Origin of the sequence: Vicingus serpentipes, from assembly GCF_007993035.1 — a bacterium.
Taxonomy (GTDB): Bacteria; Bacteroidota; Bacteroidia; order Flavobacteriales_E; family Vicingaceae; genus Vicingus; species Vicingus serpentipes.
This window is the reverse complement of the sequence record NZ_VOOS01000001.1, coordinates 1-57,671: the sequence shown is the minus strand read 5'-3', so window position 1 is coordinate 57,671 and position 57,671 is coordinate 1. Positions and strand designations below refer to the sequence as shown.

The 57,671-nt window shown below is 30.7% G+C and carries 45 protein-coding genes and 1 tRNA gene (1 of these 46 running past the window's edge); 15 read left to right on the top strand and 31 right to left on the bottom strand.

Features of this window, described 5'->3' with window-relative positions:
• The 8 genes from hxpB to FRY74_RS00190 all read right to left on the bottom strand — a co-directional run.
• Positions 1–216: the 5' end (the start) of a hexitol phosphatase HxpB gene (gene hxpB / locus FRY74_RS00225; protein WP_147097469.1), read on the bottom strand. Its footprint begins 435 nt before the window's first position; the window shows 216 of its 651 coding nt (coding positions 1–216); it begins with the start codon at positions 214–216; its stop codon lies beyond the left edge, outside the window.
• The gene (locus tag FRY74_RS00220; RefSeq protein WP_147097467.1) at positions 213–1,460 is read right to left on the bottom strand and encodes a GDSL-type esterase/lipase family protein; all 1,248 of its coding nucleotides are present in this window, start codon (positions 1,458–1,460) and stop codon (positions 213–215) included. Before FRY74_RS00220 ends, hxpB begins: the two co-directional genes overlap by 4 nt.
• A complete protein-coding gene (locus tag FRY74_RS00215; protein WP_147097465.1) occupies positions 1,450–2,910 on the bottom strand; it encodes an SGNH/GDSL hydrolase family protein in 1,461 nt (486 codons plus the stop codon). Before FRY74_RS00215 ends, FRY74_RS00220 begins: the two co-directional genes overlap by 11 nt.
• A 56-nt stretch (positions 2,911–2,966) precedes the next feature.
• Positions 2,967–4,415: a lytic transglycosylase domain-containing protein gene (locus tag FRY74_RS00210; RefSeq protein ID WP_147097462.1), complete on the bottom strand. Its 1,449-nt coding sequence runs from the start codon at positions 4,413–4,415 to the stop codon at positions 2,967–2,969.
• A gap of 96 nt (positions 4,416–4,511) precedes the next feature.
• Entirely contained in the window at positions 4,512–7,532 is a 3,021-nt protein-coding gene (locus FRY74_RS00205; protein ID WP_147097461.1) for a ligand-binding sensor domain-containing protein, read from the bottom strand.
• 31 nt (positions 7,533–7,563) lie between these two features.
• Positions 7,564–7,902 (bottom strand): translation initiation factor, encoded by a 339-nt coding sequence (locus FRY74_RS00200; RefSeq protein WP_147097459.1) that lies wholly within the window; start codon positions 7,900–7,902, stop codon positions 7,564–7,566.
• Complete coding sequence (locus FRY74_RS00195; RefSeq protein WP_147097456.1) at positions 7,895–8,773, bottom strand: diacylglycerol/lipid kinase family protein; 879 nt, start codon at positions 8,771–8,773, stop codon at positions 7,895–7,897. The genes FRY74_RS00200 and FRY74_RS00195 overlap by 8 nt, the downstream gene beginning before the upstream one ends.
• Positions 8,770–10,668, bottom strand: a complete 1,899-nt coding sequence (locus tag FRY74_RS00190) for an LTA synthase family protein (RefSeq protein WP_147097454.1) — start codon at positions 10,666–10,668, stop codon at positions 8,770–8,772. Before FRY74_RS00190 ends, FRY74_RS00195 begins: the two co-directional genes overlap by 4 nt.
• A gap of 231 nt (positions 10,669–10,899) precedes the next feature.
• Here FRY74_RS00190 and FRY74_RS00185 point away from each other — a divergent pair, with 231 nt between their 5' ends.
• On the top strand, positions 10,900–12,885 hold the full coding sequence (locus FRY74_RS00185; protein WP_147097452.1) for an alpha-ketoacid dehydrogenase subunit alpha/beta: 1,986 nt from the start codon (positions 10,900–10,902) through the stop codon (positions 12,883–12,885).
• 13 nt (positions 12,886–12,898) lie between these two features.
• On the opposite strand, the gene FRY74_RS00180 is transcribed toward FRY74_RS00185, so the two are convergent.
• The 5 genes from FRY74_RS00180 to FRY74_RS00160 all read right to left on the bottom strand — a co-directional run bounded on the left by FRY74_RS00180 (position 12,899) and on the right by FRY74_RS00160 (position 21,589).
• Positions 12,899–15,124 (bottom strand): patatin-like phospholipase family protein, encoded by a 2,226-nt coding sequence (locus FRY74_RS00180; RefSeq protein WP_147097450.1) that lies wholly within the window; start codon positions 15,122–15,124, stop codon positions 12,899–12,901.
• 73 nt (positions 15,125–15,197) lie between these two features.
• Positions 15,198–18,257, bottom strand: a complete 3,060-nt coding sequence (locus FRY74_RS00175) for an ATP-binding cassette domain-containing protein (RefSeq protein ID WP_147097448.1) — start codon at positions 18,255–18,257, stop codon at positions 15,198–15,200.
• Positions 18,258–18,341: 84 nt separating this feature from the next.
• A complete protein-coding gene (locus FRY74_RS00170) occupies positions 18,342–18,767 on the bottom strand; it encodes a hypothetical protein (RefSeq protein WP_147097446.1) in 426 nt (141 codons plus the stop codon).
• A 25-nt stretch (positions 18,768–18,792) separates the two neighbouring features.
• Positions 18,793–19,701: a hypothetical protein gene (locus tag FRY74_RS00165; protein WP_147097445.1), complete on the bottom strand. Its 909-nt coding sequence runs from the start codon at positions 19,699–19,701 to the stop codon at positions 18,793–18,795.
• Positions 19,702–19,798: 97 nt separating this feature from the next.
• Positions 19,799–21,589 (bottom strand): sodium:solute symporter family protein, encoded by a 1,791-nt coding sequence (locus FRY74_RS00160; RefSeq protein WP_147097443.1) that lies wholly within the window; start codon positions 21,587–21,589, stop codon positions 19,799–19,801.
• 129 nt (positions 21,590–21,718) lie between these two features.
• Here FRY74_RS00160 and FRY74_RS00155 point away from each other — a divergent pair, with 129 nt between their 5' ends.
• From FRY74_RS00155 to FRY74_RS13070, 3 genes are all read left to right on the top strand, one after another.
• The gene (locus FRY74_RS00155) at positions 21,719–22,630 is read left to right on the top strand and encodes a DUF58 domain-containing protein (protein WP_147097441.1); all 912 of its coding nucleotides are present in this window, start codon (positions 21,719–21,721) and stop codon (positions 22,628–22,630) included.
• 80 nt (positions 22,631–22,710) lie between these two features.
• A tRNA-Asp gene (locus FRY74_RS00150) sits at positions 22,711–22,787 on the top strand.
• A 147-nt stretch (positions 22,788–22,934) separates the two neighbouring features.
• Positions 22,935–23,087 carry a hypothetical protein gene (locus tag FRY74_RS13070; protein ID WP_223265787.1) on the top strand — a complete coding sequence of 51 codons (153 nt, stop codon included), beginning with the start codon at positions 22,935–22,937 and terminating at the stop codon, positions 23,085–23,087.
• On the opposite strand, the gene FRY74_RS00145 is transcribed toward FRY74_RS13070, so the two are convergent.
• Complete coding sequence (locus tag FRY74_RS00145) at positions 23,018–23,350, bottom strand: hypothetical protein (RefSeq protein ID WP_170227906.1); 333 nt, start codon at positions 23,348–23,350, stop codon at positions 23,018–23,020. The genes FRY74_RS13070 and FRY74_RS00145 overlap by 70 nt on opposite strands.
• A gap of 166 nt (positions 23,351–23,516) precedes the next feature.
• Between FRY74_RS00145 and FRY74_RS00140 the strand changes: the two genes are divergently transcribed.
• A complete protein-coding gene (locus FRY74_RS00140; protein WP_147097438.1) occupies positions 23,517–25,187 on the top strand; it encodes a fibrobacter succinogenes major paralogous domain-containing protein in 1,671 nt (556 codons plus the stop codon).
• Between the two features lie 287 nt (positions 25,188–25,474).
• On the opposite strand, the gene FRY74_RS00135 is transcribed toward FRY74_RS00140, so the two are convergent.
• The gene (locus FRY74_RS00135; protein ID WP_147097437.1) at positions 25,475–28,459 is read right to left on the bottom strand and encodes a T9SS type A sorting domain-containing protein; all 2,985 of its coding nucleotides are present in this window, start codon (positions 28,457–28,459) and stop codon (positions 25,475–25,477) included.
• Between the two features lie 208 nt (positions 28,460–28,667).
• Positions 28,668–29,171 (bottom strand): FKBP-type peptidyl-prolyl cis-trans isomerase, encoded by a 504-nt coding sequence (locus FRY74_RS00130; RefSeq protein ID WP_147097435.1) that lies wholly within the window; start codon positions 29,169–29,171, stop codon positions 28,668–28,670.
• 87 nt (positions 29,172–29,258) lie between these two features.
• Between FRY74_RS00130 and FRY74_RS00125 the strand changes: the two genes are divergently transcribed.
• Positions 29,259–30,095 carry a hypothetical protein gene (locus FRY74_RS00125; protein WP_147097433.1) on the top strand — a complete coding sequence of 279 codons (837 nt, stop codon included), beginning with the start codon at positions 29,259–29,261 and terminating at the stop codon, positions 30,093–30,095.
• Here FRY74_RS00125 and FRY74_RS00120 read toward each other — a convergent pair.
• On the bottom strand, positions 30,069–30,692 hold the full coding sequence (locus tag FRY74_RS00120; protein ID WP_147097431.1) for a WbqC family protein: 624 nt from the start codon (positions 30,690–30,692) through the stop codon (positions 30,069–30,071). The two genes, FRY74_RS00125 and FRY74_RS00120, sit on opposite strands and share 27 nt — an antisense overlap.
• Before the next feature lie 77 nt (positions 30,693–30,769).
• Here FRY74_RS00120 and FRY74_RS00115 point away from each other — a divergent pair, with 77 nt between their 5' ends.
• Together FRY74_RS00115 and FRY74_RS00110 are read left to right on the top strand one after the other, a co-directional pair.
• The gene (locus FRY74_RS00115; protein ID WP_147097430.1) at positions 30,770–33,379 is read left to right on the top strand and encodes a hypothetical protein; all 2,610 of its coding nucleotides are present in this window, start codon (positions 30,770–30,772) and stop codon (positions 33,377–33,379) included.
• Positions 33,380–33,390: 11 nt separating this feature from the next.
• On the top strand, positions 33,391–35,166 hold the full coding sequence (locus tag FRY74_RS00110) for a tetratricopeptide repeat protein (RefSeq protein WP_147097428.1): 1,776 nt from the start codon (positions 33,391–33,393) through the stop codon (positions 35,164–35,166).
• Here the strand turns inward: FRY74_RS00110 and FRY74_RS00105 are convergent.
• From FRY74_RS00105 to FRY74_RS00070, 8 genes are all read right to left on the bottom strand, one after another.
• Complete coding sequence (locus tag FRY74_RS00105; RefSeq protein ID WP_147097425.1) at positions 35,163–35,519, bottom strand: DUF4870 domain-containing protein; 357 nt, start codon at positions 35,517–35,519, stop codon at positions 35,163–35,165. The two genes, FRY74_RS00110 and FRY74_RS00105, sit on opposite strands and share 4 nt — an antisense overlap.
• 21 nt (positions 35,520–35,540) lie before the next feature.
• A complete protein-coding gene (miaA, locus tag FRY74_RS00100; RefSeq protein WP_147097423.1) occupies positions 35,541–36,449 on the bottom strand; it encodes a tRNA (adenosine(37)-N6)-dimethylallyltransferase MiaA in 909 nt (302 codons plus the stop codon).
• Between the two features lie 3 nt (positions 36,450–36,452).
• Positions 36,453–37,013 carry an IS1096 element passenger TnpR family protein gene (locus FRY74_RS00095; RefSeq protein ID WP_147097421.1) on the bottom strand — a complete coding sequence of 187 codons (561 nt, stop codon included), beginning with the start codon at positions 37,011–37,013 and terminating at the stop codon, positions 36,453–36,455.
• Between the two features lie 61 nt (positions 37,014–37,074).
• Entirely contained in the window at positions 37,075–38,502 is a 1,428-nt protein-coding gene (locus tag FRY74_RS00090; RefSeq protein WP_223265786.1) for a CCA tRNA nucleotidyltransferase, read from the bottom strand.
• Positions 38,503–38,565: 63 nt separating this feature from the next.
• On the bottom strand, positions 38,566–39,654 hold the full coding sequence (locus FRY74_RS00085) for a T9SS type A sorting domain-containing protein (RefSeq protein WP_147097416.1): 1,089 nt from the start codon (positions 39,652–39,654) through the stop codon (positions 38,566–38,568).
• Positions 39,655–39,732: 78 nt separating this feature from the next.
• Positions 39,733–40,293, bottom strand: coding sequence for an L-threonylcarbamoyladenylate synthase (locus FRY74_RS00080; RefSeq protein ID WP_147097414.1), 561 nt, complete (start codon positions 40,291–40,293; stop codon positions 39,733–39,735).
• A 3-nt stretch (positions 40,294–40,296) separates the two neighbouring features.
• Positions 40,297–41,733 (bottom strand): 23S rRNA (uracil(1939)-C(5))-methyltransferase RlmD, encoded by a 1,437-nt coding sequence (gene rlmD / locus FRY74_RS00075; RefSeq protein ID WP_147097412.1) that lies wholly within the window; start codon positions 41,731–41,733, stop codon positions 40,297–40,299.
• A gap of 48 nt (positions 41,734–41,781) precedes the next feature.
• Positions 41,782–42,783, bottom strand: a complete 1,002-nt coding sequence (locus FRY74_RS00070; RefSeq protein ID WP_147097410.1) for a sensor histidine kinase — start codon at positions 42,781–42,783, stop codon at positions 41,782–41,784.
• A 171-nt stretch (positions 42,784–42,954) separates the two neighbouring features.
• Between FRY74_RS00070 and rocD the strand changes: the two genes are divergently transcribed.
• Complete coding sequence (gene rocD, locus FRY74_RS00065) at positions 42,955–44,238, top strand: ornithine--oxo-acid transaminase (protein ID WP_317132180.1); 1,284 nt, start codon at positions 42,955–42,957, stop codon at positions 44,236–44,238.
• A 63-nt stretch (positions 44,239–44,301) separates the two neighbouring features.
• Here rocD and FRY74_RS00060 read toward each other — a convergent pair whose 3' ends face one another.
• From FRY74_RS00060 to FRY74_RS00045, 4 genes are read right to left on the bottom strand one after another with little or no spacing between them, the layout of a single operon-like run.
• Positions 44,302–45,072, bottom strand: a complete 771-nt coding sequence (locus tag FRY74_RS00060; protein WP_147097409.1) for an NAD(P)-binding domain-containing protein — start codon at positions 45,070–45,072, stop codon at positions 44,302–44,304.
• A gap of 47 nt (positions 45,073–45,119) precedes the next feature.
• Positions 45,120–45,923: a hypothetical protein gene (locus FRY74_RS00055; RefSeq protein WP_147097407.1), complete on the bottom strand. Its 804-nt coding sequence runs from the start codon at positions 45,921–45,923 to the stop codon at positions 45,120–45,122.
• Positions 45,924–45,959: 36 nt separating this feature from the next.
• A complete protein-coding gene (gene holA / locus FRY74_RS00050) occupies positions 45,960–46,961 on the bottom strand; it encodes a DNA polymerase III subunit delta (protein WP_147097404.1) in 1,002 nt (333 codons plus the stop codon).
• Positions 46,961–47,746, bottom strand: a complete 786-nt coding sequence (locus FRY74_RS00045) for an AMP nucleosidase (protein ID WP_147097402.1) — start codon at positions 47,744–47,746, stop codon at positions 46,961–46,963. Before FRY74_RS00045 ends, holA begins: the two co-directional genes overlap by 1 nt.
• Before the next feature lie 141 nt (positions 47,747–47,887).
• Here FRY74_RS00045 and dapA point away from each other — a divergent pair, with 141 nt between their 5' ends.
• The 3 genes from dapA to FRY74_RS00030 all read left to right on the top strand — a co-directional run bounded on the left by dapA (position 47,888) and on the right by FRY74_RS00030 (position 49,861).
• The gene (dapA, locus tag FRY74_RS00040) at positions 47,888–48,766 is read left to right on the top strand and encodes a 4-hydroxy-tetrahydrodipicolinate synthase (RefSeq protein ID WP_147097400.1); all 879 of its coding nucleotides are present in this window, start codon (positions 47,888–47,890) and stop codon (positions 48,764–48,766) included.
• Between the two features lie 26 nt (positions 48,767–48,792).
• Complete coding sequence (gene msrA / locus FRY74_RS00035; RefSeq protein ID WP_170227905.1) at positions 48,793–49,422, top strand: peptide-methionine (S)-S-oxide reductase MsrA; 630 nt, start codon at positions 48,793–48,795, stop codon at positions 49,420–49,422.
• Positions 49,423–49,483: 61 nt separating this feature from the next.
• Entirely contained in the window at positions 49,484–49,861 is a 378-nt protein-coding gene (locus FRY74_RS00030) for a DUF1987 domain-containing protein (RefSeq protein ID WP_147097398.1), read from the top strand.
• A gap of 65 nt (positions 49,862–49,926) precedes the next feature.
• Here the strand turns inward: FRY74_RS00030 and FRY74_RS00025 are convergent, their stop codons facing one another.
• Positions 49,927–50,661 (bottom strand): shikimate dehydrogenase family protein, encoded by a 735-nt coding sequence (locus tag FRY74_RS00025; RefSeq protein ID WP_147097397.1) that lies wholly within the window; start codon positions 50,659–50,661, stop codon positions 49,927–49,929.
• A gap of 100 nt (positions 50,662–50,761) precedes the next feature.
• Here FRY74_RS00025 and FRY74_RS00020 point away from each other — a divergent pair, with 100 nt between their 5' ends.
• Complete coding sequence (locus FRY74_RS00020) at positions 50,762–51,640, top strand: hypothetical protein (RefSeq protein WP_147097395.1); 879 nt, start codon at positions 50,762–50,764, stop codon at positions 51,638–51,640.
• On the opposite strand, the gene FRY74_RS00015 is transcribed toward FRY74_RS00020, so the two are convergent.
• Positions 51,630–53,042, bottom strand: coding sequence for a hypothetical protein (locus FRY74_RS00015; protein ID WP_147097393.1), 1,413 nt, complete (start codon positions 53,040–53,042; stop codon positions 51,630–51,632). The genes FRY74_RS00020 and FRY74_RS00015 overlap by 11 nt on opposite strands.
• Before the next feature lie 144 nt (positions 53,043–53,186).
• Here FRY74_RS00015 and FRY74_RS00010 point away from each other — a divergent pair, with 144 nt between their 5' ends.
• On the top strand, positions 53,187–56,006 hold the full coding sequence (locus FRY74_RS00010; RefSeq protein ID WP_170227904.1) for a T9SS type A sorting domain-containing protein: 2,820 nt from the start codon (positions 53,187–53,189) through the stop codon (positions 56,004–56,006).
• 91 nt (positions 56,007–56,097) lie between these two features.
• Positions 56,098–57,671 (top strand): hypothetical protein (locus FRY74_RS00005; RefSeq protein ID WP_147097389.1); only part of this gene is annotated, 1,574 nt, incomplete at its 3' end.

Genomic DNA, 57,671 nt, shown 5'->3' with positions numbered 1-57,671 from the left:
TTCTTCAACTTGTGCAATTGTTTTTCCTTCCCAACCCAACTTTTCGTGCCAATATTCAATTACTTCAATTAATCGCATTCCCATAGTTTCACGGCACATGTCTTCTGTAAAATTTAATCCCACAGTTTTAAATGTAAGTATTATTGCTTCTCTCCAAAATGGTTCTGAATCGATAATTACTCCATCCATGTCATATATAACAGCTTCTATTTTCAATCTTTTGTATTTTGAATTGCTTTCAAATGTTTGTCGTATTCTTTCATAATTGCAGAAAACATTAAGTCTCCCATCAATTTATAACCATCACTAGTTAAGTGTATTTTATCTCTTTTTGCAAATTTGTTTTGCTCCCATGTTTTTATAGAACCTAAGCCACCCATAACTTCAAACATATCCCATAAGCCAGCATTGTGCTTTTTAGCTAGTTTAATCATCGTTTCTTTTGCTTCATATACTCTTTTGTTTGGGTATCTTCTTTTGTAGTAGCTATCATTGTTGGTTACAAATAAAAATTCACAGTTAGGGTTTACTGATTTTATCCAGCTAACTAGTGTATCGTAGTTTTCTTCATAGCAATAGGTACAAAAGTCAGGATCGTAAGCATCATTAATACCTATACAAAAAATCACTAAATCGGGCTGAATAGCTTGTAAATGCTGAGTAAATAATTCACATTTTAAATAGCTTGAGGTACTTGCTCCGTTTACTCCAATTGAATTGTAAACAATACCTGCATCATCATTATCAAGACTTAAACCGTATAGGTTAAAATGTGTTTGATTGCTGTCGGTTCTGTATATGTTAAATTCCAATGAGTCTTGATGTGTGTTGAATTTAAATTCTGTGTAACCAATTTCATGGTTTATTTCAATAGACGCGCAAGTATCAGAAATCAATTCTAAACAAAAGCTAGTAGAGTCTAAATCGTGAAATACCTTAATGCTGTTAAAGTCATAATAAGGTGTGTCGTCACCTCTAAAAGTAATTTTTAAGGTTGAAGAACTGTCTAAAGTCGTTGCTGTGACTCCCGAGACTCCCCAAGTAGAATGATGTTTACTAACTGAATTTCGATAACCATTCCATTCGCCAGTATAATCTATTTTAGCGTAATATGGTCCGTTAGTTTTCGCTAATCGGTAAGGGAAAATAAAACCTCTACCACCATTAAGGTTAGGAGAAAGTTGTTGGAAGTTAGTTCTCAATTGGTTCGACCAAATATCTGCCTGAATGTGTGACCCGCCGATTTGCATTAAGTTTACTTTGCCTTTACCGTTAAAAATCAACGTGTCTAGCTTACTGAATAGTGTGTTAAAGTTTGAACTATCGTTATAAAAGTAAACTACATTAGAATCGTAATTAACAAAGCTATACTCTTCTGTTAACTGGGGGTTAGACTGACTTTTAACAACTGTAAAAGCGAATAGAAATAGTGATAATATGTATATTTTTTTATTTTGCATTTACAGTTGTAGTGTCTTTTTCCTCTTTTATTTCTTCTAATGGTACGCTTGGATTTTTATAATTCTCGTACATCTTAATAAGTTTATTTGTAAACTCAACAGCAATTTTTTTAGCTCCTTTTGGACTAAAGTGTATATAATCAGATGCTGCTAAAGATGGGTCTGCATTAACCCATGTAGGCATAGAGTTTTTTCCTCCCATTACTTCATACATATCCCAAAACATACAACCAGAAGAAATAGAAGCTTCTTTTAAAGCATCTCTAACACCTTCTAAGTATGGGTAAGTAACAAATTCAGTTCCTTCTTTAATCGACATGTCTCCTGGCCCGATTACAATAAAAGCAGCATTTGGGTTTAATTTTTTCATAAAGTATATCTGAGATTTAAACCAATTACCAAATTCTTTGCATCCTTTTTCGTCTTTTATATATGGAACAACATTTCCTCCAAACTCCATAATAATTAAGTTAGGAGAGAGGTTAGCAAAACTATTGCTCAATAACGTTTGATTTTGTTTGGTAAAAATTGTTCCAGACGAACCTCTTAAAGGAATATTATCTACAACAACACCATTGTTTCCTTCGAGTGAAATCCCATAAATATCAGGGCTATCCGCACCGCTAAACATAATAGATATTTCTTCAGGAGTATTGCTAAATGTAGTTGAAAGTACTTGAAATGGAGTGTTTGCTGATATTGTACCACTTTTTAAAATGGCTCCATCTGCAATAATATCATAATGAACCGGCTTATAGCTATTGCTTAATATTACTTTTAAAAGATGGTGAGTTTTTGTTTTACTATAAGATGCTCTTGGTTTTTTTAATGTTATCCACGCGTTGTGTTGCACAGAATCAGGAATAATAGTTGTTGAAGGAATGTCTGTATATCTGCTAAAAGCCATTAACGGTCCATATTTGTTATGCGTAACAGAAGAATCTTTTCGTCCAAAGCCTGGGAATCGTTTCCAGTTTTCAGAAAATTCAATATTTACGCTCATTTTAGGAGCTACTTGTATTACATCAAATAATCCAACTCCATAGCCACCAAATTTAACTTGTAGTTCATTTCTTAAAACTGAAGTAATACGGTCAGCTTCAATTTGAGAATCACCATAATGCATAATTCTTACTTTTTTGTTTTGCGCATTATCCAAGGCATCAAAGAAACGGTGTAGGGCAGGTTTTGCATTGTCTGCCAGCTGTATACTTTTTCTGTAATTTGATAAAGAATCTAGGCGATATTTGATAAGAGTTGAATCTATTTCACTAACAATAACTGTAGAATCAAATAATTCAATTAAGTCTTTTTGTACATCGGCTAAACTATCAGCAGTTGTATTTTGATGAGCGAAAAATTGATTAAACGTTGGAAATTCAATTTTGGTGGATCCAATCTGAATCCCATCTTTTGGGAAAATAGCCATTATCCCAGCAAGAAGAATCATCACAATAACTGTAAAGAGCAGGCTGAAGATGGGTTTTATTTGCTTATTGTTATCCACTATTTTTTCTTAATCTTTAAAACTTGTCCAACATCTAAATTGCCATCAATACCATTTAAATCCATAATGTTTTGAGCAGAAATTCCTGAATACTTTTTTGCAATTACCCATAGGTTATCGCCTGATTTAACAGTGTAAGTAATATAGTCTTCATTTGAAGGTTCAATGTCTTCAACTTTATCGTTTTTCTCGTTATAAACTGGCTCTGGCGCTTTTGTTTCTTTTACTCTACTTGGAGCATTTGCTTTAGAGTAGATAAGTAGTTTTTGACCAATATCAATTCGAGTTCCTGAAATATTATTCCAATCTTGTAATTGGCTGACTCTAACATCATATTTTTCAGCAATAACACCTAAAACATCACCAGACTTGACAGTATATGTAATAGGTTCGCTTCCTGTAGGAATAACAAATTGTTCAGTTTGTGGTTTTTCAATTGGTTTTAATAAAACGGAGTCTTGATAGTAATAAATACTATCACATAATTGGTAAAATTTATCCATTTTACTTTTTGGGAAAACAGCTTCAAAACTAGCAGGGAAAACAGCTTTGTTTAGGGTTGGATTATAAAAAAATAATTCTTTAGTGTTAATTTTTGCAACATCTTCAATTGCTTTAAATTGCAGTTGATGTTCAATGTAAAAGGTGTCAACGTCTAATTTAGGTTCTATTTTATTTCCATTACTATTGTTTTGAGCATAGCAATAAATCATTGCTTGTAAAGCAGGAACGATATCTCTAGTATTGGTATTTAAATAAGGATAAATTTCTTGATATGTAGAAGCGTTATGTCTATTTAATAAATTATTTATATTACCTGATCCAGAACTATAAGCTGCTAGAGTAAGCTCCCAATTGTTATACAGTGAATTTAAATGGGTTAAGTATTTTAGAGCTGCCTCGCTAGATTTGTTAATGTCTTTTCTTTCGTCTACATATTCATTTACAGCTAATCCATATTTTAGTGCTTGAGGGTAGTTTAAGTGCCAAAAACCAGTTCCACCAAAATTATTCATCGAATTAGGATTAAAACCAGAGCATATAGCTGGGATTAACAGAAATTCAGTTGGTAGATTGTTTTTGTTTAATAATGTTATGAGGTTAGGGGAGTAGTAGTTGATTAAATAATTTAGAAAGTGAATGTTTTTACCGTTTGAATAAAGATTAATATATTCTTGAACCTTAGAGTTATAAGTTAGTGAAAAATTATTTTCTAATGTTTTTAAAATGGAATCACCATTTAATGAATCTATTTGTAGCTTGTTAGATTGCTCTTTAGTTGGGTTAGGAGTATTTAAATCAGATATTTTTAATAGCGATTTAAAGTAAATTGATGTTGTGAGGTTGTTAAATTCAGTAGTGTAACTACTTTCTTCTTGGGCTATAAGAAAAGAGCTTGCTAGCAATAAACTAAATAAAAAAAGGTATGTCTTTTTAATTTTAAGCATTCAAACATTAGTATTTATACTAAGTTGTAAATATGCTTTAATAACCTTGATTTTTAATGATAAGCTTTTGGAGTTTATAAACAACAATGTGTTAAACTAGCTTTTTTTTCTTGACTTAAAGTCAATTTGGTAAACAGTACCTTTTTGTTCTAACCTTTCTATGGTTCCATCTAGTTGTTCAACAAATATTTTAATCAATTCCATCCCTAAGGATACATCTTCTTGTTCTAGAATATGTGATTCCATACCAACTCCATCATCTCCAGCAACAAGGGAGAATGTATTATCGTCAATTTGGGTTAAATGAATAATTATTTTTCCTTTTGCTCTATCAATAAAAGCATATTTAAGCGTGTTAGAAATAATTTCATTCAATAATAAACCAATTGGTATTATTGTATCGATATCAAATTTAACTTCATCAATTTTTATGTCTAGAAAAATATCAGTATTTATCGAGTAGGTTCGAATTAAGTCGTCAGTCAATGCTAAAATATAATCTTGAAAATCAATATGGGCTAAATCGCCAGTTTGATACATTTTTTCATGAATCAATGCCATAGAGCGTATACGATTTTTTGCTTCGTCAAATAAAGCTAACGATTTGGAGTCATTAGTATAACTAGACTGAATACTAAGTAAGCTATTAATTACTTGAAGATTGTTTTTTACACGGTGATGAATTTCTTTCAATAAAATTTCTTTTTCATCGCGTTGCTTCTCTATTAAAATGGTTCTTTCTCTAACTTTTTTCTCTAATTCTTTACTAATTTCAATTTGACGTTTTTCTTTAAAGGTTGTTACTTTAAATAAGATATAACCTATTATGGTAAATATGATCAAATAAAACCACCATGTTTGCCATAAAGGGGAAGTAATTGTAAATTCAAATGAAGCAGCTTCTTGAGTCCAGATTCCTTCATTATTTCTTGCTTTTACAAGAAACTTGTACTCGCCAGGAGGAAGATTAGAGTAGGTCGCAGAAGTTTTTTTTGTACTTGGAAACCAATCTTTATCTAATGGCTCAAGTTTAAAACTGTATTGAACATATTCAGGATGAGTTAAGTTTATTCCAGAAAATTCAAAAGTTAAGTGATTTTCATTATTATCTAAAACCAAATCATTAGGGAGGTTATTCCATGATTTATAGTCTTTTGTGTATTTTAACCAATTTACATCTTCAAAAAATAGTTTTACTTTATTTAAGTGGATAATTGGTTCAAAAACATTTGATTTATCTTCAGCAGGGTTGAAGCTAATTAAGCCAGCTATAGTTCCAATCCATAGTATACCCTTTTTATCTTCATATATTGCTCTGCTATTGCATTCAATTCCTTTAAAACCTTCGAGAGCACCGTAATTTTTAATTCTATCAATTTGTCCATAACTATTTAACGTGATTTTATCTAGACCTTTGTTTGTTCCAACCCAAATATTACCTTTTAAGTCTGTATGTAAGAAGTATATGACGTTAGAAGATAGTCCATTATCTATAGTTACAGGTTTAAAGTCAATTCCATCATATCTAACTATGCATCTATCAGTACCAAACCATAATTTCCCATATTTATCTTCAGTTATACTACCAATATAATAGTTACAGAATCCTTTAGAGTTTGAATAAGTAGTAAACTTATTATTTGAGAACTTATTTACACCAAGTCCTGTTCCAATCCAGATGTTTTTTTGTGAATCTTCATAAATTGTATGAATGTAGTCATGAGATAATTCACAATTCTTTGTGTTGTATGTTTTAAAAATATTATTCTCAAATAAAACTATTCCTGATCCATTTGTTCCTATCCATAACCTATTTTTAGAATCAAAAAAAACTGACCTTATTTCATTTGAAGGTAATCCTTGTTCTTTAGTGTATTTTTTAAATATACCATCTTTATATTTTATTAATCCACCGTTTGTTGCAAACCATAAATTACCTTTGTTGTCTTTAGTAGATGACCTTACTTTATTACTGGGAAGAGAATTGTTTTTATTGTAATGAATTGTTTTTAAACCATTGTGTTCAAATATACCATCGTCACCAGTTGTTACCCATAAATGATTGTTATCATCTCTAATAATGCTAAAAATTGCAGGAGAGTCAAAACCATTTATATTGTCATAATATGTGAATGCTTTTGTACCTAACTTAATTAATCCAGACCCACTAGTTCCTAACCAAACATTTCCAGACCTATCCTTCAACAAATTAGAAATGTGGTTGTTTTTTAAGCCATTCTTTTTAGTGATATTTGTAACTTGAAAATTAGAGTGAAGTAAATAGACACCATTTTCATTAGATGAAAACCATATTTCATTATCATTATCGATTAAAATAGATGTAATACTAATGTCGTTAGGGATTGGAAGTGAAGTAAATTCAAAGTTTTGTTTTTCATCAACACTACCAGATAAAAGTTTAATTGCACCTTTATTTTTTGTTCCGATTAGATAGTTGCCATCTTTATCTTCAATTACATATTTAATTTCATCAGAGGGAAGTCCATTTGAAGTATTAATAAGTAGGGTGTCTTTTTTACTAAGAATAACCAGACCTTTATTGGTTGCTAATAAAGTGTTGTTTTTAGAGTCAGTTGTGATTTGGTATATTTCAGCACTTAATAAGGCATTATTTTCAAAGTTTTTAAAATATCCATCCTCATAAATTGATAGTCCGAAATTACTACCAATCCAAATTCTATTTTTATCGTCGGTAAAAAGAGTGTTAAATCCTGATGAATATAATAGATTATCACTTTCATTGTAGATAGTAAATTTTCTTCCATTATACTTAGTGATACCACCAAGAGTTGAAGCAAACCAGAGGTTGCCATCATGGTCTTCTGTGATAGCTCTTATCATATCGCCAGATAAGCCATCTTTCTCTGAATATTGGGTAAAAGTAATGCCGTCAAATTGACAAACACCACCACCTGAAGTACCTATCCATAAATAACCCCTTGAATCTTGAAAAATAACATTTACTTCAGATTGAGATAAACCATCCTCAACGTTATAATTCTTAAAGTCGAAACTTTGACTAAATAGAGAATTTGATACTAAAATGAATAGTATCAATAAGATTTTAGTTGTTATATTTTTTTTGAGTTTTTTCAATTAAGCAAATGTAAGTCAATAACTTTTGATATCAACCACCAATTTTTTTAGTTTTAGTAAAACCTAAATTTACTAACAAATCATAAACTTTTTCTTTTAATTCACCTTGAATTAGAATTTCACCATCTTTACAACTTCCACCTACACCACATTTTGATTTTAAAGTTTTACTAAGGTCATTTAGATCATCTGTAGACCCTATGAAGTTACTAATTATTGTAACAGCCTTTCCTTTACGTTGTTTTCTATCTACAAACACTTTTAATTCTTGTTTATTATTTTCAAGAGTTTCAACTTCTTCAATTTCTTCTTCATAATCAAAGTTTTGATTGGTAGAATAGACAATGTTTACTCTATTTTTTTTACTCATTGCTTATTACGTTTAATGATTTTGGATTAACTTCAATTTGTATTATTTCGTGATGTTTAACTGGCTCTCCATCCATGTGCATTTCAGGGCTTGGAGATTGAATTTCTACTTGGTTTGTTTTGTATTCAGTTACATACTTACTTGATAGTATTTTTTTATTAAATAGTTTATAGGCTAGGATTGGTGCAATATAAAGAGGAAATGGTTTAAGTCCTATCAATCTAACAAATCCATCATCCAATTCAGAGTTTGGTGAGATAAAAGCATTATTACCATATTGATTTGAATTTGATATTGTAATTAGTAAATCTTTCGTTGTAACTGTTTTATCTTTAAATATCAGTTTATATTCTTGTGGTTTATATCTAAAGTATTCTTTTACAGATATTTTTAAATAGGTTAATAAGCCTCTGGTGGGAGCTTCATCAAATTTCCATGCTACATGAGCATCAAACCCCAATCCAGCAGCTCCAAGGAAAGGTTGTTTGTTTAAAAGTATAGTATCTATTTTTTTTGTTTTATGATTGTTGAGTTGCTTTATAGCTTCAGCAATTTTCATGGAAATTTTTAAATGTCTTGCCAATCCATTACCAGAACCTGTAGGGATTATACCTAGTATACAGTTTGTATTTATAAGAGAGGTGCCTACTTCATGTACTGTTCCATCTCCTCCAACCGCAACAATAATATCAAAGTTAGGATGCTCATTTTTAACTATTTCTTTAGCGTGTCCAGCATGAGCTGTAAATTGAATCGTTGAATTAAATTTATTTTTATCTAAGTATGAATCAATTAACGAAACTATATTTTTTTGCTTTCCAGTCCCAGAAATGGGATTTACAATAAATAGTATTTTTTTTTGCTCACTCATTTAATGTTACTAATAGAAAGTTTGTTATCAATTAAGCGGTTGTTATGTTGTTGAATTATTGCTTTCAGCTCTTTTTCAAGTTTAACTTTAATGTTGTTGTATTTATCATCATTTAATAAATTCCTAGCTAACAATTTATCTGAAGCATAATTGTATAATCCAGTTGTGTTTTCACTGTCGAATAACAAAAGATAATCATTTTTCAGTAAATAAAACGTGTTTCTAGAAAAGCCAACAACAAATCTATCACTTTTGTTCAAAGGCAATCCGAAAGATATAATTTTAGAATTTATCCCTAACAAACTTAAAACAGTAGGAGTTATATCACAATGTTGGAAATAATTTGTATCAACTCCCTTTAAAGTGGAAGATGGATCATAAATAAATAGAGGTATTGCAAATCTTCCAATTAATGTTCCGTATTCAGGATTTAAAGAGCTAACTGAATGGTCGGCGGTAAAAACAAATAGCGTATTTTTAAACCATTCACTTTTTTTAGAGTTATTAAAAAATTCTCTTAAAGAATAATCAGTATAACCGATTGTTTCATGAGCATCTAATATACCAACAGGAAATTTATTTTCATATTTTTTAGGTATAGAATATGGGTGATGAGATGATAACGTAAAAACAGCACTAAAAAAAGGTTCTTTCGTTTTGTTTAATTGATTGCTAAAGTATTGAAGATAGGGCTCATCAAAAATACCCCAATGACCATCATAGTCTTTTTCTTTATTTGGATATTCATCCATTCCAAAGTAATTATCTACACCAGCAATTTTAGTGAAACCATTAAACCCCATAGTACCATTAGAACCTCCATGGTAAAAAGAAGTATTGTAGCCGTTATTCTTTAAAATGCTTGGAAGAGCATCAATTTTATTGTTAGAGTAATTCGAAATTACATAAGGCGTATTCATTAATGGTGGTATTCCTGCCAAAATTGAGGGTAAAGCTTCTATAGATTTACTTCCATTTGAATAAGCATTTGTAAATGCATAACTTTCATTAATTAAAGAATCTAAAAAAGGGGTAAAACCAGATCCATTATTAAAATAACCTACATATTCTTTAGCAAAACTTTCTAAAATAATGAGAACAACATTTTTATTTTTAAATAGCCCATCATCATTAAGTTTTATAGCTGGACTATAAATTTTAGGTAATTCAGCTGGGGTAAAAAAATCAGTTACGGGTAATTGATCGTTTAATACTGTTTTAATAATACAAAAAGGAGTGTTTAAAACTAAAGGAACGTTCTGAGGTGAGGTGTTGTTTGCTGCATTTATAATGTCTAGAGGTTTTAGTTGCAGACCTCCTCTAAACCCAATTGCAGTTAACCCACAAATACCTATAAAAAATAATAATTGAGCGATAGCGTTTTTTGTTGATTTTTCAACTAAAATTGAAGGTGATTCACTTTTACGGTATAAAAACTCAGTAAAAGAAATAAGAATAATAAGTAATACAAAGGCATACCAAAAATCAGCTAAATATTGAGGTAGTAATTTTAGAGTATCATCATTAGTTGACACAAATCTAAAAAAATCAGCAGTTGTTCGTTTTAAAGCAAATTGATAATAACCTAAATCAATTAAATTAAAAATCACACCTATAGTATTTGCTATGTGAAACAATAGTTTAATTACTATTTTATAACTTTTATTATATCTAATACCAAAAGGAAGAATTGATAACAGAATAAAAGGTGAAAAAAGGTAAGATATAGCAACCCAATCAAACCTTAGTCCATAATAAAAAGCATCTATAGGAAAACCATCATTAAAAAATGAGGAATTGAAAAAGTAAAAAGAGAAGCGACAAAAGGTAAAAACTAAAAAACTAATGCCAAGTTTTTTAGCTAATGAAATTAAATGTGAGAAATCTATATTCATATAAGAAGCCAATAATTAAAGCTTAGAACTAGGCTTATCCTTCAGTCCACACTTATCACAATTATGATTATTTGCTTTTTTAAATGATCGATAAGCAATATAACTCACTGATAAGGCAATTAATAATATGACATATATTTCTTGTGTTTCCAATTTAAAGTATTATAAATAAAAATTCTCTAGTCAAAGTTAACTAAAATCAATTAAATTTGAGGCCTTAAATAATGTGTTATGACTATAAAGTATAATCGAAGAAAATACACTGACAATGAATTGTTGGATATCTATAAAGCTTTAATTAAACCTCGTTTAATTGAAGAGAAAATGTTAATACTTCTTCGACAAGGTAGAATTAGTAAATGGTTTTCTGGTATTGGCCAAGAAGCAGTTTCGGTAGGTGCAACTTTAGCTTTAAATAAAGATGAATATATTTTGCCTATGCACCGTAATTTAGGTGTGTTTACCGCTAGAGAAATTCCATTATTTAGATTATTCACTCAGTTTCAAGGAAAGATGAGTGGTTTTACTAAAGGTAGAGATCGTTCTTTTCATTTTGGAACAAATGAATATAATATTGTAGGAATGATTTCACATTTAGGTCCACAACTTGGTGTCGCTGATGGAATAGCACTAAGTAACTTGTTAAAGAAAAACAACAAAGCTACTTTAGTTTTTTCAGGAGACGGAGGAGCAAGTGAAGGTGATTTTCATGAGGCATTAAACACTGCTGCAGTATGGCAATTACCTGTAATTTTTGTGATCGAAAATAATGGGTATGGATTATCTACTCCTTCTAATGAGCAATTTAGATGTAAAAACTTTATCGATAAAGGAATCGGTTATGGGATGGAGACAGAATTGATTGAAGGTAACGACATCCTTGATGTTTACTATAAAATAAGTCAAATTGCGGAATCTATTCGTAAAAAGCCAAGACCTGTTTTGGTAGAATGTATGACTTTTAGAATGAGAGGTCATGAAGAAGCTTCAGGAACTAAATATGTTCCTCAAGAATTAATGGATGAATGGCAAAAGAAAGATCCAACAACTAATTATGAAGAGTTTTTGATTGCTGAAAAAGTATTAACTGAGGCACAAGCTGAAGAAATTAAAGCGTCAATTAAACAAGAAATTAATGATGAGCTTGAAAGAGCTTATGCTGAAGAGCCTATTATCGCATCTACAGAAACTGAGCTAGCAGATGTTTATGCTCCATATACTTATAATGAAACAAAACCAGCAACAACTAATAAAACAGAAAAAAGATTAATTGATGCTATTTCTGATGGATTGCGTCAGAGTATGGAAAAGTATGATAATCTTGTTTTGATGGGGCAAGACATTGCTGACTATGGAGGAGTTTTTAAAATTACTGATGGTTTTGTAGAGAAGTTTGGAAAAGATAGAGTAAGAAATACACCGTTATGTGAATCAGCTATTTTGGGAGCAGGTTTAGGATTGGCAATTAATGGCGATAAAGCAATGGTTGAAATGCAATTTGCTGACTTTGTGAGTGAAGGAATTACACAAGTATGTAATAATTTGGCTAAAATTCATTACCGTTGGGGACAAAATGCAGATGTTGTAGTTCGTATGCCAACAGGTGGTGGCGTTGCTGCAGGTCCGTTTCACTCGCAATGTAATGAAGCTTGGTTTACACAAACTCCAGGTTTAAAAGTAGTTTACCCAGCTTTTCCTTATGATGCAAAAGGATTATTAATAGCTTCTTTTGAAGACCCAAATCCAGTGATGTATTTTGAGCACAAAGCTTTATATAGAAGTATTACAGAGGAAGTTCCAGATGATTATTATACATTAGAAATCGGAAAAGCAAAAGTATTGAAAGAGGGAGAAGATGTTACTATCGTAACTTATGGAATGGGGGTGCATTGGGCTTTGGAAATTTTGAAAAACCATCCAGAAATTAATGCTGATTTAATTGATTTAAGAACCTTGGTGCCTTTAGATACAGAAACAATATATAACTCAGTAAAGAAAACGAATAGAGCAATTATATTACATGAAGCAACAATGTTTAATGGAATAGGAGGGGAAATAAGTGCGTTAATTACCGATAATTGCTTTGAGTATTTAGATGCTCCAGTAAAAAGAGTAGCAAGTTTGGATACACCAAACCCTTTTATTAATCAATTAGAAGAAAACTTTTTACCAAAGCAAAGGTTTGAAGAGGCGTTAATTGACTTGGTTAATTATTAAGAAGTTTTAATTTTTATTCTTCTAATAATTTTGCTAGTCTAACAATCGATTTTTGGTTGTTTTTTGAGTGAATTGAATTTAAGACATTGGTCTTTTCTTTTTTTGTTAAATGCCAACTCAATGATATCTGGTTGTTGTTACTTTCTAATTCAAAATCAATCACATCAATAGGGTGAGATAAATCAGCACTCAAGTATTGGAGCATATCATCCAAATTATAATCTTGGATTTGGAATAGATTCCCATACAAACTTCCTATAGGGCTATTTGCTGATTCAATGATAGATTTTAAAGGATTGTTTTCAATTAATTTGTCTTTTGATTTATCTCTTATGGTAATAACAATAACACCACTAGTATTGTCATTAATCCAGTTTTTAAAGGTATGAATGTGTTTAAAAGTTGATAAAGCACCATAATTGTCTCTCATACCTGCATCTAGCACATCTATTTGTGGTTCGGATGGTAAAGATACATTTGGCATTATGTAAGGAAAAGTTGCACTCATTCTTAATGCACTTGTAAATTTTAAATTAGCAGCATCTTGGTTTTTAAACAATCTTGAAAACTCAATGTTTTCAGCAATAGGTTGACTAAAAGTGTTATTGTTTGGGTTGTTGTTATTTAAATAAGAAATGTGCTGAGCAGAAATTAACAATCTTCTCCCATCATTAATAATTGTAGGGCTAAAAATCATGATTGGAATTTGAGCATTGACTTCTGGAGATTTATAATCTAATAATTTTTTATCTAGTATATTCTCAGTATTAATCAATAATTGTTTTTCAAATGCATAGCCTCTATCTTTTGTGTAATTATTTCCGTTATAATTATATTTTTTAGTACGAATAAAAAAGTCGTTTGTAGCCATATAAAAGGCAATGGGATTTAATAAATCCTTTGCCATATTGTTGATATAAATCCTGTTAGTAATATCGGGTTTTAAATTGTTATGTTGATTTAATAAATACAATTCTCTATAATACGCAGCACCAATCATTCCTCCAGAAGAACCAGTGATTAAATGCGATTGCTTAAACACTTTATTATTAAATAAACTATCAAGTTGTTGAAGAGTAAAAAATGTCCAAAGCGAAGCCCTAGAACCTCCGCCACTAGTATTAATGTAAATCAGTTTGGGTTTAGCAGCTTGGTTGTTTTTGCTTTTCCAATTTTCTAAAATTTTAAGTTCATTATAATAATCAGTATTAAAATTTTTGTTGTTGTTTTTTAAATCATTAATAGTTTTTATAGAGTACTCTGCTTTTTGAGTAGTGTAGTTTAAACCATAAGCCATATTAGTGTAGCTAAAGGTTTGGTATTTTGATAATAGATTAACAATAATAAATAAAACAATAAAAGTGAATCCAGTCCAACCTTGAAGCCAGGTATGCATTGCACTGAATAGTATTAAAATTGTAGTGAAAAATAAAACCACACTAGCTCCAGCAGGTATTATAAATATTGGGTTTTCACTTAAAAAACCTAAACCAATTAGTGTTAAAAAAACAGTAATTTCAAAAATGGAAGCATTTATTTTATTCTGCTTAAAAACAGACTTTAACATTTCTGTATCATAATGTGAAATGTCTCGAGCATTTTTTGTTTTAAAAGGATTGTGCAAATAATATTCAACATGCCATTTTTTAGATTTTTTAAAAAACCTAAACCATCCTTTTTCTTTTAATAAAAATGAACTGACATTATTCGGTTCATTATCTTCTTTTATTCCTAGAATTTTAAATATGTTTTTATTAGTAGAAAAGAAATAGGTGAGTGAAAAGAAAACGAAAGAGATATATCCTCCAAGTAATCCAATTATGAAAATAGTTATTTCTGAATTTGAATAGAGTTCTTTTGTATGCAAGAAGTAAGCTATTTTAAAGCAAAAATAAATGATAAACAATAAAGGAAGTAATGAATTATTTATGCAATACTTTAAGAAAGGATACTTTAAGGTAGCAATAAAAGGGAATTTGTTACTATTAATGATATAACCAGTAACATTAAAAGCCATTACAAAACCACCAATGGAAAAACCCATTATAAAATAAGACCAAACGCTTACTTCATTTAAATATTCAGGAGCTAAAAATAAATAAGGAATACCATATTTTACAAATAGATTTTCCCCAACAATACCAAACAGTATTATCCAAAAAAGTAAAACAAAGTGATTTCTTTTAATGCTAATTAAAAAGAGTTGTGTTGGTAAAAAGTAGAATAGTTTTCTAAACATTTTTGAAAATCAATTATAGCATGTAATGTACATACTATAAATACGATATTGGTTTAAAAGTGTTTAGAAAAGGTTATTTTTTGAACTTTTCAAATACTTTTTCCAATCCGTCGATTAAATTTTTAAGTGCATCAAAATATAATGTAATACTTAAGAAGATAGACATTAACCAGATAATAGCAATGTTTACCCAAAAAGTATCAATATATACTCCAAATATTTTCTTTTCAGGAGCATAAAAATGAGCTCTAAAATCATCAGGACTTAAGTATATTGGATCTGCTTTTTGTATTAAATGATTATCTAACTCAATAATTTTATTTAATTCGTTTTTATCTTTAACAAAATCAGATAAAGCATCATTTGTATATCTGTCTTTCATTTCAATAAACAAATCTCTCGCTTCTTTATCCTTATTTAACTTAGAGGCTAATTTGTCCCTACTGTTATTAGCATTCTTATACTTTTGAAGATAGTAGTTATTTAAATCTAAGAAGTAGTTTTTTGTATTTGTGAAAACTGTTTCATTAACCTTGTCTATGTATAACTTGTCTAAATCAGCAAATTTAATTTCTGTATTGGTTTCAATTTCTTTACCAATCTCATTTCTAAGTAATTCAAAATTGTTAACGAGTTCTTCTTTTTTAGTTTCATCATTAAGGTAATTCTGCGAACTACTTAACTTTTCTCTAAGTTTTGCTAACCAGAAGTTCTTTTTAAATTCTACAACTTTTAATTCTTTATCAAGTTTGTAAAATTGTTTTTCAAACTTATTGTCTTTAAATTGATGAACAGCTAAAGCTTCATAAGCCCATCTAGAGGTCATAATTTCACCAACCACTGGAACTTTATCTTGTAGAGTAATTGTAGGGTTTAATTTGTCGAATTTAACAATTACACCACTTAAAAGAAGCTGCGGAATAACTAAGAATGGTATTAGTATATATATTGTAACAGCTGAATTAAAACTTGCCGAGATGTTTAACCCTAGCATGTTTGCAAAGCAAGCTGTTGAGAATAGAACTAACCAATACGCAACGTTCATACCATCAATTCCTAAAATACTATTACCAATAATAATAAATGTAAATGTTTGTATTGCTGAAATAGCAAACATGATTGATATTTTTGAAAATAAGTAACTTCCTTTACTTAAGTTCAAAAATTTCTCTCTTTTTCTAATTTTTTGATCTCGAATAATTTCTTCGGCACTTACTGTTAATCCAACAAAAAGAGCAACAATAACAGACATAAAGATATAGGCTGGTAAATTTTCATTTTCTCTAAAAATATAACCTAACTCATTATTTGAATCTGCATTAAAATATCGAACTAAAAAGGATAGTATAAAAGCTAAAACTGGAGCTTCTAAGAAGTTAATAAGCATGTATTGCTTATTAGTCAATTTAGAGAGTACATCTCTAATAATAAAAACTTTAAACTGTTTTATTTTATTAGGAATACTAAAAGTAATATTTGGAGCAGTTGTTAGTCTCTTAAAAGTAGAAGAACTTTTTTCAATTTTATCTAGATAAAATTGATACCATTCTTGAGGTGATATTTTTCTATTTAAAGTAGGGTTACCGTATTCATCTACAACTCTTGATTCAATAATATTGAAAATTTGTTCAGAGTTAACGTTACCACAAGAAACACATTCACTTTCATTGCTATTAACGTGGTTCACTAACTCCTTAAAGTAAATAACAGCATCTACTGGATTTCCATTATAAATTGGGTAACCTCCAGTATCTAAAATCAATAAATTGTCAAACATTTTAAAAATGTCAGACGAAGGCTGGTGAATTACAACAAAAACTAACTTTCCTTTTAAGGCAAGTTCTTTAAGTAAATCCATTATATTTTCAGAATCTCTAGAAGATAATCCTGATGTAGGTTCATCAACAAATAAAACTGCTGGTTCTCTAATTAATTCAAGTGCAATATTTAAACGTTTACGCTGTCCACCACTAATGGTTTTTTCCATAGGACTACCAACTTTTAAGTCTTTAGCCTCAAGTAAACCAATGCTTAGTAAAACATCTAAAACTCTTTTAGTTATTTGTGCTTCGTTTAAATTATCGAAACATAATTTAGCATTATAGAAAAGATTTTGGAAAACAGTTAACTCTTCAATAAGTAAATCATCTTGAGATACATAGCCAATTACGCCTTCAATTTTATCTGGTTCATGATGAATGTCAATTCCGTTTATGGTTATTTGACCTGTTGTTGGAATGTATGCACCATTCAATAAATTCAATAGTGTTGATTTTCCAGCACCACTAGCTCCCATAATTCCAACCATGTGGCCAGATTCTTCAGAAAAACTAAAATGGTGCATTCCATAATTACCACCCTTAAACTTATAAGTTAAACCATCAACATTGAATACTATTTTTTCAGCATTATCATCTTTAAAATAAGAGCTAATAATATCACTATAGTAAATTGGTTGAACTCTAGAACTTCTGATAGATGAACCTTGACTTAATATGTGTGAACGAGTTTTATTAATTAAAATCCCATTCATATAAAGTTCAGAATCTCCGTAGTAGCGTACAAAGAATAAGTTAACGGTTTCAATTTTTAAAATTCTTAATTCACCATTAATGCCTTCAGAATAAATATGTTTACTTTCTTTTAATTCGTTTTCTTTTTTGCTATTTATTACTAAAACACAAGGAGAATCAAATTTCTCGTCAATCGATTTTTTAGTAAACTCTAAGCAGTGATTAAATTCTTCAGGCGGAATGTTAAAGGTCTCAGATACAGTGTTTATAAACTCTAATTCTTGTTCTGAAGGATGATTGTTTGCATAAATAAATTCGATTAAACGAATAAGAACAATGATTTTTTGTTTTTGAGCAAGTTCTTCGTTTATCTGAGTACAAATTAAAAGAACTTTTACAGAGTTTACTGAAGTTCTTTTCTTTCTTTTCGAGCCTTCAGACTTTTTGTTTTTTGCTTCAATAAAATCATCGTATAGCCTTAAATACTCTTTAACTAATTGTTGATTGAGTTGTTGCTTTAAAAAAGATTCAACAATATTTCTGCTGTTTGCTGTTAATTCTTCAGTATCTGATACAATTGAAAACAACTGCATTAAAGCCTTTAGTATTCTTTCACTCATAGTTCAAATCTCTATTTCGAAGTTAAGATACAAAAAAAGGCATTATTTATACAAACAATGCCTCTTTAAAGTTTGATATTTTTTTTATTGCTTAAAACCTACTAGTAAAACAGCACAACCTGATGCAGAGTTATTAGGATCTAATTGAGCTTCAATAATACAATCAATTGTATTGTTGATGTTAAAATCCCAATAAGGAGCATTTGCGTAATCCTTATTAGTAAATAATAAATTTCTTTCTTTATCGTATACTGAAAATAATAAATTTCCATCTGTTAAACCGCTACAAGCAGCAAATCTATATTTACTATTCCCATATAATGTCATGTTAAATTCAGCTATTTCATCATCTAATAAAAGAGATCTGTAATCTTGACCATCAGAAATAAAACCGTTAGTTAAATGGTTGTCGCATAAAGATGCAATAGTGTCACACTGAGCAATAGAAGATTTAAAAGAAACTAATCCTATTACCAGTATAAATATTTTGAAAAATTGACGTGCTTTCATGTTAAGTGTTTTTCTTTTAAATTAATTAGTTAATTAACTCTGATCTAATTTCTAATGTTTTAGCAGTAATTGCTTTTAATTGCTCATTAGTAAAATTAACTTCTGTAGTACTATTAATGGTTGTCGTTTTATTTTGAGCGTCAACAGTTGGTTTTACATACGTGTAAGTAATTTCTATTGAAGCAAATAAATCATCTAACTCAATTAACTTGTCTATTAATGATGTAAATTCAGGTTTGCTATAAAATGGTGTTAACAATTTAATCAAGTTACTTAAAGTAGCTTTTTGTTCTCCAATTCTTTTTATAACATCTTCGTTTGAAGTCATTTCAGCAGCGTTAGTGGCAAAGTATAAACTTTCAATCCAACCACCAGCTAAAATAAGACCTCCAACATCATTTTGTTGATTATTTTTAAGGTATCTATCGCTTGATTTATATGCATCAGAAACTAAAACAAGTAAAGAATCTTGGTTCCCAATATTTTTTTCAAATCTAGTAACTAATTCCATGTCAAATGCACTGCTAACACCTAAATCATCTCCAATTGATTTAATTGCAGTTAAATAAGAAATAGCATCTTGAGTTTGTTCGTATAGAGTAACATATCCTAAATCAGCGCCAAAAACACCTAAGTTTATTGCTTTTTTAAAATTTGTTGAATACTTAGTTACATTAGAAGGAACATTAAGCATAGCCTTATTGTAATTTGTTCCTGAGTTTTTTATTAATGCAGCAGTTTGAATAGGGGAAGGGATACTAAAAACTTTACCATCAATTTCCATTAATTGATTTTGGTTAGGAGAAGTTTCCTCTTCTTGAGTTGTTTCTGTTTCTTCGTGAGAAGCCTCATCAGTACCACATCCAAAAGAGAATGCTGCTATTGTTGAAAAAACAATAAGTTGATTTCTTAAATTAAAATAATTTTTACTCATTATTGTGTTTTTAGAAATGATTTTAGTTATTGCAAATAAACAAAAAAATCTTTAATACTAAAGTATAATTTATTCGATTAATTAATCAATTTAAAGGTTAATCATTAAAAATTTTTGTATGAAACATGAAATATCTTAAAATAATCAAAGAAAAAATAAATACTCCTAAATTAATTAGAGCGTAATAATAGTCTTGAAAAATTAATTTGCCAATTAAAAAAAGTGTAGAATAGGTAAGTGATACGGCACTTAGCCAACAAATTATTAAAGAAGGTATTTGTGATTTAGTTTTTGGTATAGATAATTTATTACGAATACTATTCCAAGCTCCTTGAGGTTCTACTTGTAAGTAGAATTTTTTTAATGTTTCATCATTTTCAGGTTTAGTTAAAAATGTAACTAATATCCAAACGATTGTTGTAAATAAGGTTGTTGTTAACAATATTCCTTCATTTTCAATAAAAGAATTTCCAAGACCTGAACTTTTTTCAAAAAGAGGTGCTAGTATAAATTTACTTATCGTGTACCCAATAATTGGTGCAATAGTAGCAGAAATTTCACTCCAAACATTTATGCGGCTCCAATACCATCTTAATATTAATACAGCACCTAAACCTGCAGAGGAGGCAATTAAAAAACGAGCAGCTCCATCTATTGTATCAATAAAAGAGGTTATGATAAGTGCAATTATCATGATTGAAACGGTTGCAATTCTTCCAATTAGCACTAATTTTTTTTGAGTACTCTCAATTAATGGATCTTTTTCTTTATACAAGTCATTGGTAATATAGCTTGCGCCCCAATTTAATTGGGTAGAAATGGTACTCATATATGCTCCTAAAAATGCGGTAAAAATTAAACCTCTAAAGCCTGTAGGCATAAAGTCACGCATAGCAAAAACAAATCCGTTTCCTGATTCGTTTAAAGGTAAGTCAGGATAAACTACTAAAGCACATAATCCAACAATGATCCATGGCCAAGGTCGTAAAGCATAATGAGCAATTTGAAAAAATAAGGTAGCTAGTATAGCATGTTTTTCATTTTTCGTACTCATCATTCTTTGTGAAATATATCCACCGCCACCAGGCTCGTTACCAGGATACCAACTTGCCCACCATTGTATAGCTACAAATGAAAAGAATGCCCCAATTGTTAACCCAAAAGTGCCAATATCACTTTTGGCTCCATTGATATTTGGAAAAAAATCAAATCTCCATTCTGGAAGTTTTTCTTTAAGACCACTAATCCCTCCAACTTGTTCTGAATTAAGCATGATAAAAGCTAAAATTACACATCCAGTCATAGCTAATATAAATTGTACAGCATCTGTAATAGCAACTCCAAGTAAGCCAGATAGGGAGGAGTAAATTGCAATTAAAACCATAAGTATTGCTATATAAATAAACGCTGTTTGATAATCTATATCTAAAAAAATAATTAAGATTTTAATCATTGCAGCATTTACCCATCCTATTATAATAGTGTTAAAAAATACCCCTAAGTATAAAGCTTTAAATTTTCTAAAATATTGAGCTGCTTTACCTGAATATCTTAATTCTATAAACTCTAACTCAGTTAAAACGTTTGCTTTACGCCACATTTTGGCAAAAAAGAAGGTTGTTAACATTCCGCCAATTAACATGTTCCACCATAGCCAATTACCAGATACCCCATTCTTTTTAATTACTTCTGCAACCCATAAGGGTGTATCGGCAGCAAAAGTTGTTGCTACCATAGAAATACCAGCAATGTACCATGGAAGGTTTCTTCCGGCTAGAAAAAAATCAGTTAAAGAACCACTAGCTTTATCTTTAAATTTTAGACCTATAAATAATGAGACTAATAAAAAAGAAACAATGATGATCCAATCTATAATTTCTAAAACCATTTTAGTTGATTTAAATTTCTTGAAAAATACAAAGAATAAGTAGTGGTAATTTTGAATTACGAAAATCGTTTTCAACAATAAACCGTAAATAATTCTGAAATATTAGTTCTAAGTTCTAAATTTGAGTTTATGTCGTTTAAAATTGATATACAACAAATACAGCAGCTCGAAAATTTAGATCTTATTGCAAAACAAGTAGTAGAAGGTTTTATTACTGGTTTGCATAAGAGTCCTTTTCATGGATTCTCTGTTGAATTTGCAGAGCATAGATTGTATAATACTGGAGAATCTACTAAACATGTTGATTGGAAGCTTTTTGGTAGAACCGATAAATTGTTTGTTAAGCGCTATGAAGAAGAAACAAATTTAAGGTGTCAGATAATTATTGACTCTTCTTCATCTATGTATTTTCCAGAAAAGTCATTAAATAAGTTACAATTTTCTATTTATGCTGCAGCATCGCTCATGAATTTATTAAAAAAACAAAGAGATGCTTTTGGATTGAGTATTTTTAGTGAGGAAATAGATTTACATACACCAGCAAAATCAAGTACAGTTCATTACAATTTTTTAATTAACGAATTAGAAAAATTAATAAACCAACCCAATATTAATAAAGGTACAAGTGCAATTAAGTCTCTGCATATTATTGCAGAGAGTGTACATAAACGTTCATTAATTGTTTTGTTTTCAGATATGATGGAAAGCAGTAGTGATTTAGATGAAATTTTCGCTGCACTTCAACATTTAAAGCATAGAAAGCATGAAGTGATATTGTTTCATACTATAGATAAGGATAAAGAGCTAGATTTTAATTTTGAAAATAGGCCATATCAATTTATAGATATGGAAACAGGTGAGGAAATTAAATTACATCCTAACGAAGTAAAAAGTAACTATGTAGAACAAGTAAATAGGCAAAATAAAGAGCTAAAATTAAAGTGTGGACAATACGGAATTGATTTTGTTGAAGTAGACATTGAAAATGGATTTCACTCAGTATTATTAAGTTACCTCATTAAGCGAAAAAAAATGAAATAATTTTTTTGAAAAAGTTTTGCAGCATTAAAAATTCAGTTATATTTGCACTCCTTTTTAAGGAAAAGTTCTATAAGAATTTTGGTCTGGTAGTTCAGTTGGTTAGAATACCTGCCTGTCACGCAGGGGGTCGCGGGTTCGAGTCCCGTCCAGACCGCCAAAAAGCTCTAAGTATTGTACTTAGGGCTTTTTTTGTGTCTTTTAGGGTGATCTTTTTTATCAGAAAAGGTAGGCTAAAAGGTCACAGGTTCATTTTAGGGACACAGATACTTCACTGTTGAGTTTGTAATCAATTAAACCAACAGATATGAAAGTACTTTTCTGGCTTGAAAAACACCGTTTAAACAAAAGGGGAGAGGCAGCTCTTAAGTTAAGAATTACACGCCACAGTCAGCGTATAAATATTGCTACTGGTATAAGCCTACTAGACATATATCTTCTTACAGTACTTGAGCTATAATCTACTCCAACCCTTGATTTCATATGTTCTAAATGCTTATCAAATAACTCAAGCCATCCAATTTCAGGTTTCTCCTCTCCCTTTATAAGTAATACTAAATCCTGAATTGAAAAAGCTACATCCCTTTTTATCAACTCATTAAAAGATGATATGCATTTTGAACGCTGAGTGCTAATTAGTTCATTGATGTTTTGACTCAATTCTGAGGAGCCCTTGGCTTTTTGTTTTTGAGCATCCCATTGGTTGGGTTTTAGCCTTAACACGTGGAATCTGTCATCAATAGAGCCCCTCCATATCAATTAAATATAAGTATCCCCCCAGTTAAGTCCTGTTGCTTTTAGTTGTTACATTTTGTATTTTAAATACATTTTTTTATTATTGTCATTTGTTGTTTTTATAAGTTAACTATTTTTTAACAAAAAAAAAATCATGAAAAAACTACTATACTTTTTAGCTTTACTAAGCGCAATATCTTTTACTAATTGTTCTCCAGATCCAGATCCACCTGCACCAAATGGAGGAGGAACATCTACAGGAGGTGGTTCAACTACAGCTACGTGTTCTGATGGGATTAAAAATGGGGATGAGACTGGAGTTGATTGTGGGGGAAGTTGTGATCCATGTAGCTTTTGTAATGAGATTACTTATACCTGGAATGATGGTACATCAGTGAATACTTACAACTCTCAGTCATTTGAATATCCTTGTGGCTTTAGAATCGGTCTAAATTACACTGATTATCAATGGAGTAATAATAGAATAGAATTTCAAATTTTATTATCAGATGATGCCTGGCATATTAATTCAATGGATCTAAATAACACATCAGGAAATATTAATTGTTTTATTAGCCCAGAAGACACTACATATATTAATGGAATTGTTTCAGATTATGAACCTACAGATATAGACATGTTTTGGTGTTTAGACGGTGTTAAAGATAATCAGGGAATTTCTTGGGGAATGGTTAAAGATAATCCACCTATTTGCGCTCCATATTTTCATAGATTTACTAATATTGAAATAGTAAATGAAACCTATGATGAATATAAATGGGAAATATCTGGAGAATTCAGTACACAAGTTCAAAATCCAAGTACTTTACAAATTAGAGATATTTCTGGATCATATAAAGTATATAAATCAACTAATAAGTTAATACAACCTCCAGGTAATCCTGCTTCAATTAATACTTTCCCAGCAGTTAATGTTCAGGATTATTTAGCAGAGGTAGGTGGTGAAATTACAGATGAAGGTGGTTCTCCAGTTATCAGTAGAGGAATTTGTTATGGTTTATGGTCTCAACCGACTATAGATTACAATGATTATATAGTAGACGCTAATACTGGAACAGGGAATTTTCAATTAATAATAGAACCACTTGAGGTTAATAAAACATATTACGCAAGAGCTTATGCAATTAATAATGCTGGTGTTTCTTATGGTAATGAAATAACATTTACAACAATTCCTATTTCAAATGCAGGTCAAGGAGTTGTTTTTGACGGATTCAATTATTCTACAATTGTTGTAGGAAATGGTCAAGAATGGTTTGCTGAAAACTTAAGAACTACTACTTATTCAAATGGAGATCCAATACCTTATGATTCCGTTGGTTTTTCAAGTGATCAAATCGGAAACTGGACTTATGGTTGGTATGATAGTGTAGATTACGACTATTATGGTAAAAATTATAATTGGTATACTGTTTCTGACCCACGAAATGTTTGTCCTACAGGATGGCATGTCCCAAGTTTATCAGATTGGGATCTTCTAATAGGTTATCTTGATCCTAATTTTTATCCAACAAATGCTGGAATTGTATCAAACATCGCTGGTGGTATTTTAAAATCCACAGGGACTCAACATTGGTATCCTCCTAATTATGGGGCAACAAATTCTATTGGATTTAATGCTTTACCTGGAGGACTAACCTCCTCATCTAATTTAGATGGAGAGAATGGATTCTTCTGGTCTTCATCAATTAATCCAAGTACAGGAATGCCTCTAACAAATTATGCATACTATGGTAATTCAAAATTTATGAGGTTTAATTATGGTAAAGATGATCATCATAGTATCCGCTGTATTAAAGATTAATAATATGATCTAATATATTTACTGAAGGAAATCTTATATTTGATGTAATATAAAGCAAATCGTTCATTTAATAAAGTTGTAAAATCAATAAAGTAGTGAGTAATTCGTGGGAATTATTTTTAATTTACTTTTAACCACTTGATATTCAATTACATAAAAGTATAGTTGTGGTCCCGTCCAGACCGCCAAAAAGCTTCATCATATTGATGGAGCTTTTTTTTGATATTATAACAGATAAAAAAGCCTTAGGTATTCCTAAGGCTTTTTTTATTTATTCTAACTTATTATTATAATACGCTTATTTTATAAACAAATTTTCCAGTATTAGATTTAATGGAGATGATATATAGTCCCTTTTCAAAGGATGAAAGATTAATTTCCTTTATAAAGTCAATTGATTTTTCAGTAAATAATATCCTACCGTTTAGGTCAAGAATTTCAATTGTATAATCATTAGTTTTTCTTGATGAGATATTAATAATATCTTGGGTTGGGTTAGGGTAGATTATAAAATTATCAATTATAAGGCTTTTATTAATTGATGTTACTACATCGTTACAAATACTTATGGTGTTTAATGTGTCATATACGCATAGTGTAACATCATAATTTAATCCAGAACCATCAAAATTAAAGAGGTATGTTGTATCACAAATATACCCAGGAATATCTGCGTATATATAATAGTTTCCGGCTGGGAGATTGTTAAAGTTAAATTCTCCATTTAGATCTGAAATATCAAATCCAGATACAGCCCCATCAGGAGATTGTTCAACAGTTATGTCAATATCACCAATGGGGTCTCCAGGAGCTTTAAATAATGGGTCTAAATTTTCTTGAATTGTACCCGATATGCTTCCTAATCCGGTATTTAAAGGATAGTCTCTTAAGTTTATGTCAACATTAAATAGAGTATCATTACAACCAAAAGAAATAGTTTTTATAGGTGCCCATTGCCAATGATTTGTACTGTCAGCATATGTTGAAACATTATCATAAAGAATAGTATCTCCAAGAGCTTTAACTAGGTAACCTCCTGGAGCTACTCCATCAAAATAATAAAAACCACTACCACTCAATTGTAAGCTATCTACTTTAATTATATCTTGGGGAGTATTTCCATTTTTTCTATATAGGTTTACTTCTCCCGAAGTTATAGGAATACCTTGGTAATATACAACTCCTTCAATACGGTTAGATGATGAATCACTAATTGTTAAATTAAGTGTTACTAAACTATCACAATTATTAGCTGCACCACCAACAATGTTAAAAGTTGCAACGTTATTGTTAGAGTAATAAGTTATACCATCTATCCATAAAAGAGAATCACATTCAGTTCTGGTGTCTATTCCAGTTGCAGAGTTAATAATTGTTAAATCAAGTGTTACTAAACTATCACAAGTGTTGGCTGCTCCTCCAATAATGTTAAACGTTGCAGTGTTGTTGTTAGAGTAATAAGTTATACCATCTATCCATGTAATAGAATCACATTCAGTTCTGGTGTCTGTTCCAGTTGCAGAGTTAATAATTGTTAAATCAAGTGTTACTATACTATCACAAGTGTTGGCTGCTCCTCCAATAATGTTAAACGTTGCAGTGTTGTTGTTAGAGTAATAAGTTATACCATCTAACCATGTAATAGAATCACATTCAGTTCTAGTGTCTGTTCCAGTTGCAGAGTTAATAATAGTTAAATCAAGCGTTACTAAACTATCACAAGTGTTAGCTGCTCCTCCAATAATGTTAAACGTTGCAGTGTTGTTGTTAGAGTAGTAAGTTATACCATCTATCCATAAAAGAGAATCGCACTCTGTTCTTACATCGTTGCCATTAACAGGTAAACACTGTTTTAATTTTACAGAGAAAATATCGTCACCACCAGCAGACATAATATTCGAAACACCTGTAGTAGGGTCTAGATCGGCTGTCCCTTGAAATGAACCAGTAGTATATAAATTGTTATAGTTGTCAACTTTTATTGAAAGACCTATATCTGTTAGAGAACCTCCTAAAGTATTTGCCCAGACAAAATTACCATTAGCATCAAGTTTTTGAATAAAGATGTCGTCTGTACCAGAAGAAGTTAAATTGAAAGAACCTGCGTTTGGGTCAAAATCCACACTATTTATATATGAACCAGTAGTATAAATATTATTAGACCCATCGGATGTTATTGAAAAGCTTCGATCATTATCTGCTGCACCGAAACTTTTTGCCCATATAAAATTACCATCACCATCAAGTTTTTGAATAAAAGCATCATCATTTCCAGCAGAAGTTAAATTCAAAGTTCCAGCTCCCGGGTCAAAATCAATAGTGTTTTGAAAGAAACCTGTAGTATATACATTTGCTGAACCATCTGTTGTTATAGAGTAGCTAATTACTGTTCCAGTTCCTCCTATACTTTTTGCCCAAATAAAATTACCGTTTGCATCAAATTTTTCAACATAAGAGTCAAGACCACCTATAGCAGTTAAGTTGAAAGTTCCAGCTCCTGGATCGAAATCAATAGTGTTTTGAAATATACCTGTTATATAGAATCCTCCTATATTATCTGTTGTAATTGAATATCCCCAATCAAGACCAAGTCCGCCAATTTTATTAGCCCACATAAAGTTGCCATTGGCATCAAGTTTTTGAATATAAATATCATTCCCTCCATTAGAAACCAAATTTGATGTTCCGGTACCTGGATCAAAGTCTACTGTATTTTGGAAAGTTCCAGTTGTGTATACATTGCCAGATGCATCAGAAGTTATTGCTACACATTGATCACTACCAGTACTTCCCATACTTTTTGCCCAAATAAAGTTGCCATTAGTATCAAGTTTTTCAATAAAAATATCATTACCACCAGCAGAAACTAAATTAAAAATAGTAGCACTTGGATCAAAATCAACTGTATTTTGAAAATAACCAGTTATATAAATATTACCTGAACCATCTAATGTTATTGCACGGCCAAGATTGTTTCCAGTTCCTCCCATATTTTTTGCCCAAACAAAATTACCATTAGCATCAAGCTTTTGAATAAAAATATCATCACCACCAGCAGAAATTAAGTTAAATACTCCAGCACTTGGGTCAAAATCAACAGTATCTTGAAAAGAGCCTACAGTATATAAATTGCCATTAATATCTATTATGTTATTGTAACCTGATTCAATTCCAGTACCTCCTATGCTTTTTGTCCAGTCTAATGAAGGGGTTTGTGCAATTATTGAAGAAAAAAGTAGTGATAATAGTGCTGAAATTATAAGTTGTTTCATATTTTTTAATCTTTAATTATCTAGTTTTAAAGTGTTTAACATGTAGCTTATTGAAAAAAGTTTTTATAAGTTAAAGAACAACAAAACTAATCGTTCGTTTAAAATATTACAAATTAAAAAGAAAAGATAGTTCGTTGATCTTTTTATATCAATAAAAAAAGCCCTAAGAAGATCCTAGGGCTTTTATTGTTAAAATAAAGTATATATTTTAGTGTTGAACTCCACCTTCACCATGAACGTGACCGTGGCTAACTTCATCTGCAGTAGCTTCTCTTACTTCTACAACATTTCCTGTAAAGTGTAAATCTTGATCTGCTAATGGGTGGTTTAAGTCCATTGTAACTGTAGTTTCATTAATTTTTACAACAACTGCAGGAACAACTCCTCCATTTTGATCCTGTAATGGAAGCATGTTTCCAGGTTGAACATCATCAACTAATTTACCATCTTGCATAAAAATATCTTGAGGCAAATCCATTATAGCTTCATCAGTTTTAGAACCGTAAGCGTTTTCTGCTTTTATTCCAAAAGAAAAGGTATCGCCAACGCTAAGGTTTACAACATTATTTTCAAAATCAGGAATCATTTGTCCCATTCCTGATAAGAAAGTTAAAGGAGCTTTACCTTCCGTAGATTCAATCATTTCACCTTCAGCGGTGTCCTTAAATAAGTTGTAATTTACTGAAATTACTTTGTTTTTAATATCATTCATATTCTTTAATTTTGAGCAAAACTACCAATTAATATATTGAATTTAATCGTATTTTAAAGGTATTTATTTAATCTTAAACTTTAATTCATGTTATTAGTAGCAGATAGTGGTTCAACAAAAACAGATTGGAGATTGATTAATACTCAAGGAATAATTCCGGTTAGTACAATTGGTTTAAATCCATATCATATTTCTTCTGCACAAATTTTAACAGAATTAAACTCTTCGTTATTAGTTCAATATTCATCAGAAGTCTCCCAAGTTTATTTTTACGGAGCTGGATGTTCTTCAGAAGAAAAAAAAGAAATCATAAAAAGTGCATTATCTCAATTTTTTAAAAATGGAAAAATAGAAGTTAATCACGATTTGTTAGCTGCAGCCAGAGCAACTTGCGGTAAAGAGGAAGGAATGGCGGGAATTCTAGGTACAGGTTCTAATTCGTGTTTGTTTGATGGTGAAAATATTATAGCTAATATTCCTGCTTTAGGATATATATTGGGTGATGAAGGTAGTGGAGTAGATATGGGAAAAGCTCTTCTTAAAAAATATCTTAATAAAGAATTGGCATCAAACTTATCAGAGAAACTAGAAAAAGAATATTCGCTTGATTTAAATTCTATTTTAAATTCAGTTTATAAAGAACCTTTACCAAATAGATATTTGGCTCAATTTACCAAGTTTATAAAAAAACATGAAAATTATGTAGAGATGGATAACATAGTGAAAGAATGCTTTCAGCATTTTTTTGATTTAACCATCTGTAAATATGAGAATTATAAACAATACAAATTAAATGCTGTAGGCTCAATAGCTAATGTTTTTAATAATCAATTAAAAGAGGTTGCACAGATTAATGATATTGAACTAGGAAGAGTAATTCAGAGTCCTATTGATGAGTTAGTGCTCTATCACACTAGAGACTAAGTAGTTTTTAGTATTTGGACCTTCATTAAACAACAAATCAAGAATACTAAGATTGGGCTCAAATCCTGTTTTACTACTGAAAACTTGTATGTAATCAGAGAAATTTAAAGAGGGTTTCTTTTTTGGAGAAATAGAGCGAAAATCAGATTTAGTTTCATCTTTGTTTATATATTTATCACTTAGTACTATTTCTATAGGAATACCAATAAGTTCAACAATTTTATTAATCAATTTTAAATTGAAATCAATTAATAAAGTAGGTTTACCCTCTAAAAATATAGTTTTAAACTCATCCTCATAATATTCAAAATAAGGCGAACTTCTATAGGCTGCTTCAATAGATTTCCAATGAACTTTTTGCCAATTTTCGTAGTAAGCAATTTTTATATTTTTAATTTTTGTTTGTTTTCCTTTTTTTAAAAGAGGTATAACTAAGTCAAGTTTGCCATTTGGACTCAAAATTGAACAACGGTTACGAAAGGTTTGTTTAACGAAATTTTCATTTACATCAATAATGGCATGATTTTCTTGAACCAAATAATAAAAATATTCAATTGGTGGAAGGTAACAACATGAAAATGTAGAATAGGTTTTCATTATAGAAAATTGTAACTTGCCGCCAAAAATAACAAGGTTTAATTTAAATTTACAATTTACTAAGAATTATAATTTTCATGTTTAAATATATTTTATCAATAGTACTATTAACTCTTTCATTTTTAGTTGTTTTTGCTCAAGATGAAAATGCGGATAAACTTTTAATTAGTGGTGAAGTTTCTGATTATTTTACGAATGAATTTATGTCAGGAGTTAGTATAAAAGTTACCGAAAATGGTAAGTATGTTACTAACGTTGTTTCCGACGGCAAAGGTAAATATGAAGTTTTTGTTGATTTCGAACATGAGTTTATTGTATTGTATGAAAAAGCTGGATTTGTACCTAAAAAAATATTAGTAAATACTAAAGGTGTTCATCCAGATAAAAGATCAAAAATGAATGACTTGTTTGTTGAGATGACTTTGTTTAAAAATAATAAAGATTTAGATGTTGCATTTTTAAGTCAACCAATAGGTAAAGCAAGTTATATATCTCAAAAAAATGAAATTGATTGGGATATGGGGTATACTGCACCAATAGCCCAAAGGCTAGGCTCTGTATTAACTAATTATAAAGATAAAATTAAAAATGCTGAAGAAGCAGAAAGGTTAAAAAAAGAACAGTTTAATGAGGCCATGAAAGAAGGAGATAAAGCTTTCTTTAAAAAAGATTTTGAGACTGCAAAAATTGCTTATCAAAAAGCCGTTAGTATTGACGCAACAAAACAAGAACCAAAAGACAGATTGGTATTGATGGAAACAGCAGTAAAGAAAAAAGAAGAAGCAGAGAGAGCAGAAGCAGAAGCAAAAGCAGCGGCAGAAGCAGAAGCACAAGCAAAAGCAGAGGCAGAAGCACAAGCAAAGAAACAAGAAGAAGAGCGATTAGCTAAAGAGAAAGCAGAAGCAGAAGCAAAAGCAGCGGCAGAAGCAGAAGCAAAAGCAAAAGCAGAGGCAGAAGCACAAGCAAAGAAACAAGAGGAAGAGCGACTAGCTAAAGAGAAAGCGGAAGCAGAAGCAAAAGCAGCGGCAGAAGCAGAGGCAAAAGCAAAAGCAGAGGCAGAAGCACAAGCAAAGAAACAAGAGGAAGAAAGACTAGCTAAAGAGAAAGCGGAAGCAGAAGCAAAAGCAGCCGCAGAAGCAGAGGCAAAAGCAAAAGCAGAGGCAGAAGCACAAGCAAAGAAACAAGAAGAGGAGCGACTAGCTAAAGAGAAAGCGGAAGCAGAAGCAAAAGCAGCGGCAGAAGCAGAGGCAAAAGCAAAAGCAGAGGCAGAAGCACAAGCAAAGAAACAAGAAGAGGAGCGAATAGCTAAAGAGAAAGCAGAAGCAGAAGCAAAAGCAGCGGCAGAAGCAGAAGCAAAAGCAAAAGCAGAGGCAGAAGCACAAGCAAAGAAACAAGAGGAAGAAAGACTAGCTAAAGAGAAAGCTGAGGCAGAAGCAAAAGCAGCGGCAGAAGCAGAAGCACAAGCAAAAGCAGAGGCACAAGCACAAGCAAAGAAACAAGAAGAAGAGCGATTAGCTAAAGAGAAAGCGGAATTAGAAGCAAAAAAGGCTGCTGAAGAAGAAGAAAAAGCTAGATTAGCAGAAGAGGCAAAAAAACAAGAAGAAGAGCGATTAGCTAAAGAGAAAGCGGAAGCAGAAGCAAAAGCAGCCGCAGAAGCAGAGGCAAAAGCAAAAGCAGAGGCAGAAGCACAAGCAAAGAAACAAGAAGAAGAGCGACTAGCTAAAGAGAAAGCTGAGGCAGAAGCAAAAGCAGCCGCAGAAGCAGAGGCAAAAGCAAAAGCAGAAGCAGAAGCACAAGCGAAGAAACAAGAAGAGGAGCGAATAGCTAAAGAGAAAGCAGAAGCAGAAGCAAAAGCAGCCGCGGAAGAAGAGGCAAAAGCAAAAGCAGAGGCAGAAGCACAAGCAAAGAAACAAGAGGAAGAAAGACTAGCTAAAGAGAAAGCAGAGACTGAAGCTAAATTATCAGCAGAAGCAGAAGCAAAAGCAAAAGCAGAGGCAGAAGCACAAGCAAAGAAACAAGAAGAGGAGCGAATATCTAAAGAGAAAGCAGAAGCAGAAGCAAAAGCAGCCGCAGAAGAAGAGGCAAAAGCAAAAGCAGAGGCAGAAGCACAAGTAAAGAAACAAGAGGAAGAAAGACTAGCTAAAGAGAAAGCAGAGACTGAAGCTAAATTATCAGCAGAAGCAGAAGCAAAAGCAAAAGCAGAGTTTGAAGCACATGCAAAGAAACAAGAAGAAGAGCGATTAGTTAAAGAGAAAGCTGAGGCAGAAGCAAAAGCAGCTGCAGAAGCAGAATCTAAAGCAAAAGCAGAGTCTGAAGCACAAGCGAAGAAACAAGAAGAAGAGCGATTAGCAAAAGAAAAAGCTGCAGCTGAAGCTAAAGCAGCTAGGGAAGCTCAACTTGAAGCAGAAAGAGAACAGGAAGCATTAAATTTAAAAATGGCTGAGGAACAAGCAAAACGAGATGCTGAATTAAAAGCAATGGAAGAGGCTCGTATTGCAGCTCAAGCTAAAGCAGAAGAAGCTGCAAGAGCAAAAGCAGAAGCAGAAAAAGCAGAGCAAGAAGCTCAAATGAAATCTGCTGGAATTTCGTTTAAATCGAGTGGGCAGGCTGAAAATAAAAAGAAAGGAAAGTCAAGTGCTGCTAAGAAGTTGTCTAGAGGTAAAAAAGTATCAAAAGTTAGTTTTTAAAAAAGAATAACTTGACTGATATAAAAAAAATATTATCTCAAATAAATAGTTTACCTCCAATGGAACAAGTGGAGAAATTATTACAGTTAGCAAATACTAAAATTGAAGATGATTATTTGCAGGCACAAGAGTTGTCTAATGAAGCATTAAAGATTGCTCAAAATATTTTTTATACAAAAGGAATTGCAGATAGCTATAAACAATTAGCAAGTTGTTATTTAAGTGTTTCAAATTATGGCGAAGTAATGCAGTATGCTTTGCAAGCTAAAGAACTTTACGAATCATTAGATGATAATATAGGTCAGGCAAACTGCTTAAACACGTTAGGGTTTGTTTACAATTTTACAGGAGATTATAAAAAAAGATTAGCGTGTAATATTGAATGTTTAGAATTAAGAGAACAAGCCAATGATTTAAATGGGAAAATTAGTACGCTAAGTAACATTGGAGATACGTATACTGTTCTTAAAAAATATAATAAAGCATTAAAATATTTTGAAGAATGTTTAACATACGATCTAGATGATCATATGAAAGCGATAGTAAATTTTAATATAGGAGAGGTTAACTTTTATAAAAAGAATTATAAAGAAGCAACCAAGTATATTAATCTAGGGTTGGATTATGCTTTAAAATCTGGGTTTTGGCAAATTACCATTGCAGCATACAATATGTTGTCTAGTATTAAATTAATCAACGGAAACACTGATGTTTTATCTGAACTTGATAAATCGTTGGTATTGGCTACCCAGAAAAATGCAAAAGAAGATATTTATGAAATCTATGAATTATACTCTACTTGTTATAAGCAAAAAGGGAATTGGCAAGAAGCTTTTAGGTATTTAGAATTGCATAATGAGTTGAAAAACGAAGTCTTAACTCAAAATAACACTCAAAAGTTAAAACGAATTGAATTTGATTTTCAGTTTAAAAGCATTCAGTCAGAAGCAAATGAAATAAAAGAGAAGAATAAATTATTAACAAAAACTTTTGCTCAAATAGAATTACAACGTAATGAAATTGAGTCAAAGAATATAGCAATTACAGATAGTATACATTATGCTAAACGTATTCAAAATTCAATTTTACCAGAGGATGAAAAGATAAAAAAAATATTGCCCAATAGCTTTGTTTTGTATGAGCCAAAAGATATTGTAAGTGGTGATTTTTATTGGGTAGAAAAAGTGGATGATATTATTCTTTTTTCAGCAATTGATTGTACAGGACATGGTGTACCCGGGGCTTTTGTAAGCTTAATAGCTTTTAATATGCTGAATAAGGTTGTATTGGAAAGAAGGGTTAAGCAACCATCTGTCATTTTAAATGAATTAGATAAGTTAATGCGTAATTTATTTACTAAATCAACTGAAAAGGTTAGGGATGGAGTAGATATGGGAATATGCGCTTATAATACGCTGACAAAAGAATTAAGCTTTGCTGGTGCTTATCATTCTTTATTTGTTTGTGATGGCTCTAATTTTAAAGAAATAAAGGGAAATAGAGAATCTATTGGCTTTTCAATTTTTAATGAAAAGAAAGATTTTATAAATCATACAGTTGATATAAAATCTGGTGACACCGTGTATTTGTCAACAGATGGTTTTCCGGATCAATTTGGAGGTGAAAAAGGTAAAAAATTAAAGTGGAAAAACTTTAAACAGTTACTGAGTGATATTCAGATTACAAAAATCCAAGATCAAAAAGAAGAATTAAAACAATTCTTTTATGAGTGGAAAAATGATTTAGAACAATTAGATGATGTTTGTGTAATGGGAGTTAAACTTTAAGCAATTGAGCTAAATAAGCTTTGATATAAATCACCTACTACAGGAATTGCTTTTTTCTCACTATTAACAGCAGTTATTAGTCCTAAAATCCAAAATATAAATAGAGCAATCATACTCAATGAAATTGCAGCGTTAATGATCCAACCTAAAAAAGGGATGAATAGAAAAATACCTTGAGCAATTGAAAGAACAATTCCAGTTAAATAAATACCAAGAGCTTGTCTTAAATGAAAAACACCAAGGTCTGATTTGTTGTTTTGGTCATTATTCATAACAAGTGCAATTATAAAACCTATAATTGTGATGTAACTTAAAATTGCTACTGTTTTTCCTTTATCGCTTTGTAATTCCATTTTAATATATTTTGTGCTAATTTATGAATTTAAATGACTTTCTATATAACTTATGATTAACTCTTTGTCATTTGGATGAAACCATTTGTAATCATTATTACGGTTAAACCAAGCTATTTGCTTTTTAGCATAACGTCGAGTATTCACCTTAATTTTTTCTGTAGCCTCTTCTAGTGATATTTTTTTATCTAAAAAATCGAATAATTCTCTATATCCAACTGTTTTTAAAGCATTTGTGTCTCTATATTTTTCAACTTGTTTTACCTCGTCAAGTAAACCCTGTTGCATCATTATATCAACTCTAAGGTTTATTCGGTTAAATAAATCTTCTTTATCTCTTTTTAAAGCTATTTTAATGATATTAAATTGTCTTTTTTGCTTAACCCCTAATCTTAACTCAGAATAAGTTTTGCCACTTAATAAACAAACTTCAATAGCTCTATAAAGCCTTTTTAGATTTGATAAATCTATTTCCTTGTAAAAAGATGGGTCAAGTTGTTTTAATTTTTCTTGAAGTATTTCTATTCCATATTTATTGTATAGATCTTCAAGTTGTTTTCTTATTTTTTCATCACCTTGAGGTAAATCATCATCAAATCCATCACAAATGGAATCAATATATAAACCAGAACCACCAGTTAAAATCACTAAGGGGTTTTGTTTAAAAAGTTGAGGTAAAAGTTTAAGAACATCTTGTTCAAAGTCATTTACATTATAAGCTGATATTATACTATGAGAATTAACAAAATGATGTATCACATTTTGCATTTCATCTGAAGTTGGCTTTGCAGTACCAATGCTTAATTCTTTAAAAAATTGGCGTGAATCAGCACTAATTATATCACAACTAAAATGTTGTGCTACTTCTACACAAAGTTTTGTTTTGCCAACAGCTGTAGGTCCTGTTATAACAACAAGGGTGGGGTACATTAATTAATAATTACCAGATTCGTCGTAATTCTCAAAGTTGTCAAAATCGTCAAATCCTTCAAACATGTCATCATCATCACCTTCTTCATCAAAACCAGCATTTTTAAGAAGTTGGTCAGCCATTTCTTCTTCACTAAGAGCAGAGTCTTCAGGAATAGATGGTGTAAATTCTCCTTGACTATGAACTACTCTCGGATAAAATTCAGCTGTTTCTTTTACGATAATTTCGATTAATTCAATAAAGAAATTAGTCATGTTTAAAAAATCGTAAGAGTATAATAGATGAGCTCCGATGCAATTAATTTGAGTATTAATTGCTGTTTTTTCCATAACTAAGATTTCAAGTTGATCTTCGCCCATATTCATGTCGAACAGAGCAATTTCTTGACCTTTTTCCCATTGGTCGTTACTAACGTAAAACGAAGCCATTTGAGAATTATCAAAGCCAAAGGCAGCAACAATCATTTCATGAAGATCTTCAAATGTTTGATTGCTTTTTATTTCAATGTCTTTGAAAATAATATCTTTTGCCTCAACAAGTACTCTGAATTTATAAACGCTCATTACTATAGATTTAGAATAATAAAAATAAAATTAAGGTTTATTTAATAAATAGCTCAAGAACTCAAGCTTCTGAATTTAAATTTAGCTCTTTTCCCAGCTTCAGCATAAATTGAAATGCTGCATCGTAATTGTTTTCCAATTCACCATCAATTATTGCTTCTCTAATTGCAGACTTGATAGTCCCAACTTCTCTGCAGGGAGAAATTTTAAAAGTTTCCATTATTAACTCTCCAGAAATAGGCGGTTGCCAATTTCTCATTTGATCTTTTTCTTCAACTTCTTTTAACTTTTTTTCTACAAGTTTAAAGTTATCCATGTATTTTTTTACCTTCTCTTCATTTTTTGATGTGATATCGGCATTACAAAGAGTTAATAAATCATCTATATCTTCACCAGCATCAAATAAAAGACGTCTCATGGCGCTATCGCTTACATTATCTTTAACTAGTGCAATAGGACGTAAATGGAGGCGAACTAATTTTTGAACGTATTTCATTTTATGGTCAAGCGGAAGTTTTAGTTCTTTGAAAATAGAAGGAACCATACGTGCACCTTTATCTTCGTGACCGTGAAAAGTCCAACCATGGTTTTCTTCAAATCTTTTAGTTGCGGGTTTTGCTATATCATGTAAAATGGCAGCCCATCTTAACCATAAGTTATCTGTATTCGGACATATATTATCTAACACTTTAATAGTGTGGTAAAAATTATCTTTATGTCCTTTATTACCAATAAATTCAACTCCATGGAGATTAGCCATCTCCGGAAAAATAATTTCTAATAATCCAGTATTAAACAAATGTTTAAAGCCTATAGATGGGGTAGAGGATAAAATAATTTTATTTAATTCATCTGTAATTCTTTCTTTCGAAACAATTCTGATACGTTGTCTATTTTTTCTAATGGCTTGTAACGATTCATTTTCGATTGTAAAATTAAGCTGGGTTGCGAAACGAATAGCTCGCATCATTCTTAAAGGGTCGTCAGAATAAGTTATATCTGGATTTAAAGGGGTTTGAATGATTTTCTTTTCAATATCAATTAATCCTCCAAATGGGTCAAGTAATTCGCCAAAAGTTTTTTCGTTTAAGCTTATAGCTAATGCATTAATTGTAAAATCTCTCCTGTTTTGATCGTCTTCAAGTGTTCCATCTTCAACGATAGGTTTTCGGGATCCTCTATCGTATGATTCTTTTCGAGCTCCAACAAATTCAATTTCGTAATCTTGATACATTAACATTGCTGTACCAAAATTTTTAAACACCTTAACAGTAGTATTTTTACCAATTAATTTTGCTACTCTTTCAGCTAACTCAATTCCAGAACCGATAGCAACAACATCGATATCTTTACATGGTCTATTTAAAATAATATCTCTGACAAAACCTCCAATAACATAAGCATCTACTTTTAAATCTGTTGCTGCTTGGGTTATAATTTTAAAAATAGGATGTTGAATATGTTCTTTCAATTGGCTTTTACTTTTCAACCGCAAAAGTAAGTGTTTTGTTTAGATTAATTTAAAAGAGATTTAAAATGAAAAGGTTTTTAACTACTTTAAAATTCTAGATGAATAAATTATTCCTTCTCCATTAATAATTATAACTTCATAAATACCTTTGTTCCAATCAGTAGCATTAATTGAATTGTTATTTCCTGAATAAACTAATTGTCCAGTTGCTGAATAAATATTCACTAAGCATTCATTACATAAATTAGAAATTATTAGATTATCTCTAAAAGGGTTAGGATAAATGTTAATTTCAGATTTAGAATTTAAGGTAACTGTTCGTATGTCACTATATGAATAATCACCATTAAAATCTGTTTGTTTTAATCGGTAGTAAGAAATACCTGTTAATGGATTTTGGTCTATAATTGCATAGCTTTTATGAGTACTGCTATTTCCAGCACCAGGTACCTCTTTAACTGATTCCCAACTATTAATATCTTGGCTTCTTTCAATAGTAAAATAATCGTTATTAATTTCAGTTTGGGTTTTCCAATTAATCCAAACATCATTCTTTATTAAATTTGCATCAAAAGAAATTAAATTTATAGGTAAAGGAGATGAAGCTGTTGAGCTACAGCTGCCAGGAATAGAACAATTTGAGGTTGATCCAAAAACAGAACCAGAACCAGAGGTAGTTACAGTTCCGGTTATTGACATATCTCCAGAACCAACAATTTCAGAGCCAACTCCTCCATCAAAATTTCCGTTAATTTCTATTGTTCCATTTATAGTAATTGTATTAGAATTATTGTTGTTAGTAATATTTCCATTAATAATTAAAACCCCATTAGTATCAACATTAATAATTGAGCCGTTTGCAAATATTACATTACCATTTATCTCTAAAGTGTCATTTGCAGTAATAGTGATTACGGTTCCAGATTTAACTGATAGAACATCTGTTAAGGTTATTTTATGATTATTATCTATAATAATGACATCACTACCATTAGTTTGATTAAAAGAAGGTGAGGTGCCAATATCCCATTTTGAAGTTACCTTCCAGTCACCTGATGTTCCAATTGATGTATAAGTAGTTGTAGGTGGAAGTGAATAATTAGGTAATGATATTAAACAGAAAAACATAAATATCATTATTGATAAAATGTTTAATTTGAATGGAAACATATGATGTATTTAGATACACAAAGTTAATAATTATAATTACAGTTATATCTACATGTAATTAATTTAACTGTTCATTTATTATTTTCTTAACACTTGAATTTCACCATTTAAAGCTAATTTTAAAATAGAGGATAGATATTTTAACCCTTCATCTAATTCGGGATTGACAATGTAATCTACATTTGATTTTATGTTGTCAGATATTGATTGAAAATCTATAGGAGTTTCTTCACCACTAATGTTTGCAGATGTTGATATGATTGGCTTGTTCAGTTTGTATATCAATTTATTACAAAAGTTATCTTTTATTAGCCTTATACCTATGCTTCCATCTTCTCCTAAGGCATTATGAGCTAAATTTTTCCCTTGAGGGTAAATAATTGTAGTAGGTTTAGTTGCTAAATCGATTATATCCCAAGCTAATTCAGGAACTTCTTTAACATATTTTTGAAGCATACCATCATTGCAAACTAATGTAATTAAACTTTTAGCATCGCTTCTTTGTTTGATGTCGTAAATTTTTTTAACGGCTTCTACATTAGTAGCATCACAGCCTAAACCCCAAACCGTATCTGTAGGGTAGAGTATAACACCTCCTGCTTTTAATACTTCAATACATTTTTGAATTTCTTCTTGCATAATTTATTTTTGAAATAAAGCAATTGCTTCTACATGTGAAGTGTGAGGAAACTGATCAACTAAACTTAGTTTTTTTAGTTCATAACCAGCGGAAAATAAATCTTCCATATCGCGTGCTTGAGTTGCTGGATTACAGCTAACATATACAATATGTTTAGCATTTAATTCAATTACTCTTTTTAAAGCTTTACCAGATATTCCAGCTCTTGGCGGGTCAAGTATTATTGTGCCAATTTTATTTTGATATTCAGGATATTCAAATAAAAATTTGTTCACATCTGCAGCAAAAAACTCCACATTTTGGATATTGTTTTTAATTGCATTTTCTTTAGCATTTTCAATTGCTTCTTCAACGATATCAACTCCAATAACTTTAGCATTAGTTTTTGAAGCGATAATTTGACCAATTGTTCCTGTGCCGCAAAACAAGTCCATAACTACACCATCGCTAATGTTTTCATTTCCTTCTAAAGCATATTCAATCGTTTTATTGTATAAAAGTTCAGCACATTTTGGATTGGTTTGAAAGAAGCTTTGCATGCTTATTTCAAAGCTTAAGCCTAACAAATCTTCGTTTATAGTGCTTTTACCATATAAAAGCGTATCATCTCCAATTCTCGATTGAGCATTGTCTCCAATATCATTGTTAATGGTATGTAATAAACCAGCTAATCTATCTCCTAATAAATTAACTACAAAATCAGTAAATGCTTTAAAATCAAATTTTTCAATATTAGTATCGCTGGTAACTAATTTTAATAGTAATTGATTGTCTTTGTAGCTTTTACGAACCACTAAATAACGGAAAAAACCAACTTTTTTTGGTGGGTGCCAAGCTGGTAATCCAGAATTTTCACAATAAGATTTAATAAGGTTTAGTTTGTTTTCGAATTCTTCATCAAAAATTCCCGATTCTTTTTCAAGGTTTTCTACTATCCACCACGTACCACGCTTTTTAAACCCCAAAGCAAAACCGTCAAACTCTTCTTTTGTTTTTAAATCGTAACCAATAGCACTAAATGAATATTCCATTTTGTTTCGGTAATGAAACACTTCTGGAGATTCAATATATTTATCAAATACTTCTTCGATATTGTTACAACGACCGATTCGTTTATATACATTTAAGCAAGTATCTTTTTTAAATTCTTTTTGAACAGCAATTGGCAAATTTATAAATGGAGCGCCAGAAATTGGTTGAAAAGGCATATCCTCTTCAAGATGAGATTTTTCAATAATCTCAACCAGTTTGCATTCTGCATGTTTTTTACGCCTTTTTACAACTCTAGCACTAACTTTTTGACCTGTAAAAGTGTTCGGAACAAAAATTACATAATCACCATCTGGTGTATTTATTTTAGCAATTCCTTTGCCGCCAAAAGCAGTATCAGTAATTGTCACGGTAATAATGTTTCCTCTCTTTATTTCTGCTAATTCCATATTCAAAATTAAAGAGCGAAATTAACTAAATAAGCCAAATAGAGTTAACTAATTTAAATGAAGTGTAAATTTTGTGCCTTGATTTTTTTCAAAGCTATAGTTAGCATCAATTTGTTCACTTAAATCCTTTATTAAAGTTAAACCAAGAGATTTTGTGCTTTCAGTGTCAAAATCAAAACCACTTCCGTTGTCATGGATAATTAACTCGGTTTTATTGTTTTTTGAGTGAAGTGTAATTTCAATCACTCCATTTTTTTTCAACTTAAAAGCATGTTTGTAGGAATTGGTAATTACTTCATTAATAATTAATCCCATAGGAATAGCATTGCTGATTTCGGCATTGTAATTATCTAAAACTAATTTTAAGTTAACTTCAGTCTGTTCGTTTTTAAATGAACGAGAAAGATTAGCGCATAAATCTTCTATAAATACTTTTAAATCAACAGCTTTTAGATTTTCGACTTGGTATAATGTATTGTGTAAAGTTGCCAATGCTTCAACACGATTTTTGAAGTCTTCAATTAAATTGCTACATGAACTATTCTCATACTGACTTGTTTGAAGATTTAATATTCCAAGTATAAGAGCTAAGTTGTTTTTAACTCGATGATGAAGCTCTCTAAGTAAAATTTCTTTGTCTTCAATTGTTTTTTGTAATTGAGTAGCGGTTTCTATATCGAGTGTTATGTCTTTACTATTTGATGCAAATCCTATTGGTTCATTATTTTCGTTAAATATTAATTGAACAGAGAGTAATGCAGTAAAATTTGAACCGTCTTTTTTCTTTTGTATTATTTCTCCATACCAATAAGCTTTTTCTTTTATACTAGCAACAATTTCATCTGTATTGTGGGTTAGATTGCTATTAAAAATATCAGTAGTTTGTCCTAATAATTCGTGTTCTTCATAGCCATATAATTTACATGCAGCAGGATTAACATAATCAACAATGTTATTCATATTAGCAAATACAACAGCATTCCAGTTGTTTCTAATCATGTTTTTAAACAGACTAGCTTCTAACTTATTTTCATGATTAGTTTCCCCCATTTCTCAAAATTAGTTTCCAATTTACTAATATTCAACTTAAATTAGATAAATTTGTTTTTCGGATGATTTCTCTCCCTTAAACAGTTGTTCTTACTGTTGAAATGAGGAAAGGATGGGTGCTCTCCGTGAGGAGCTTCAATTTAAACTATTTTTATTTAAAATTGAAAAATTATGGGAACTACAACTATGAACGAACAAACAAAATCTCAACAACTAATTGCATTAGAAGATAAACATGGTGCACATAACTATCATCCACTACCAGTAGTGTTAGAAAGAGGTGATGGGGTTTATGTTTGGGATGTTGAAGGAAAGAAATATTATGACTTCCTATCTGCTTATTCAGCTGTAAATCAAGGTCATTGTCATCCAAAAATTGTTAAAGCATTAACTGACCAAGCAAATACGTTATGTTTAACTTCTCGCGCTTTTTACAATAACGTTCTTGGTGAGTTTGAAAAATTTGTAACTGAATATTTTGGTTTTGATAAAGTATTGCCAATGAATTCTGGTGCTGAAGCTGTAGAAACAGCAATTAAGTTAACTAGAAAATGGGGCTATGAGAAAAAGGGAATTGATGAAAATGAAGCCAAAATTATAGTTTGTGAAAACAACTTCCACGGAAGAACTACTACAATTATTTCATTTAGCAACGATCCTGATGCTCGTAAAAACTTTGGTCCTTATACACCAGGGTTTATAAAAATACCATACAATGATATTGATGCTTTAGAGGAAGCTTTAAAAGATGATAACGTTGCGGGCTTTATGGCTGAACCTATTCAAGGAGAAGCTGGTGTTTTTGTTCCAGATGAAGGTTATTTAGCTGAAGCTAAGGAATTATGTAAAGCAGCAGGTGTTTTATTTATAGCAGATGAAGTTCAAACAGGAATTGCAAGAACTGGTAGATTGTTAGCTACTTGTGGTAATTGTGATTGTTCAAATGGTTGTGAAAATAAACCAGAGATTAAACCAGATGTATTGATTTTAGGTAAAGCCATTTCAGGAGGAGTATATCCAGTTTCTGCTGTTTTAGCTAATGATGAAATAATGAATGTTATAAAACCTGGAGAGCATGGTTCTACATTTGGAGGAAATCCTATTGCTGCTAAAGTTGCTATTGCAGCTCTTGAAGTTATTAGAGATGAAAAATTAGCTGAAAATGCTCAAGCTTTAGGAGAGTTGTTTAGATCAGAAATCAACAAATTAGTAGATGAGTCTCCATTGGTGAAATTAGTTAGAGGAAAAGGGTTGCTAAATGCAATTGTAATTAACGATACAGAAGATAGCTCAACTGCTTGGGATATTTGTATTAAATTAAGAGACAATGGTTTATTAGCGAAACCAACTCATGGTAACATTATTCGTTTTGCTCCACCATTGGTAATGAACAAAGAACAATTGTTAGATTGTGTTGCTATTATTAGAAAAACAATTTTAGAATTTAAAAAGTAATTTTTTTCATAAAGCATAAAAAAAGCCTCGCTTATAGCGGGGCTTTTTACTTGATAATAGTTTTTAATCATTACAATTCATTAAATTATTAACCTTAAACTCGTATTGAAGAAGTTTTTTTAGTTTTTCGTTACTCACTATCTTGTATTCATTAAGTGAATTTTCGTTTACTTTAGGTTTTTCGTTTCTTAACTTTAATACTTCTTTTGTGTAAAATTCTTTTCGTTTAGGATGACTGTCAGCACAAGCATTTAGTGTTTCATTCCAACAATTGGTTGTAATTATCTTTTCAATAATATTTATACAATCGTCTTGGTGTATAAGGTTTATAAATCCTTCTGGGTTTTCAATTTGTTTATCAGGTTTTATAAAATTACCAGGTTTTCGATTGTAACCAAACAATCCAGCAAATCGAACTATTGTAGTGTTGAAATTAGTATTTGTTCTAAATAGATTTTCTATTTCGGCAAGCGGGGTGTTTTGCGTTGGATTAGTTTCAGTTACCACATCATTTGTATTAGGGTAAACAGAGGTAGAACTAATAAAAATAACGTTTTCAATAGTCGATTTTTCAATGTTAGCAATTAGTCGATTAAAATCAGTACTGTTTTTATTTGTAATAGCAATAATTAAAACGTTGGCAGTCAAAAAGTCGGTTATATCATTATATGTTCCAATGTTAACAATGTATGGTTTAATGTTGTGGTTTTTAAAAATTTTACTATTTCTGTCAGTAGTATTTGAGCCTTTTAGGTTATAACCTTTTTTAGTTAAACTAATAGCTAAAGGTAGTCCTAACCAGCCACAACCTAGTATACTTATTGTTTTATTCAATAGCTTGTTTTTAAATTAAAATAGCAGAATTAACTTATTTGAAGAGATTAGTTGTCTCTTTTTTCAAATGAATCATCATTTGCTAAACTGTCGTTGTTAGCTTCAGTTGGTTTTAATATGTCATCAAAAGCAGCATACATTGTAGTATAGGTAAGGGGTATGGTGATAAATAAGCCTACAAAAATACACATGGCACCAGCAATATTCATAATTGCCAATAAAATGATTAGACCAAAAAAGTGAAAGAATTTTTTCTGAATAATTTTACGACTAGCTTCCATACTTTCCCATGCAGAGACATTAAAGAAATGTGCTATTGGGTTGGAAAACATATAAATAGTTTGAATAAAAAATAAAAACAAATAAGTGATAATTGCTAATGGTATCATTGCTTCCAGATCAAACATTTCGAATACTGCTCCAGGATTGTTGTCATAATAATCAGCATTTTGAACAATATCGAAAATGCCAGAAAAAATGGATGTAAAGCCAAAAATTAAAATCGGCATTAATATTACTATCGTAAATCCTAATATAATCAATTGAACGATGGTTATTTTCCCAAAAGAGCTAAATGGTTTAAATAAATCATCGAAAGTAGGATTGGCATTATATTGTATATTTTGACTAAACACAAAAAAGCCAACCATTAAAACGCCACCTAAAATTTGTGCACCAATACTGCCAATAACAGGAATAAAAGCAACAACCATTATCATTAACATCGTTAAGGCAAAGAATCCAATATAGTGACCTGGTTTTTTGCCAAATAATTGCCATCCTCTCGAAAAATACTCTCCGAATTTAAATTCGTAATCGTTAGTGATAAGGTCTTGTAATTTGTCTTGCATGTTCATTTTGTAATATTGATTTAAGGTCAATTAAAGTTAGTGAATTATTTTAAAAACTAGTTCTTTCAATAAATCACCAGGAGTCGCAGAGGTATTATTTACCCCTTTAGATTTTAAGTCGTAATCTCTTAAATACTCAATTACTTTTACAGCTTTCTTAATGTTATAATTTTTTGCAGCCACTTGGTATTCTTGCACAAAAAATGGGTTTATACGAAGTAATGAAGCAATATTGTTTCGACTTTTGTCTTTGGCGTAATGGTAATTTAAGATATTGGTAAAAAAGCTATATAAAATACCGATTGTCATTGGCAAAGGGTTGTCTTTTTGATTTTTAGCAAAGTGATAAACAATTTTGTTAGCTTTTAAAACGTCTTTTGTTCCAATGGCTTTGTTTAACTCAAATGAGTTGTAATCTTTACTAATTCCAATATTTTTTTCTACTAATTCTGGTGTTATTTCTGTTCCAGGAGGAACGTTAATGATAAGTTTATTTAACTCATTAGCTACTTTGCTTAAATCAGTGCCTAAAAACTCCGCAATTAATGCAGAAGCATGAGGAGAAATGGTATACTTTTTACTTTTTAAATAACCGTTTATCCAATCGGGTACTTGGTTGTCATAAAGTTTTTTCGACTCTAATAAAACTGCTTGTTTTTTTATTTTTTTTGTAACACTTTTTCGACCATCAAGTGTTTTGTATTTATAGCAAAAAACTAAAATGGTAGAAGGTGTAGGTTGTTCTAGATAAGCTTCTAGCTTATCTATTTCTTTTTCTAAATGCTGAGCTTCTTTAACTATAACGACATTATGATTTGACATCATAGGGTAGCGTTTAGCTTCACTAATAATGGTAATCATATCAGTTTCTTTGCCGTAAACAATAGTTTGGTTGAACTCTTTTTCACCAGCATCTAAAATATTGTCTTCAATATAATCAGCAACAATATCTATGTAATATGGTTCTTCGCCCGATAAAAAATAAACCGGATGGTAAACCTTGTTTTTTAAATCAGTTAGTATTTGTTTGTGATCCATTAATCTTCAGAATAAGAGTATCTTAAGTGTTTAACACTAGTTCCGTTGTTTTTTATTTCTTGTAAAGATTGAATGCCAATTTGGATGTGTTTCTGAACGTAATTTGTTGTAACAACCTTATCGCTTTGGTCTGTTTTTACACCCTCAGGAGTCATTGGCTGGTCGCTAACTAATAGTAAAGCACCGGTTGGTATTTTATTGGCAAAACCTACAGTAAACAAAGTTGCAGTTTCCATATCAATTGCCATAGCACGAGTTTCTCGTAAATAATCTTTAAAATCTTCGTCGTGTTCCCAAACTCTTCTGTTTGTTGTGTAAACAGTACCTGTCCAATAATCCATTTCAAATTCTCTTACAGTTGTTGAAACAGCTCTTTGTAATGTAAATGCTGGTAAAGCAGGTACTTCTTGAGGTAAATAATCATCAGAAGTTCCTTCACCTCTAATAGCGGCTATTGGCAAAACAAAATCACCCAATTTGTTTTTCTTTTTTAATCCACCACATTTTCCTAAAAATAAACATGCTTTTGGTTCAATCGCGCTTAATAAGTCCATTATAGTGGCAGCATTAGCGCTTCCCATGCTAAAGTTTATAATAGTAATTCCATTATGTGTTGCATTTGGCATCGCTTTATCTTTTCCCTTTACTTCAACACCATATTCTTGAGCAAAAAAGTCAACATAATTATTAAAATTGGTAAGCAATATGTATTTACCAAAATCCTCTAATGCAGTTCCTGTATATCTGGGTAACCAGTTTTTAACTATTTCTTCTTTTGATGTCATATTTTTTCTATTTAATCTACTAAATTAGTGAACTTATAACGTTATTTTTATAAAAGATATTAAATGAATTAAACAAAATATTTAACAAATATTTAAAAATTAAAATATTAACCGGATTTTTGTAAAAAACAATATAGGAAAATGTACAATTTTAAAGGTACAGGTGTTGCAATTGTTACACCTTTTAAAGCTGATAAAAGCGTTGATTATAATGCTTTAGAGAAATTAGTCAATTATTTAATTGATAATGGAATTAATTATATAGTTGTTCAGGGAACTACTGGAGAATCTGTTACTTTAACTAAGCAAGAAAAGGCAGAAACTTTAGCATTTATTATCAAGGTTAATAATGGTAGATTACCTATTGTATTAGGAATTGGAGGGAATTGTACTCAAACGGTTGTTGATACTTTAAAAATAACAGATTTAACTGGAGTAGATGCGATATTGTCAGTTAGTCCATATTATAACAAACCAACACAAGAAGGTATTTATCAGCATTATAAAGCAGTATCAGAAGCTTCAACTTTACCAATTATTTTATATAATGTTCCTGGGCGAACAAGTTCTAATATTTTACCAGCAACAACTTTGCGTTTAGCAAATGATTTTAGCAATATTATAGCGATTAAAGAGGCTTCAGGTAATTTAGAACAGTGTATGACTATTATTCAAAATAAGCCAAAAGACTTTTTGGTTATTTCGGGTGATGATGCATTGGTGTTGCCTTTTATGGCTTGTGGTGGAGATGGTGTGATATCAGTAATAGCAAATGCTTTTCCTAAAGGATTTAGCGATATGACAACTGCGGCCTTAAATGGAAATTATTCGTTAGCAAAAGACTTGCATTACAAACATTTTGAAATTATTCATTACTTATTTGTAGATGGAAATCCTGCAGGAGTTAAAGCGGTTCTTAAAATGTTAAATATAATTGGAGATGATGTTCGTTTGCCTTTAGTTCAAGTAACCGAAAATACATTGAAAAATTTAGAAAAATTAACATCTCAAATGAAATAAGGTACTTTCGTTTGAGTTAATCTTATATGAAAAAATATTTAAGCATATTTACAACTGTTATTTTTCTAATTTCGTGTTCTAATTATAGAGCAGAAGTAAAAGAATTAGCAATACAAAATAATACAAACATGGATACAATTACTTTAGGTGCAGGATGTTTTTGGTGTGTAGAAGCTGTCTATTCAGATTTAAAAGGAGTAGAGGATGTAGTTTCTGGATTTTCTGGAGGAACAATTAAAAACCCATCATACAAAGAAGTTTGTACGGAACGAACTGGTCATGCTGAAGTTTGTCAGTTAACATACAATCCAGAAGTAATCTCATTTAAAGAAATACTAGAAGTGTTTTGGCAAACACATGATCCAACTACGTTAAACAGACAAGGAGCTGATGTTGGAACTCGTTATCGTTCAGCAATATTTTATCATACTGATGAGCAAAAACAAATTGCCGAAGATTATTTAAAAGTACTTAATGATGAAAAAGCTTTTGAAAATCCAATAGTTACTGAAATAACTGCATTTACAAACTTCTATCCAGCAGAAGATTATCATCAAGATTATTTTGAATTAAACGGAGAGCAACCCTATTGTACAGCTGTTGTACGTCCAAAAGTTGAAAAATTCAGAAAGATATTTAAGGATAAGTTAAAGTAGTAGGTTTTTGATTCTACCTCAATAATTATATATTTGTATTGTCTTAGACATAAAAATAAATATGGAATCATTATTTCAAGAAGGAAAGTTTAACATCCCCACAATTAGATTTAATAAAAGTGGAATACTTTCTATTGAAGGAAGATCGATTCCTGAACATCCTCTAAAGTTTTATCAGCCATTAACAGATTGGCTAACCTCTTTTTTAGCTACTTCACCCGAGAAGGTTTTATTAAAAGTCCATTTAGATTACCTAAATACGCATTCAACAGAATGTATGTTGGTGTTGTTTAAAAAAGTAGATGATTATTTTATTTCTTCTAAGAAGGATGTATCTATTGTATGGGTGTTTGATGAGGATGATGAAGATATGGAGGTTTTAGGTGAAGATTTAAAAACCTTTGTTACGCTCCCTTTTAAAATAGAAGAAGAAAAATAAATCTTTCTTTCTAAACCTTATTTTTTATATCTAGAATTTTAAGAGAGTTTTAAACTTTCATTAGTTTATGAATTCCATATCTGCCAAGCTTTTTCTGCTTGTAACTGAAGCATTTGATATCCATTTAAAGTGATAGCTCCGCGTTGTTTACCTTCTTTCACAAAAACAGTTTGTTTAGGATTGTAAACTAAATCATACAGTAAATGATTTGCTGTAATTAAATTGTAATTAATATTTGGTTTCTCTTCAATATTAGGGAATGTACCAATAGGAGTCGTGTTTACAATAATTTGATGGTGTTTAATTACATATTCGTTTACATCTTCATAACTGATTTCATTATCATTTTTAGGATTACGAGAAACAAAAAGGCAGTTGATATTGATGCTATTTAAAGCATAAACTACAGCTTTTGATGCGCCTCCAGTACCAAGGATTAAAGCTCTTTCGTGATTTATTTCAACGAAAGGTTTTAGCGATTGTTTAAATCCAAAATAATCGGTGTTATGACCGATTAACTTATCTCCTTCAATCTTAATGGTGTTAACAGCACCAATTTCCTTAGCTTCTGGACTTAATTCGGTTAAATAAGGAATTACGCTTTCTTTGTAAGGAATGGTAACATTTAATCCCTTTAAACTAGAGTTTTGATTTAATATTGGAACTAATTTTTCTATATTATCAATATCAAATAATTCGTAACTACAATCAGTTATATTTTCTTTTTCAAATTTCTCAGTAAAATATTTTTTTGAAAAAGAGTGAGATAATGGATGTCCTATTAATCCGTAAAGATTCATGATTTCTGTTTTCGCCAAATTATTAAATAATAGAATGCTTTACAATAAAATAAATTAAAGAATCGTTTAATGATTGTAAGTTAAATTTAAATCCCTAGTTATGAGTTATTTGAAGCTACTGTGCTTAAAAAGCACCCTAATATCCCTATGTTTAATTTTTACTTCATTTAATGTTGTTTTTTACGATAGTAATCCTCATCCAATATCAATAGAGCAGGCTGTTAGAAACAACCTAGTTAATTGTAATATAAGTTCAAATGGAGGGCATGAGGGTTCGTGTATAAATATGAACTTAGAAAATAAAAGTTTACATGATTTAACTGTTAAAATAGAATCAGGTAGAAATTTATTATCGAACGACACAAATAAACAAGATATATTAATTGTAAATGAAGAGATTTTTGTATTAAAAAAAGGTGTTCAAAAAGGTAAAGATTTATTTGGATTTTGTTCACAATCAAATAAGGGTTCTCCTTCCTTAAATGAAACTTATAGTGTAGGAGACATGAAAGACAAAAAAACGGTTCAACTAACAAACTATTTATCTAAAAATAATTATCCGCTATCAGCTATGCAAAATGCCATTTGGGTAATGACAAATAATAGGAGGGTGGAAGGTATTTTTCACGAAAACAGAGATTCTATTCAAAGTTTAATGGATTATGTATCTGATTTAACTTACCAATTTACTCCTTGGTATTCTATTCAATATTTCAATGATGATTCAAATTTGGTTTCGGATAATGCAAAACAAATTTGGGGTGAATTTGAAGGGAGATTACTAAAAGATACAAAGGTTAAAGTTGTTGTGTTTGATATGTTGAATATAGCCCAATTGAGGAAAGAAATTATTATAAATGAAGAAGCAAATACACATCCTATAAGTGTAGATGTAAGTAGTTTGCCAAAAGGACGATATCATATAGGCTTTTATGTTGTTGGTGGAGGAAGAGTAGATGAAAAAGTATTTAGTATTTAGTTAGTTTATCTTCAACCCATTTTTGAAAATCAAACAAATTAAACATGCTTTTTTCATAATGGTCGTCCTTAAGAATTTTAAGATTCTCGTTAACTTTGTCTAAGTGTTTTTTGTTTCCTGAAGTAAATTTTGTGATGAAATTAATTACTTCTTTTTCAGTTTTATATAATCTCTTTTTACGCTTAAGGTAGTTCGCGGCAGATGCAGATAAATATTCAATTGTAAAGTCATTTTTCAGTTCAAAATGAATTAACAAATTAATTAAACGAACATAGGTTAAAATGTCTTCTCTTTTTTTAAATGAAGTATCGTTAATAATTATGTTGCTTAATTGAAGTGCTTTTTTAAATTCGCTTTGTTCAATTTTAATTCTAATAATTAAAATCAAGTGTTCATAAACCACTGATTTGTTAATGTTGTCGCAATGTAAATGGTATTCGTTTTTTATTCGCTCGTAGGCAATATTGGCTAACTTAAATTCATTATTTAAAATATGAATGTATAGCCTTAAATTGTTCGATAGGTAAAACAGATAAGCACTGATAGATTTTGAAGTAGATATTAATTTATTGGTTTTTAAATTGTCTAATTTATCTATAAAGAATAAAGCTTTTTTATAATTCTTTAAGTTTCGGTAAGTGTTAGCAGTATTGTAAATACTTGAAATATATCCTTTTACTGAATATTCTATTAAGAATTGATTTGATTCATATAGGTCGACAACCTTTTCTAAATAGACAAGTTCTTTTTTATAGTCTTTTGTGGCGTTTAAGTAAGCTATATTTAAGCTATTTAAAAATAAGTTTGATTTTTTTGAAGGCAAGCCTTGTTTAGTATTCTGTTTAACAACTTTTTCTAATTGAGAGATGTCCTCTTTAGATCTAATAGAACCTATGCTTTGTCTTACTTTGTATAATTCGGTAGTTTGTTCTTGAATTGCAGTAAAGCCAACTTGTTTTTTTAAAACGTTTTCAAACTCTTTAATTTTATCTAAAGCAATATCGTAGTTGTTTATTTTAGATAATATTTCAAATTCAGTTTGTTTTACTGTAAGTAAGTGAGTAAAAAGTTCAGCTTCTTCAGCTATTTTGGCTGTTTTTTCAAGTGTTTTTAAAGCCTGAGATTCTAATCCTTTGTAAGCTAATATTTCAGCACTTATAATTAAGTTTTGCACTTTCATTTTTGTACTAAAATCAGCATAGTAAGCATTTAAGCTTTTCAAGATTAATCGATATAGGTAGTTTTTTTCAGCAGATAAATTTTTTACGAAAGGTTGCTGAAGAAGTATTTCGTTGCTTATGGATTCACTTTTATCAATAAAATCAAACATTAGTAAATATTGGTTGGTTTCACCAATAACATGTCGTTGTGAGAAGATTTTAAAAAACCTTTTCTCTGACATAGTTAAGGAATTTATAAGGTCAAAAAGTGGTTCAGCTTTCATGTTTGTAAAATTAACAATTTATAATTCAGACTTTTTAAAATATTAAAATAATTCAATGTTAAAATGCTTGTCTTGTGTATAATTTTATATAAAATAATCATTATGAAAGCCCTAATATTCTTATTTTGTTTTTCTCCTTTTGTTATGTTGTCACAAGTAATGACTAATTGGTCTCTCACAAATTCTGTTACTTTAGATTTTGTTCATCAAGACGGAACCAATATAGATAACGCTGATGGAACTAATCCAGCTGTGCCAACTGCTAGTGGAGCAAGAGCCTTAGGATTTGATTTTTGGTACATGGGAGTTAGGTACACTCAGGCAAATTACACCAATTTTGGAACTTTTAGTTTAGGTGCTTCAGCAGTTACAACTAAAGTCAATGATTTAACCAATCATCCAAATGGTAGACCAATATTAGCTCCTCTATGGGATAATATTGAAATTGATGATGGTAATTCTGCTCGTATTGAAGGTGTCTACGAAAATTCTTCTAGAGGATATAGTGGAGAAAGAAAGCATTCGGTTACGTGGGAAGCTATGGAATGGGATCAATCTGAAGCAACAGCACCAATTTCATTCCGATGTGTTTTACATGAAACAGGTGAAATAGAATTTCAATACAGTCAAGAGACTGCAGGATGGTCTCCTTCAAATCCTCTTGCATCGATGGGATTTACTGCTGTTGGAACAGGTTCAGGAAATTTTGTTTCTGTAAACGGGTCAGAAGCAATTAGCACAACTATTGAAGATCCAAATAGAAATGGAGCAGATATTTCTAACATGTCATCTACTACTGATGCTAGTTATTTATTTTCACCAATAAATAAGTGTATTGCACCTTTTTTAACTTCAGCTACAACTATTAGTTCGTCACAAATTGATATAACATGGACAGATAATAGTAGTGATGAGTTAGGGTTTGCAGTGTATTATTCTATACAACCAGAAGTGCCTCTTGATGCGGCTAACTTTTTCTCATATGAGCCAGCAAATTCTACCTCTAAATCTATTACTGGGCTTTCTGGGTGTTCTAAATATTATTTTAAAGTTCTAGCAATAAAAGAGTCTTATACTCCTTCCAATATTTTGAACGCAACAACGAGTGTGGGAGCTGGAACAGATTATTATGTAAATGACGGAACTTTAAATGGTAGTGATATTTATACAACTAATATTGGTGCAGTTGGAAACACTGGTTTAACTCCAGCTTCACCAAAATCATCAATTTCTGCGATAATTAGTTCTTATGTACTAACTTCAGGAGATAGAATTTTTGTTGATGCGGGTACGTTTGCTGAGAATGTTGTTGTTACTTCTATTGATGACGGTTCTGGGGGATGTCCTGTTCGCTTCATTGGGGTAGATTCATCTTTAACTATAATTAATTCTGCAGGAGGAATACCTTTAACTTTTTCGAATGTGGATTATGTGAGCTTTGAAAATTTTAAAATTTTAGGAAATGGTGTTGCTGAAGATGCTGTTGAACTTAATGGAGGTAGTCATTGTCAGTTGACCCATTGCTGGATAATTAATCAACAAGGAGGTAATGAAAGTGCAATTGACATGGGGGGTGGTCCATCAGGGTCATTGTTTCATACAATAAATAATTCCCGAATAGAATGTGGTATAGGTGGTGGTATTGATTTGGATGGGGCTACAGCGCCAGCAGCTTATAATGAATTTGGAGAGTATTATGATAATATTATTATTATGAGTGGAGGAGGTGCTTTTGGTGTAGGTTTTTACTATTCTAATCACAATAAAGTGTTTAGAAATAGGATTTCAGGGAATGGATATGGTTTATATTTTGATGGGTCAGCAAATGGAGATTCTGATTATAATCAGATATATAATAATTATATTAGCGCATTCGTAGGATTTTATAATGATAAGCCAAATAGTAATATAGGTAGACTTCAATATAATTCATTTTATACTACCTCTCATTGTCTTTGGTTTGATAATACTTCGGGAGGACAAAGCAATTGGGTTATTAAAAATAATATATTTTATACAACGGCTAGTTCTACTTCTGAGTATTGTGTTCAATTTGATGGCGCTGCTAAAATCGGAGAAATTGATTGTAACTGGTATTATTATCCAAATGGAGCTAGGTGTGCTCAGTTAAGTTTAAATTATGCAACATTGACAGCTTGGAAAGGGGTTGATCATTCTAATGTTAATAATGGTGATGAGAATTCTGGTGGAGGAAATAGCGGTCCAGATGATCCAAAATATTCGAATTCAGCTATTAATGATTTAGATTTATTGTCTGGTTCTCCTTGTTTCGCTTCAGGTTGCCCTATTAATGTGAGTGAAGATATTTATTTTACTCCAAGGTCATCTACACCTTCTATTGGTGCATATGAAGAGATAAGTACTTTACCTATTAAGCTTGTGAGTTTTTCTGTAGACTGCTATAAAATGTATTCAATTCTAAATTGGAAAACTTCAGTAGAAATTAATAATGATTATTTTGTAGTGGAAAAAGCAGGCCAAGATTTTAATTTTGAACCTTTAGCTTATATTTCTGGTGCAGGAAATTCATCTGTGATTCAAAACTATATATTTGAAGATGATACAAAAGAAACAGATGAAGTCTCATATTATAGGTTAAAACAAGTCGATTTTAATGGGGAGTATTCTTATTCAAATATTATAGCTTCAAAGTGTGATAATACTTCTGATAATCTATCTGTTTACCCTAACCCAGTAAATGATGTATTGAATTTAAAAGGAAATATAGAGCAAATAGAGCTTTATGATGTTTCGGGTAATTTAGTAAAACAGCAACTTCTAAATCCAGAGGATTCTCAATATAGAATCTCTACAGGTAATATTAATTCAGGTATTTACTTATTAAAAATTAGAATGGTTAGTGGTAAAGTTGATTTTAAAAAGATTTCTATTAGTCATTAGAATTTTATTGTCAGACTTTTTAAATTTAATTTTTTAGTAATCATCTATTAATCTTTAAATCTTTATTTTTATTGTAATCAAAATAATTACAATGAATAAAAGACTTACTTTTTATCAATTTCTTACTGTTTTAACAGTATTTTTTTTCTCAATTAAACTCTCAGCTCAAACAACTTATTATGTTAATGATGGCTCATTAGCTGGCGACATTTATACAACTGCAGTTGGTAATAATGCGAATCCAGGTACTGCAGCAGCACCATTCGCTACCCTAACATATGTTGTAAATACAATAGGTTTGTCATCAGGTGACACCGTTTTTATAGATGCGGGGAGCTTTAATCAAACTGATAAGAATTTAGTTTTTAATTTTAATAACACTCATTTTATTGGAGCAGGAAGTAGTTTGACAGTTTTTAATAACCAAGCTGCAAGCGCTGATGCAAATAGATGGGCAACTATAACAGGAAGTAATATATCAGTAAAAGATCTAACAATTACTCAATATAATTTTGGAACATCAGATGGTACAGCTATTTATGTAAATGGAGCATCTAATTTGTTAATTCAGAATGTTCTAACAGATGAGAATAAACCTGGTGGAGGAGGAAGTTCTATTTATATTACGAATAGTTCTTCAGTAACATTGTTAGGGGGTGGAGCAAACTGTAATACAGCTGTTTCTCTTACTGGTGGTGGTGTAAAAATAGAAGGTGCTGGAAATTTAGTTTCTTTTGAAGATTATTCTTTTTCAAATAATTCTAAAGATTATGAAGGTGGTTCAGGTCTTCATATTGCTGGAACTGCTACAACAGTAGTAACTGTAACTAACTCTATTTTTGCTGATAATAGAAATCAAGGAGCCGAAGGTGGTGGTGCAATTTTTATCTCAGGTTCTGTTTTAAATGTTACCGGAACATGTTTTAGTGATAATGAAGGATATTATACTTCAGGCCCAATGTATGGTGGTGCTATTGCTGTGGCAAGAGGTGCGCAAGTTAATTTATCAAACTGTAGTTTTACAAATAATACAATTGGTTCAAGCGGAAAAGGTGGAGCTATTGGTGTAAATACTAGTTTTGCTGGTTCAGGTAGTGCTGTTATTGTAAATATCGATTCGTGTTCTTTTAGTGGAAATACCTGTGGTGAAGGTAGTGATGTTTACGGAAGAGTAGGAAGTAGTAACGCTGTAACAATTAACATCAACGAATGTACTTTTTCTGGAACTAGCTTAGATATTAGAGATGATAATACAGCTTCAATAAATATCCAAAATTCAGGTAATCCTTCTGCAACAGGAGCAGGAATAAATAAGTTAAATACTACTGCTGCTTTATCAACTCCAAATACAACTTGTCCAGTTTTAGTAGGATCTTGTTATCCTCCACTTTGTACGAATCCAACTCCAACTGGTGATGCAACTCAAACATTTTGTGTTGCAGATAGCCCAATAGTAAATAACTTATCTGCCGCAGGTGGTTTGGTTGTATGGTACGATGATCCTACTGCCGGGTCTGCTTATACTGGGACTGAAGCTTTGGTAGATGGTCAAACTTATTATGCTAGTGATGATGCAGCGGTTTGTGCGCCTAGTGTTCCAAGATTAGCTGTTTTAGTAAATTTATCCGATACAGCTTCACCAACCACAAGTGCTGTTAATCAAGT

Bases quoted from the DNA above. Each gene is read 5' to 3' on its own strand.
- FRY74_RS00220 (WP_147097467.1), bottom strand. From the start codon at position 1,460: ATGCAAAATAAAAAAATATACATATTATCACTATTTCTATTCGCTTTT.
- FRY74_RS00215 (WP_147097465.1), bottom strand. From the start codon at position 2,910: ATGATTCTTCTTGCTGGGATAATGGCTATTTTCCCAAAAGATGGGATT.
- FRY74_RS00210 (WP_147097462.1), bottom strand. From the start codon at position 4,415: ATGCTTAAAATTAAAAAGACATACCTTTTTTTATTTAGTTTATTGCTA.
- FRY74_RS00200 (WP_147097459.1), bottom strand. From the start codon at position 7,902: ATGAGTAAAAAAAATAGAGTAAACATTGTCTATTCTACCAATCAAAAC.
- FRY74_RS00195 (WP_147097456.1), bottom strand. From the start codon at position 8,773: ATGAGTGAGCAAAAAAAAATACTATTTATTGTAAATCCCATTTCTGGG.
- FRY74_RS00190 (WP_147097454.1), bottom strand. From the start codon at position 10,668: ATGAATATAGATTTCTCACATTTAATTTCATTAGCTAAAAAACTTGGC.
- FRY74_RS00185 (WP_147097452.1), top strand. From the start codon at position 10,900: ATGACTATAAAGTATAATCGAAGAAAATACACTGACAATGAATTGTTG.
- FRY74_RS00180 (WP_147097450.1), bottom strand. From the start codon at position 15,124: ATGTTTAGAAAACTATTCTACTTTTTACCAACACAACTCTTTTTAATT.
- FRY74_RS00175 (WP_147097448.1), bottom strand. From the start codon at position 18,257: ATGAGTGAAAGAATACTAAAGGCTTTAATGCAGTTGTTTTCAATTGTA.
- FRY74_RS00170 (WP_147097446.1), bottom strand. From the start codon at position 18,767: ATGAAAGCACGTCAATTTTTCAAAATATTTATACTGGTAATAGGATTA.
- FRY74_RS00165 (WP_147097445.1), bottom strand. From the start codon at position 19,701: ATGAGTAAAAATTATTTTAATTTAAGAAATCAACTTATTGTTTTTTCA.
- FRY74_RS00160 (WP_147097443.1), bottom strand. From the start codon at position 21,589: ATGGTTTTAGAAATTATAGATTGGATCATCATTGTTTCTTTTTTATTA.
- FRY74_RS00155 (WP_147097441.1), top strand. From the start codon at position 21,719: ATGTCGTTTAAAATTGATATACAACAAATACAGCAGCTCGAAAATTTA.
- FRY74_RS13070 (WP_223265787.1), top strand. From the start codon at position 22,935: ATGAAAGTACTTTTCTGGCTTGAAAAACACCGTTTAAACAAAAGGGGA.
- FRY74_RS00140 (WP_147097438.1), top strand. From the start codon at position 23,517: ATGAAAAAACTACTATACTTTTTAGCTTTACTAAGCGCAATATCTTTT.
- FRY74_RS00135 (WP_147097437.1), bottom strand. From the start codon at position 28,459: ATGAAACAACTTATAATTTCAGCACTATTATCACTACTTTTTTCTTCA.
- FRY74_RS00130 (WP_147097435.1), bottom strand. From the start codon at position 29,171: ATGAATGATATTAAAAACAAAGTAATTTCAGTAAATTACAACTTATTT.
- FRY74_RS00125 (WP_147097433.1), top strand. From the start codon at position 29,259: ATGTTATTAGTAGCAGATAGTGGTTCAACAAAAACAGATTGGAGATTG.
- FRY74_RS00120 (WP_147097431.1), bottom strand. From the start codon at position 30,692: ATGAAAACCTATTCTACATTTTCATGTTGTTACCTTCCACCAATTGAA.
- FRY74_RS00115 (WP_147097430.1), top strand. From the start codon at position 30,770: ATGTTTAAATATATTTTATCAATAGTACTATTAACTCTTTCATTTTTA.
- FRY74_RS00105 (WP_147097425.1), bottom strand. From the start codon at position 35,519: ATGGAATTACAAAGCGATAAAGGAAAAACAGTAGCAATTTTAAGTTAC.
- miaA (WP_147097423.1), bottom strand. From the start codon at position 36,449: ATGTACCCCACCCTTGTTGTTATAACAGGACCTACAGCTGTTGGCAAA.
- FRY74_RS00095 (WP_147097421.1), bottom strand. From the start codon at position 37,013: ATGAGCGTTTATAAATTCAGAGTACTTGTTGAGGCAAAAGATATTATT.
- FRY74_RS00085 (WP_147097416.1), bottom strand. From the start codon at position 39,654: ATGTTTCCATTCAAATTAAACATTTTATCAATAATGATATTTATGTTT.
- FRY74_RS00080 (WP_147097414.1), bottom strand. From the start codon at position 40,293: ATGCAAGAAGAAATTCAAAAATGTATTGAAGTATTAAAAGCAGGAGGT.
- rlmD (WP_147097412.1), bottom strand. From the start codon at position 41,733: ATGGAATTAGCAGAAATAAAGAGAGGAAACATTATTACCGTGACAATT.
- FRY74_RS00070 (WP_147097410.1), bottom strand. From the start codon at position 42,783: ATGGGGGAAACTAATCATGAAAATAAGTTAGAAGCTAGTCTGTTTAAA.
- rocD (WP_317132180.1), top strand. From the start codon at position 42,955: ATGGGAACTACAACTATGAACGAACAAACAAAATCTCAACAACTAATT.
- FRY74_RS00055 (WP_147097407.1), bottom strand. From the start codon at position 45,923: ATGCAAGACAAATTACAAGACCTTATCACTAACGATTACGAATTTAAA.
- holA (WP_147097404.1), bottom strand. From the start codon at position 46,961: ATGGATCACAAACAAATACTAACTGATTTAAAAAACAAGGTTTACCAT.
- FRY74_RS00045 (WP_147097402.1), bottom strand. From the start codon at position 47,746: ATGACATCAAAAGAAGAAATAGTTAAAAACTGGTTACCCAGATATACA.
- dapA (WP_147097400.1), top strand. From the start codon at position 47,888: ATGTACAATTTTAAAGGTACAGGTGTTGCAATTGTTACACCTTTTAAA.
- msrA (WP_170227905.1), top strand. From the start codon at position 48,793: ATGAAAAAATATTTAAGCATATTTACAACTGTTATTTTTCTAATTTCG.
- FRY74_RS00030 (WP_147097398.1), top strand. From the start codon at position 49,484: ATGGAATCATTATTTCAAGAAGGAAAGTTTAACATCCCCACAATTAGA.
- FRY74_RS00025 (WP_147097397.1), bottom strand. From the start codon at position 50,661: ATGAATCTTTACGGATTAATAGGACATCCATTATCTCACTCTTTTTCA.
- FRY74_RS00020 (WP_147097395.1), top strand. From the start codon at position 50,762: ATGAGTTATTTGAAGCTACTGTGCTTAAAAAGCACCCTAATATCCCTA.
- FRY74_RS00015 (WP_147097393.1), bottom strand. From the start codon at position 53,042: ATGTCAGAGAAAAGGTTTTTTAAAATCTTCTCACAACGACATGTTATT.
- FRY74_RS00010 (WP_170227904.1), top strand. From the start codon at position 53,187: ATGAAAGCCCTAATATTCTTATTTTGTTTTTCTCCTTTTGTTATGTTG.